The sequence below is a fragment of the Streptosporangium sp. NPDC000563 genome (genome assembly GCF_040299985.1).
Classification (GTDB): Bacteria; Actinomycetota; Actinomycetes; order Streptosporangiales; family Streptosporangiaceae; genus Streptosporangium.
This window is the reverse complement of the sequence record NZ_JBEPDA010000014.1, coordinates 1-56,349: the sequence shown is the minus strand read 5'-3', so window position 1 is coordinate 56,349 and position 56,349 is coordinate 1. Positions and strand designations below refer to the sequence as shown.

Genomic DNA, 56,349 nt, shown 5'->3' with positions numbered 1-56,349 from the left:
GTACCCGGCGGGACCCTGGACGGTCTCGGTGACCGCCAAAGGCGCGGACGGCGCCGAGGTGACCGGGCACACGGGCTTCCTGCTGAAACGCCTGACCAGGTTCGGCGGGGTCGAGGCCGTCAGAGAGGGTTCGGGCGTACGGGTGACGGGCGTGCTGAACAGGGTCGATCCCCAGGGGGACCTCGACTACGCGCCCTTCCCCGGCCAGCCCGTGGAGATCCTGCACCGGCCGGGGGAGAAGGCCCAATGGAAGAAGGTGGCCGGTGCCACGACCGACTCCCGGGGACATTTCACCAGGGCCGTGGGCGATCGCACGGGTGGTGAATGGCGGATTCGCTTCCAGGGCACGAACCACTACGCCCCGAGGCTGGGCATCGTCCACCAGGTCTCGCGCTAGGGGTGTCTCCCGTAGGCGCCGCACCGGTGAGGGTCAGGCCAGGGCGTGCACCGCCGCACCGAACAGGGAGGGCATCCGCCGGGCGGCCGGGACGATGAGCCGTCCCGCCGTCCGGTACCTGCGGGTGCCCACCAGCGCCCCGGTGAGCAGCCGGTGGCGCCGGGACAGCCGCAACCAGGCGGCCTCGTACGATCCGGGGGTGCCGGCCCGCAGGCAGTCCACCAGCAACCGCGCGGACGTCAGCGCGAGCGACACCCCCTCCCCGGTGAGCGCGTCGACGTAGCCGGCCGCGTCGCCGACGAGCAGCACCCGCCCGGCCACCCGGGCGCGTACCCGCTGGCGGAGCGGCCCGGCCCCGCGCACCGGGGTCGCCGCCGGTCCCCGCAGTCGTTCCAGAAGTGCGGGGAAGTCCGCCAGGTGCTCCGGGTAGCCGCGCCGCCGCGAGCTCAGCACGGCGACGCCCACCAGGTTCTCGCCCACAGGCGTCACGTACGCCTCGCCGTCCGCCGCCCAGTGGACCTCGACGAAGTCCGTCCACGGCGCGACCGGGTAGTGCCGCCGCAGCCCGTACCTGCGCGGCCCGCGTCCCGGCAGCTCAAGCCCGAGCAGGGCGCGCAACGGGGAGTGCAGGCCGTCCGCGGCCACCAGCCATCGGGCACGCAGGCCCGCGGCCTCGACCCCGTCGCCGTCCTGCCGTACGCCGTCCACCTTGCCGGGCACGACCTGCACGCCCAGCTCCCGCGCACGCAGGGCCAGAGCGGCGTGCAGCGCGGTCCGCCGCACGCCCAGGCCGGACCCGTCGCGGAACGCCGCCTCCACCTCGTGCCGCCGGTCCAGGTAGCGGATGCCGCGCAGCGGCCTGCCCTCGACCCGAACTCCCAGCGACCCCAGGGCGGCGGTCCCGCTGGGCATCAGCCCCTCACCGCACGCCTTGTCCACCGGGACGGCGCGGGGCTCGACGACGACCGCCTCCATCCCCGCCATGGCGGCGTGGATGGCGGTGGCGAGACCGGCCGGGCCTCCGCCCGCGATCAGGACGTCGATCACGTCGGTGTCCCGCCGGCGCCCGGCGGAGCGTCGGTGACCGGCGCGTCCTTCGACGGCCGGGTCACCGCCCCGGTGGACGGCGCGGTGGACAGCGCGGTGGCCGGTGCGGTGGACGACGTCGTGACGGGTGGCGCCGCGGCGAGTGAGGCCAGGGCGTCGTTCTCGCAGCGGATCCGCACCACCATCAGCGCGGCGTTGAGCACGGTGAACACCAGCGCGGTGACCCACGCGCTGTGCACCAGTGGCAGCGCGGCGCCCTCGACGGCGACCGCGACGTAGTTGGGATGGCGCAGCCACCGCAGCCGGTAGGGGCCGCGCTCCACGAGCGTCAGGCCGGGCACGACGATGACCTGGGTGTTCCACTGCGGGCCCAGGGAGGTGATGCACCACCAGCGCAGGCCCTGCGCCGCGACCACCAGGACGACCATCGGCCAGCCGAGAGCGGGCACGAAGGGCCGGTCGGCGAGGCCCGCCTCCAACAGGCATCCGGCGAGCAGGCCGGTGTGCAGGACGACCATCCACGGGTAGTGTCCCTGCCCGGACATCACCCCGCCGCGCGCCATGCTCCAGCGCGCGTTGCGGCGGGCGACGACCAGCTCGGCGACGCGCTCCAGGCCGACGAGCAGCACGAGCAGTGGATACCAGGACGACAGATGCCAGGACATCGGGCTCCTACCAGCGCAGCAGTACGAGTTCTGAGCAGAAGCCGGGCCCCATCGCGAGGAGGAGCCCCGGCGTGCCCGGCGGCGGTGGCCGCAGGGCGAGCGTATCCCGCAGGACGTGCAGGACGGAGGACGAGGACAGGTTCCCGATCGCGGCGAGCGAGCGCCAGGTGAGGTCCAGCGCGTCCTCGGGAAGCCGCAGCGTCTCCGCCACCGCCTCCAGGACCTTCGGGCCGCCCGGGTGGCAGACCCACGCCGTCACGTCCTCGACCCGCAGGCCGTGGTCGCGCAGGAAGCCGTGCACGTCGTCCGCCAGATAGGTGCGCACCACGTCGGGGACGCTCGCGTCGAGCACCACCCGAAAGCCGGTGTCGCCGACGTGCCAGCCCATCACGTGCTCGGAATCGGGATACAGGTGGCTGCGCGAGGCCACCACCGTCGGTCCCGCCATCGCGACCGGCGCCTCGGGAACTCCGTACGAGCCGGCGGGCTCGGGGAGCAGCCGGTGCGTCACGGGGGAGGACCTCACGAATCCCGAGACGGATCCCGAGGACGCCGACGGGATGGAAGGGCTGGACAGGGGGAGCCTGTGGTGCGGGGCGGGTGCGCTGTTCGGCGGAGATGACCCGGCGGGCCCGGCGGGCCGCGTCGTCGCGGACGCGCCGCCCGCCCCGGTGGCGCGGGAGGTCGTGGACGGCCCGGAACGCCGTGGCCGCCACCCGTCTCCGCAGGCCACCACGGCCGTCGCCCCGTCGCCGAACAGGGCGCTCGCGACCATGTTGGCGATGGAGTCGTCACCGCGCTGCAGGGTGAGGGAGCACAGCTCGACCGAGAGCAGCACCGCCAGGTGGTCCGGCCAGCCGCGCAGGTAGTCGTGGAGGCGGGCGACACCCGCGGCTCCCGCGACACAGCCCAGGCCGAAGACCGGCATCCGCTTGACGTCCGGGCGCAGCCCGAGCCGTCCGGCCAGCCGGGCGTCCACCGAGGGCGCCGCGACACCGGTCACCGAGGTGAAGAGAATCATGTCCACGTCCTCGGGGGCGGCCCCCGCGTCCTCCAGCGCCCCGCCCACCGCCTCGGCGCCCAGTTCCACGGCCGTCTCCACGAACGCGTCGTTGGCCGCACCGAAGCCGTCCAGCTTGGCGTACCGTTCGAGCGGCAGCGTCAGGTGCCGTGACTCCACCCGCGCGGAGGCGTGCAGCCTGTCGAGCAGCCGTCGGCTGGCCCCCTCGGGAAGGCACGCTCGCGCGAACGCGTCGGTGATCTCTGACTGGGAGTGGCGGTTCGGCGGGAGCGCACCGCGGACAGCGATGATTCGCGTCATTTATTGACCCCCGGCTCGCGAACAGCGGACACCTCCCTCTTGCCCACCTGCTGTGTACTGCATGCGTCACGAAGTCCTCTGTGCCCGTTTTCAAAGCGCTCAGGTACGGCAGGGAGTCGCGTTCGGGCTTCGTGAGGTTCCCGCCTACGATCGACGGGTGACGACGAGCGGTCCATCGCGCCTGGGTACCCGGCCGTTGCTCCGGGCCGTACGGGGGTTGTCGCTGGCCTGTCACCCGGGGCCGACCGTCGCGGTCACCGTCCTGGTGACCGCGCTGGCCGTCGCGAGCGGGCGCGACGCGGCCGGGTGCGTCCTGGTGGCGGCGGCCGTGTCGACGGGGCAACTCTCGATCGGCTGGTGCAACGACGCGGTCGACGCGGCGCGGGACGCCGCCGCTCACCGCACCGGCAAGCCGGTCGCCTCCGGCGCGGTGAGCGTCCGTACCGTGTGGGTCGCCGCCATCGCGGCGCTGGTGCTCTGCGTGCCGCTCTCCCTCGCCTCGGGGCCCGCCGCCGGCGCCGTCCACCTGGTCGGCGTCGCCGCGGCGTGGGTCTACGATCTCGGGCTCAAGGCGACCGCGCTGTCCTGGTTGCCGTACGCGGTGGGGTTCGGCTCGCTGCCGGGGTTCGTGACCCTGGGCCTGCCGGGACATCCGTGGCCCGCCTGGTGGGCGGTGACGGCCGCCGCGCTGCTCGGCTGCGGAGCGCACCTGGCCAACGTGCTGCCCGACATCCCCGCGGACCTCGCCGCCGGGGTGAGGGGCTGGCCGCAGAGACTCGGCGTCGCTCGCGTCCGCGTCCTGATCCCGGTGCCCCTGCTGGCCGCGACGGTCCTGCTCGTGCTGGGGCCCCCGGGCCCTCCGGGCGCGGGCGGCTGGGCCGCCCTGGCCGTGGCGGGGGCCCTCACCGCCGGAGGGCTGGCACTGGGCCGGGGCTCTTCACGCGTTCCCTTCGCCGCGGCGATCGCCGTCGCCGCGGTCGACGTCGTCCTGCTGCTCGCGCGCGGCACCGCCATCACCGCACTCTGACCGGCCCGCACCCGGCCCTCATCCGGCTCGTCGGCTCCCGGCAGGCTCGCGTCCTGGTCCGTTCCCGAAGAGGTCCGGCCGAGGCGACCGTCCCCCTCGCGGTTCAGCGAGTCGTCGCCGGTGGCGCGGACACCGGGTCGTCCCAGGAGATCCGGTAGTCGTGTATCCAGGCCAGCGCGTTCCTCCTGTCCACCTGCCGCATGATGGCGGGGAGCGTGAGGTCGCGGAGAAAGGCGCCGACGGCTCCCGGCGCCTTGCCGCTTCCGTTGCGTTTGCCGTGCGCCACGATCCGTTCCACCCTGGCCCGCCGCAGTCTCTCGAAGGCGGCGAACGCCTCAGGGGTGGCGGGGATGTCACGCAGGCACTTGGCCAGCACCACCGCGTCCTCGATCGCCATGGACGCCCCCTGGCCCGACGAGGGTGAGGCCGCGTGCGCGGCGTCACCCAGGATCACCATGCGTTCGTTGAACCACTTCGGCACGGTCGGGAGATCGTAGGTGTTCCAGCCGGCCGGAATGTCGTCCGTCGCGCCGATGATGTCGAGCATCGGCCCGGTGTCGTCCCTGAACAACTCCATCAGCATGGCGCGCCAGCGCTCGGGGGTGAGCGCCGCGAGTTCCTCGGCGGTGGGCTCGACAGGACTCGGAGGGTTGGCGAACCACCACACCTGCCCGTCCGGGTGGGGAAGGTAGCCGAAGAAGGCACGCCTGCCGAAGATGAAGTGGTTCGTTCCCGGTTCGCCCGGCACCTCGACGCCGTCCGCGAAGCCGCCCGTGTTCAGCAGTCCGACGTGCCGGGCGCGAGGTGCGCCGGGGTCGATGACGGTGCGGGTGCGCGAGCGGAGGCCGTCGGCGCCGACGAGCAGGTCGCCCTCGGCCGTGCCTCCGTCGGCGAAGACCGCCCGTACCCCGTCCGCGGTGACCGAGGCGTCGGTGAGGCGCTTGCCGTAGTGGATCCGCACGCCGCGCCGTACGGCCTCGTCGCGCAGCGCCAGGTAGAGGTCGGCGCGCCTCAGCGTCCGGCTGGGCTGCCGGGTGGAGGCGAGCGGCCTGCCTCGGCCGTTGAGCATCAGCATCCGCGAGGAGTCCATGCCCAGGTCGCGGACGAGGTCGTGCAGGTCGAGGAGGCGCAGGGCCTCGATCCCGTTGACCGCGAGTGTGAGGAAGACGCCCACGCCTTCCGATCCGCGGTCGTAGGCCTCGAAGACCTCGGAGTCCACCCCGGCACGCCGCAGGGCCATCGCCGTCACCGGCCCCGCGATGCCCCCGCCGATGATCAATGCTTTCTTAGTCATAAAATGACTATACATAGAATAACTATTGGATGGCGACCCCTACGATGTTCGCCATGTCTACGAGGCGATCTCCCCTGGCCATGGCGTTGCTCTCCCTGGTCGTCGAGGCGCCGATGCACGCGTACCAGATGCAGCGTCTGATCAGGGAGCGGCACAAGGACGACGTGGTCAACGTGGCGCAGCGCAACAGCGTGTACCAGACCATCGACCGGCTGTTGCGCGACGGGCTCATCGCGGTCCGCGAGACCTCGCGCGAGGAGAACCGCCCGGAGCGGACCGTCTACGAGCCCACCGACGCGGGCCGCGACACGCTGCGGCGGTGGATGCGGACGATGCTCTCCGAGCGGGCCCGAGAGTTTCCCGAGTTTCCCGCCGCGCTCGCCTTCATGCTCGTGCTGCCGCCCGAGGAGGTCCGCGCCGCGCTCGAGGAGCGCCTGACCTCTCTGCGGGCGCGGCTGTCGGAGCTGGAGGCGGACCTGGCCGAGGGGGGGAGGTTCCTGCCCCGTGTCTTCCTGGTGGAGTCCGAGTATCAGCGGGTCGTGCTCGGGGCCGAACTCGACTATGTCCGCGGCCTCGTCGCCGACCTGCGCGCGGGCCTGCTCGACTGGGACTATCGCATGTAGTGCCGGAACCGGCGGGCATGCGGCCTCTTCGGCGCCTCTGCCGGAAAACACGTGCCCGTGGCCGGGGGAGTCTGCCCGGGTCCTTGCCGACGCCGTTCTCCTGGCCACATGCGGCCATCTCATTGCCGCCGGAAAAATGTGGTGGAAGTGTCGTGATTCCTCCGAAAAGTAACCGGGAGATCACCATGAGTCAATCCACGCACCTGACCCCCAAGCAGGCGCGGATGGCGGCCGTGCAGGCGGCGATCGGCAAGACGAAGATGAGCACGGCCAAGCTGTGGAACCCCTGGCCGCAGCTGCTGGACGACGACGTCGTCATCAAGAAGCTGGAGGTCTCGGCCGGTGGTGGGAACGTTCCAGAGATCATTCCCGACGGCCAGCAGTTCTCCGACCTCAAGCCCGTGCGCCTGCCGGCGATCGGCAGGGAGGCGGGACTCGGCGGGCCGGTGACCCAGTCCACGTTCGCCGAGGCGCGCGAGAAGATCAAGAGCAAGTACGTCGCGACCGGGCGGGCCAACTACCGCGGACTCGCCAGTGCCAACTGCACGCTCTTCGCCTGCTGCGTCATCGGGATGCTCGCGGACCAGCCCAAGCTGCTCGGCTCGGGCGTCAAGGTAGAGCTGGTCAACTTCCGCGACACCACAGGGGGCGCCGGCCACGCCTACGTCGTCGTGGGACGCGGTGAGGGCGATGTGGGCGACATCAAGTCCTACGGGTCCGACTGCTTCTTCGTCGACCAGTGGTACGCCCGCCACAAGAGCGGCACACCGGGCGTCCAGGGAGTGAAGGACGCCGTTCCCGGTGAGTCTCCCAACCCCTTCTGGGACCTCGATTTCTACGCCTTCATGAGCGACGAGACCTCCCCGGTCGTGAAGCTCACCTTCACCAGCGACGAACTGCCCAAGCTCGGACTCTGACCCCCCGGGCGCGTCCCGCCGTCCCCGTCACCGATCGGGGCCGGCGGGCGCGGCCGTCACGTTCCTCGCCGGCCCGCCCGGCAGACGCCGGGTCCCGCCGGTCACCGGCGGGACCCAGGAGGCGCGGGGTCAGCCCTTGTAGTTGAACACCTGGCGCAGTGTGTGCTGGACCGTGACCAGATCCTCCTGGTCCGCCATCACCTGGTCGATCGGCTTGTACGCCTGTGGGTGCTCGTCCACCAGGGCGGCGGCGCGGTCCGCGTTCCAGGTGCGGCCGCGCATCGCCTCGGTGAGTGAGGCGGCCGTCAGCTCACGCTTCGCCCGGCTGCGCGACATCCTGCGGCCGGCTCCGTGTGAGCAGGAGTTGTAGGACATCGGGTTGCCGAGCCCGCGCACGATGTACGAGCGCGTCCCCATGGATCCCGGGATCACGCCCTCGTCGCCCGTGTCGGCCTTGATGGCCCCCTTACGGGTGATCCACAGGTCCTTGCCCTCGTGTGTCTCCCGCTGTGTGAAGTTGTGATGGCAGTTGATCGTCCGAAGCCGCCGCCCCTTGCCGACGACCCGGAACAGGGCGTCGCCCAGCACCTTGTCCATCCGGGCACGCGAGGCCATGGCGTAGCGCTGGGACCACAGCATGTCCTCGATGTAGGCGGTGAACTCCGGTGTGTTCTGCACCAGGTAGGCCAGGTCGGGATCCTCCAGGCCGATCGCCTGCTTCCTCATCAGCTTCTTGGCGTCGACGATGTGCTTGGTCGCGAGCAGGTTGCCGATGCCGCGCGAGCCCGAGTGCAGCACCGTCCAGACCCGGTCACGTTCGTCGAGGCAGACCTCGACGAAGTGGTTACCGGAGCCGAGGGTGCCGAACTGCAGGGACACCTTCTTCTCCTGCTGGGAGGTGAGGTCGGTGTGCGGGCGGCCGAGGTCGCCGAGCGCGCGGTCCATGGACGGGTCGTCGTGGCCCTTGCCGACGCCGGCGGGAATCCGCCTCTCCACCAGCGGCATCAGCGCGTCGAGGGTGTCGGGGAGGTCGGCGGCGGTGAGCGTGGTCTCGGTCGCGACCATGCCGCAGCCGATGTCGACGCCGACGGCGGCCGGGATGATCGCTCCTTCGGTGGGGATCACCGATCCGACCGTCGCGCCGATGCCGACGTGCGCGTCGGGCATGAGGGCGACGTGTCCGGAGACGATCGGCAGACGGGCGGCGCGCGCAGCCTGCATGATCGTACCTTCGTCGATCTCGCTGGCCCACGACACCAGGTTCGGTGCGGGCTGGTTCGGCATCATGATCTCCTTGGTTGCGAGATCCAGTTTGCCCACGTTCCTCATGAGATCCCACCCATTTTATCGGGCGCCGTAAGTCATGATCGTGCGGCATGTCAGGAATCAACCGTCATATGGTGATGTTGGAACAACGAGGCCCGTTGGGGCCGGAAGAGAGGGCGGCCTTAAGCTGGTCCCCTGTTCCGGCAGGTGAGCGACTGATGAGAGGTGGCGTCCGGTGTTGCAGGATTCTTTCGGACGCGTGGCGACCGATCTGCGGGTGTCCCTCACCGACCGATGCAACCTGCGCTGCTCCTACTGCATGCCACCCGAGGGCCTCGAATGGCTGCAGAAACCCGACCTGCTGACCGCCGACGAGATCGTCAGGCTGGTCACCATCGGGGTGGAGCGACTCGGCATCACCGAGGTCCGCTACACCGGTGGCGAGCCGCTGCTCCGCCGCGAGCTGGTCGACATCGTGGCCCGCACCACCGCACTCGACCCCGCCCCGCAGGTCTCGCTCACCACCAACGGGATCGGGCTGAGCCGGCTGGCCGCCTCCCTGGCCGGCGCGGGTCTGCACCGGGTCAACGTCTCCCTCGACACCCTCGACCGCGAGACCTTCAAGAGGCTCGCCCACCGCGACCGCCTGTCCGACGTCCTCGAAGGGCTGGAGGCGGCCGACGCCGCCGGGCTGCGACCGGTCAAGGTGAACGCGGTGCTGATGCGCGGGATCAACGACCACGAGGCCGTGCCGCTGCTGCGTTACTGCCTGGAGCGGGGCTACGAGCTCCGGTTCATCGAGCAGATGCCGCTCGACGCCCAGCACGGCTGGCGCAGGGAGAACATGATCACGGCTGATGAGATCCTCGCCACGCTCAAGGCCGATGTCGCCCTCACCGACGCCGACTCGGCGGAGCGCGGCAGCGCCCCGGCCGAGCTGTTCCTCGTCGAGGGCGGCCCGGCCAGGGTAGGGGTGATCGGCTCGGTCACCCGTCCGTTCTGCGGTGCGTGCGACCGGGTACGGCTCACCGCCGACGGTCAGATCCGCAACTGCCTGTTCGCCGCCGACGAGTCCGACCTGAGGGCCGCGATGCGCGCGGGTGCCGGTGACGACGAGATCGCCGAGCGCTGGCGATCCGCGGTCCGGATCAAGAAGGCCGGTCACGGCATCGACGATCCGACCTTCCTGCAGCCGTCCCGCCCGATGTCCGCCATCGGCGGCTGAGGTCCCCGCCACAGAAGACCCGGAGGTGTCCGATGACCGCCCGTCACGACGCCTGCATCCTGGCGGGCGGTCTCGCGCGAAGGCTCGGCGGCCTGGACAAGCCGGGCCTGCGCGTCTCCGGCCGCCCGCTGGTCGAGTCGGTGGCCGCCGCCGTGCCCGGCGCGGAACGGCTGATCGTCGTCGGGCCACCTCGCCCCGGACTGCCACACGCGATCTTCCGGCGTGAGGACCCGCCCGGTGGTGGCCCGGTCCCGGCGCTGCGAGCCGGCCTGGCCGAGGTGAACGCGCCATGGGTGGTGCTGCTCGCCGCCGATCTTCCGTTCCTGACCGGTGAGCACGTGCGGATGCTGCTGGACGCCGCAGGGGCGGGTGCCGCGGGGACGAGCGGGCCGGGGGCCGTGCTCGTCGACGACGGCGGGCGCGAGCAGTGGCTCGCCGGGGTGTGGCACACGCGGAGCCTGGCGCGGGCGCTCGACCGCTACGAGGGGCGGTCGTTGCACGGGCTGCTCGCCCCGCTCCGCCCGGTCACGGTTCACCTCACCGGGCAGCCATGGTTCGATTGCGACACCATGGACGATCTACAGCGGGCCCGGACGGCGGAGCCGGGCCCCGGCGGAGCCGCGGATTCCGGTGACGGCCGCGAGAGCGACGACGGCATGGGACGGACGCGACCGCGGACGAGGAGCGAGAGTTGAACGTGCTGAAGGAATGGACCGCGCTGGTCTGCCAGGAGCTGGGCATCGACCCCGCGACGGTGGACCGCGACGAGGTGCTGGATCTGACCAGGGAGGTCGCCCACGGGGTGGCCCGGCCGGCCGCGCCGCTCACGGCCTATCTGCTCGGGGTGGCCCAGGGGGCGGGTACGGCGCCGCCGGACGTCGTGGAGAGACTGACCGCGCTGGCGCGCAGCTGGGAGCAGGCGACAACGGAGACACTGGGTGACAAATAGCGCCAAAGAAAAGGCGCTTCGTTGTTAAAGTCTGAGAAAAGGGCGACGCCGGGTGGTTACGGGGGCAAACCACCCGGCGTCGCTTCATCGGCGTTCCGACGGGGGCCCGGAACGCCGGCAACAGTGCCCCGACGGGGGACCAGGGCACTTGGCTAAAGCGTACACCTACTACCCTTGGAGTGCGTCAAGACTTAGTCACGACCCGATCTCGCGTCGGTGGCGTGGAATCTGGTTTTGTCCGGAATCTTCCACGTCAGGGGCATGCGGGACCCCGCGCGGCGGCCCATTGGCCCCGATCACGGCAACGTATGGTAAAAAGATCGCCCCGGCGAAGAGCAGCAGCCGGACGGGCATCGGGGCGGGCACCGTGAAGGCGAGGACCAGGCAGATCAGCCGGATCCCCATCTTGATGAAGTAACTCTTCTCGCGCCTGCCGATGTCGGCGCTCAACGAGGGTTGGGCGTCCGTCACCTGATGAACCACCGGACGTCTGCGCCATCCCTTCACGATTCCCAATCTAGGCCTCATATCGGCTGGGTGCGAACGGTCATGTAACCATGGCTTTCCGGGAAGAAGCAGAGGATGACAGATCGAACGTACCGGGTGACCGAGATAGTCGGCACTTCGGGGGAGAGCATCGAGGCCGCCGTACGCAATGGGGTCCGCCGGGCCTCCCGGACCCTGCGCCACCTCGACTGGTTCGAGGTGACCGAGATCAGGGGGCACATCGAGGAGGGGGAGATCGCCCACTTCCAGGTCGGCATGAAGATCGGGTTCCGCCTGGAGGACGACTGAGCCTGTACGGCGGCTGCCCGGTGACGCAGACTGCGTGAATGGAAGAGACTCGCGCGCGGGCGGGAAGGCCGCACGGCGCGGCGGGGACGGTGGTACGCGCCGCGCTGGCCGTCGTGCTGATCCTCCCGACCGGCTGCGCCGTCCCGGAGGGCGCTGCGCCCGCCGCCACCGGGGCCGTCTCACCGAGCACCCCCGCCGCCACTGACGCCGGGCCGCGGGCCGAGGCGGAAGGGGAATCACCGCTGCGCCAGAGCGCCACCGACGTCGCGCGGACGATAGACAGCCTCCGCAGGATCGACGATCTACCGCTGTACGAGATGACCTTCCACGGCTCGTACGACCGCGAGGCCCCCCTCGGGGAGGAGGAGCTGGCGGGACGCGCCGACGGCTGGGCCTGCTCGTTGTTCGCCCTCGGTGGCGACCGGCCGTTGTTCGGCAGAAACTTCGACTGGGACCCCAACCCGGCGCTGATCGTGCACGCCGACCCGCCCGACGGCTACGCCTCGGTCTCCGTCGTCGACCTGTTCCATCTGATCGGAGGCTCCACCCCGCCGGACCTGTCCGCCGCGCCCGCCCGCCGCAGGATGGCCCACGCGGTGCTCGCCCCCTTCGACGGGGTGAACGAGAAGGGCCTGGCCGTCGGTATGGCCACGTCGCCCGAGGGCGGGCTGCCCCCGGCTTCTCCCGACCGCCCCGACGTCGGCAGCGTGCGCGTCATCAGGATCATGCTCGACAAGGCGGCGACCGTGGACGAGGCGTTGGCGATCATGCGCCGTTACGACGTCGACTTCACGATCGGGCCGCAGGTCCACTACCTCATCGCCGACGCGGCGGGCAGGTCGGCCGTCGTGGAGTACGCCGGGGGCAGGCTCAACGTGATCGACGACCGTATGCTCACCAACTTCGGCATGACCGGCACCTCCGCCGCCCAGCGCCTGGCCGACCCCCGCTACCGCGCGCTCGCCGAGGGACTGCCCGCCGCCCGCGACTGGCGCGACGCGATGGGCCTGCTTCGGAAGGTGGCCCAGGCCCACACCCGCTGGTCGGTCGTCTACGACCTCACCGACGCCACCGCCCGCGTGGTGGCGGGCCGGCGTTGGGACACGGTGCACACCGTCCCGCTCGTCCAGCGCTGAACGGCCCGCCCGGTACGGGAAGGTGCGGGGAGGGGGAGCCGGACCTAGCTGGCCTGGCTCACCGTCGACATGTTGAAGTCGGGCACCCGGATCGGAGGCATGATCGCGCGGTTGAAGTAGTCGCTCCACTCGCGCGGCAGGGTCTGCTCGGAGGCGCCGATCTCGCTGAGGCGGCGGAGCAGGTCCACCGGGCTCTCGTTGAAGCGGAAGTTGTTCACCTCGCCCACGACCTCGCCGTTCTCCACCAGGTAGACGCCGTCGCGGGTCAGGCCGGTCAGCAGCAGCGTCTGCGGGTCGACCTCGCGGATGTACCACAGGCAGGTGAGCAGCAGGCCGCGCTCGGTGGAGGCGATCATCTCCTCCAGAGACCGCCCGCCCTCGGGTCCCCGCATGATCAGGTTGTCGACGGCAGGGGTCACCGGCAGACCGGTCAGCTCGGCCGAGTGCCGGGTCTGCAGCAGGTTGGCCAGCCTGCCATCGGAGATCCAGTCGGTGGCGGCGAGCGGCAGCCCGTTGTCGAACACCGAGTTCTCCCGGCCGGAGGCGTGCGCCACCACGAACGGCGAGCACTCGACGCCAGGCGCCGACGGGTCGCTGTACAGGCGGATCGGCGACTCGGAGAGGACGTCGCCGACGCGGGTGCCGCCACCGGCCCTGGAGAAGACCGTACGGCCCTCCATCGCGTCGCGCGCTCCGGCCGTCCAGTACAGGTAGGTCATCAGGTCGGCGACGGCCGTCGGAGGCAGCAGCGTCTCGTACCGGCCCGCGGGCAGCTCGACGCGGTTCTTCGCCCACTCCAGGCGCTGGACGAGCGAGGCGTCCAGGGCCGCCACGTCGACGTCGGAGAAATCGCGGGTGGACACGCCGGTCCACGCCGAGCGCCGCATGTCGGAGGACTTGGCGTTGAGCTCCAGGCGGCCGGTGGGCTGGGTGTGCCGCAGCCGGGCGCCGGTCGAGGTGCCCACGAAGGTCGTCGTGACGGTGTGTTCGGCGAAACCGTACAGCCTGCGCCCGCCCGCCTCGGCCGTGGCGAAGGCCTCGCCCAGGGCGGGGGCGAAGGCGCCGAACACCCCGATCGAGGTCGGCTCGGCGGGGGCGTCCCAGTCGGCGGAGCGGGTGCCCTCCAGCAGCGGCCGGGCGTCCTCGGACGGCCGGGCGTCCTCCGCGGCGTGGTCGGCGGCGGCCACGACCTCGTCGAGCCCGTCGGGGCGGACCGCCGCCCGCGACACCACGCCCACACCGCGGCCCACGATGGAGATCACGGTCAGCTGCGAGGAACGGGACACACCGTTGGTGGTGAGGGTGTTGCCCGCGAAGCGCAGGTTGGCACTCGACCCCTCCTCCACGATCACGACGTTGTCGTCGGCCGTGGAGAGCTCAAGAACCCTCTCGATCATCTCCTGGGAAGTCATTCCGCTCCTCTCCTGCCGGACCGCACGGCCGACACCGTCTTCCGTCCGCTCGCCGCGCGTGCTCAACTGCCACTCTCCTGGACGGTGTTGAGGACGCGCACGCCGCGGAAGAGCGCCGACGGGCAGCCGTGGCTGACCGGGGCGACCTGGCCAGGCTGCCCCTTGCCGCAGTTGAACGCCCCGCCCAGCACGTACGTCTGCGGCCCGCCGACCGCCGCCATCGAGCGCCAGAAGTCGGTCGTCGTCGCCTGGTAGGCGACGTCGCGCAGCTGCCCGGCGAGCCTGCCGTTCTCGATCAGATAGAACCGCTCACCGGTGAACTGGAAGTTGTAGCGCTGCATGTCGATGGACCAGCTCTTGTCGCCCACCACGTAGATGCCCCGGTCGACGCCGGAGATCAGCTCCTCGGTGGTGGGGCCGTCGGGCGCCGGCCGCAGCGACACGTTGGCCATCCGCTGGATCGGGGTGTGGCCGGGGGAGGCGGCGAAGGCACAGCCGTTGGAAGCGCCCAGCCCCTTCAGCAGCGCCATCCTCCGGTCGAGCTGGTAGCCGACCAGGATGCCGTCGGAGACGATGTCGAACTCCCTGGTCGCCACCCCCTCGTCGTCGTAGCCGATCGTGGACAGGCCGTGCTCGACGGTGCGGTCACCGGTCACGTTCATCAGCTGCGAGCCGTACACCAGCGTGCCGAGCTGGTCGAAGGTGGCGAAACTCGTCCCCGCGTACGCCGCCTCGTAGCCGAGGGCGCGGTCGAGCTCGGTGGCGTGCCCGACCGACTCGTGGATCGTCAGCCACAGGTTCGACGGGTCGATCACCAGGTCGTACGGTCCCGCCTCGACGGAGGGCGCCCGAAGCTTCTCCTCCAGCAACTCGGGGATGCGCGCCAGCTCCTTGGGGAAGTCCCAGCCGGTGCCGGTGAGGTATTCGTACCCCCGGCCGACGGGCGGGGCGAGCGTCCGCATCGAGTCGAAGCGGCCGTCCAGCACCCGCGTCGCCCTCAGCTGGGGATGGACGCGCACCCGCTGCTGCGTCGTGGAGGTCCCGGCCGTGTCGGCGTAGAACTTCTGCTCCTTGACCTGTGTCAGCGACGCCTGGACGTGGTCCACCCCGGGATCTCGCAGCAGGGCGCCCGACCAGTCGGCGAGCAGCGCCGCCTTGTCGCGCATCGGCACCTCGAACGGGTCGACCTGGTAGGAGGAGACCCAGGTGACGTCGGAGTGGACCGCCTCCGGCGCCAGCTCGACGGGCTCGCGGTTGACCGCCGCCGAGACGACCGCCACCTCCACCGCCTGCTCGGCGACCCTGACGGCCGCCTCGGGGCTGAGCTCGATGCCTCCGGCGAAGCCCCAGGTGCCGTCCTTGACGACCCGTACGGCGTAGCCGAGGGTGTCGGCGTCGATGGAGCCTTCCAGCGCCGCGTCGGAGAGGCGCAGGGTCTCCCCGCGGACGCGCTCCAGCCGGAAGTCGGCGTGCTCGGCGCCCAGGTCCCGGGCGCGCTGCAGGGCCGCGTCCGCGAGCCGGCGCAGAGGCAGGGCGAGGAAGTCGGAGTCGATCTGGCGCATGTCAACGATCCTAACCCTGTGATCTTGTCCTTCCCGGACAAGAGGGTTACCCCCCGGTAGCCGATACCGTCTGACCATGGCTCGATCTGTTCTCGTAACCGGCGGCAATCGCGGCATCGGCCTCGCGATCGCCCGCGAACTCGCTCAGGCAGGCGACGACGTCGCCGTGACCTACCGTTCCGGACAGCCTCCCGAGGGCCTCTTCGGCGTACGCTGCGACGTGACCAGCACGGCCGACGTGGACGCCGCCTTCGCGAAGGTCGAGGCCGAGTACGGCCCGGTCGAGGTGCTCGTCGCCAACGCGGGCATCACCAGGGACACGCTGCTGCCGATGATGAAGGAGGAGACCTTCACCGACGTCATCGACGCCAACCTGACCGGCTCCTACCGGGTCGCCAAGCGCGCCACCCGCGGCATGCTGCGGCTCAAGCGCGGGCGCATCGTGCTGATCTCCTCGGTGGTCGCCATGCTGGGCTCGGCGGGGCAGAGCAACTACGCCGCCTCCAAGGCCGGCATGATCGGCTTCGCCCGGTCGGCCGCCAGGGAGCTGGGCTCGCGCAACATCACCGTCAACGTGGTCGCCCCCGGCTTCGTGGAGACCGACATGACGGCCGAGCTGGACGAGGCGTACCAGGAGCAGATCCGTAAGAACATCCCCCTGGGCCGCTACGCCGCCCCGGAGGAGATAGCGCGCGTGGTCAGGTTCCTGGCCGGCGAGGACGCCGCCTACATCACGGGGGCCGTCATCCCCGTTGACGGCGGCCTTGGAATGGGGCACTGACGTGGGAATTCTCGAAGGCAAGCGGCTTCTCGTCACCGGGGTGCTCACCGACGCCTCCATCGCCTTCTCGGTGGCCAAGCTGGCCCAGGAGGAGGGCGCGCAGATCGTGCTCACCGGGTTCGGCCGGCTCAGCCTGGTCGAGCGGATCGCGAGGCGACTGCCGGAGCCGCCTCCGGTGCTGGAGCTCGACGTCACCAACCCCGAGCACCTCGACTCCCTGGCGGAGCGGGTCGGCGAGCATCTCGGCGGCCTGGACGGGGTGGTGCACGCGATCGGCTTCGCGCCGCAGACCGCCCTGGGCGGCAACTTCCTGAACACCTCCTGGGAGGACGTGGCGACCGCGGTCCAGGTCTCCACGTACTCGTTCAAGTCGCTCGCGGTGGCCGCGCTCCCGCTCATGAAGGAGGGCGGCGCGATCGTCGGTCTCGACTTCGACGCCACCAAGGCATGGCCGGTGTACGACTGGATGGGCGTGGCCAAGGCCGGGCTTGAGTCCTGTTCCCGCTACCTGGCCCGCGATCTCGGCAAGCAGGGCATCCGGGTCAACCTCGTCGCCGCGGGCCCGATCAGGACCATGGCGGCCAAGAGCATCCCGGGCTTCGTCGAGTTCGAGGAGAGCTGGCCCGCCAAGGCCCCGATCGGCTGGGACATCAACGACCCGATCCCGGCGGCCAAGGCGTGTGTCGCCCTGCTGTCCGACTGGTTCCCCGCCACGACCGGTGAGATCGTCCACGTCGACGGCGGCGTCCACGCCATCGGAGGCTGAGTGCTTTCCGTCCCGGCGGTCGATGACCGTCCGGGGCGTGCCGCCGTCGGGACGGCGGGGAACCGCTGCCCGGCCGCGTACGACTCCGTCGTGGCATGACGAGGTGAGCGGCGCGGGCCGGGACGCCTAGGGCGCCGAAGACGCCGAGAACGCCGAGAACGCCGAGAACTAGGCCACCCGCTGACGTCCCGGAGGGGCGGGCTCGAACGGTATCGACTCCCTGAACCTGCGCCTGCTGTACAGCAGGCGGACCGCGAGGATCGCCGCGACGAGCACCGCGGTGCTGAGCACGGTGCTCGCGGTGTCGGACGACCGGCTGGGCTTCACCGGCCGCTCGCCGGGCATCTGCCGCTGGAGTTTCTCCATCACCGGGGCGGGCCACAGCAGCTCCACCCGGGGCGCCTCGGCGTCGACCACGGGTGACGGCCTGGGAACCATCGGCCCACCCACGTCGGTCGCGGGCCTGCCGACATCCGGGGAGAACGTCTCCGTCTCGGGGACCGCCCGGTCGGTCGGCACGGGGACCGGGCTCTTGCGCGCGGGTGCGGCGTCCTCGTGCGGCGAAGGGCTCTCCGAAGGGGTCGGGGAGGTGGACGCCGAAGGGGTGGGGGTCGGTGACACCTTGGACGAGGTGTCCTGGTCGGGCTCCCCGGCAGAGGTGGTCGCCGACGTCTCCGCGCAGCCGGTGGAGGCCGCCGCGGACCGGCAGGCGTCGGTGCCCTGAGGCCGGGGCGTCCGTGCGTCACCGGAGGGCTCCTTCTTCTCCTGAGCGGTGGACGGCCTGTCCGGCGGGCTCTTGGACGCCGAGGCGGCCGGTGCCGGGGCGTTCGTCCCGGCGTCGCTCCGGCCGGAGTCTTCGCGGGAGGACGGGGAGACGGCGTCCTCAACACGGCTTCCGAGGTCGTCGACACCTTTTTCCAGATCGTGGACGACGTCGCCCACACCGCTCTCGACCTTTTTCGTGACGCCGTCCACGACCCGGCAGACTCCGCCGGTCACGGGGCCGAGCGGCCCTGTGTGATCACAGTCGTCCACGCGTGGGACGGCGCTCGCCCGTGCGGCGCTCACGGGCGCGATCGCGGACGCCGGGACCCCACCTCCCAGCGCCAGCGCCAGAACGCCTGCCGCCATCGCAGCTCGCACTCGTCTCCTTCACCCCGGGGCGGACATCGGCCATGGCGTCTCACCGACATCCGGGTGCCCCCGCCACCTGGTTGACAGTTTTGTAGGGAGGCCCGCTTTTTCCGCGGAAAGTTTCCATTCGGTATCGACTAGTGATACGCGAGACGAATTCTCGTTCGGTTCTCGCGGCGGACCGTACTCGTCCCGGCCCTTCTCTCAGTCCGCGGACACGTCGTCGAGTGCCTCCCTGATCTCCACGGGCAGCGTCAGATCCTCGGCCTGGAGGACCCCGGACAGCTGCGCGTGGGTGCGGGCGCCGACGACGGCCGAGGACACCCCCGGCTGGTCGCGTACCCACGACAGGGCCACCGACAGCGGTGAGACGCCGAGCCCGTCGGCGGCGGTCGCCACCGACTCCACCACCCGCCGGCACCGCTCGTCGAGGTAGGGGGTGACGAAGTCGGCGAAGTGCGGGGTCGCGGCCCTGGAGTCGGCGGGGATGCCCGTACGGTACTTCCCGGTGAGGACTCCGCGCCCGAGAGGCGACCAGGCGAGCACCCCCGCGCCGACGTGCTCGGCGGCGGGGATCAGCTCGCGCTCGGCTTCCCTGGCCAGAAGTGAGTACTCGACCTGGGCGGCGACGATGGGCACCCTGCCGGGCACCGCCCGCTGCCCCACGGCCGCGGTCGCCAGCTGCCATCCCGCGTAGTCGCACACCCCGGCGTACGCGGCCCGCCCCGAGGACACGATGGCGTCCACGGCGGCCAGGGTCTCCTCCAGCGGGACGTCGGGATCGAAGGCGTGCAGCTGCCACAGGTCGACCTCGTTCACGCCCAGGCGGGTCAGGGAGGCGTCGATCGCGGCCACCAGGTGCTTCCTGGAGGCGTCGCGTGGCCTGCGCCCGGTCGGGGTGAGCACGGCCTTGGTGGACAGCACCAGCTCGGAACGCGGCACGGAGTCGCGCAGCAGCCGCCCGAGCAGCCGTTCGGCGTCGCCGCCCGTGTAGACGTCGGCGGTGTCGATGAGCGTGCCGCCGGCCTCGGCGAACGTGCGAAGCTGCGCCGCGGCCTCCTCGGCGCCGGTGTCGCGTCCCCACGTCATCGTCCCGAGTCCCAGGCGGGACACCGACAAGCCGCTCCGGCCCACATAGCGCTGCTCCATGATCCGGCCAGATTACCGCCCGGCCACTTAAAAGTAGTGGAGCGAGGACTGCAAGACTTGCCCGCGTGACGACCTTGTTGCTGGCCAGACACGGCCTTACCCACCTCACCGGCCCGGTCCTCGCGGGCTGGACCCCGGATGTCCACCTCAGCGACGCGGGACGGGCCCAGGCGGAGGCGCTCGCCGCGCGGCTCACCTCGCTGGAACTCGACGCGATCGTCTCCAGCCCGCTGGAACGCTGTCAGGAGACCGCGCAGGCGGTCGCCGAGGGGCGGCGGGAGGCGGAGGTGCTGACCGACGAGCGCTTCGGTGAGTGCCGCTACGGCGACTGGACGGGCCGCCCGCTCGCCGAGCTCGCCAAGGATCCCCTCTGGCCGGTCGTGCAGGCCCACCCGAGCGCGGTGACGTTCCCCGGGGGAGAGTCCCTGGCCGCCGTCCAGCATCGCGCCGTGGCGGCCGTCAGGGAGTGGAACGAGCGCCTCGGCCCGAAGGCGGTCTATCTCGTCTGCAGCCACGGAGATGTGATCAAGGCCATCGTGGCCGACGCCATGGGGCTCCATCTGGACCAGTTCCAGCGGATAACCGCCGATCCGGCGTCGCTCACCGCCATTCGCTACACCCCCTTGCGTCCCTTCGTGCTCAGACTCAACGACCTGGGCGGAGATGTGGCCGGATTACGCCTTCCGGAGGGTTCGGACGGTGCGGAGGGGGGAGAAAATCCCACCGGGAGCGATGCCGCAGTCGGCGGCGGATCCGGAACCACGTAGGGTCAGGCTATGCCGGTCTTCGACTACGATCCACCCGAGAGGTTCGTGGCCGGTGCCGTGGGGCAACCGGGTTCACGAGCCTTCTTCCTGCAGGCGCGAGGCCAGGGCAGGCTGACCACCGTGGCGCTGGAGAAGTTCCAGGTCGCGGCGCTGGCCGATCGTCTCGACGAGTTGCTCGACGAGGTGTTGCGGCGAGGTGAGGGCGGTGCCGCCGTCCCCGCCGTCGCCCCGGCCGCGTTGACGGACAACGCCCCCCTCGATGTGCCGATCAGCGAGGACTTCCGCGTCGGTGTCATGGCCCTGGCCTGGGACTCCGAGGCCGCCCAGGTGGTCATCGAGGCCAAGGAGGCCACCGCCGAGGATGAGGAGTTCGAGCCGTCCCCGCTCGTCGAGCCCACGGTGCTGCGCGTGCACATCAGTCCCGGCGCCGCGAGGGCCTTCACCAAGCGGGCCATGGCCCTCGTCGCCGCCGGTCGACCGCCCTGCCCGCTCTGCGCCCAGCCTCTCGACGCCGAGGGGCATATCTGCGTGCGGCTCAACGGTTACCGGGGTAGTAGCGCTTCATCTGCTGGAGGAGGCGAATGAGTGCTGAGAGCGAGCCGACGCTGAGTGCGGCGCCGGCCGCGGGGCTGGACGACGAGACCGCGACGCGTCTGCTCCGTGACGGCCAACTGGATGTGGCGGGCCGCCTGGTCGAGGCGACCAACATGACGCTCTACTGTTCGGTCCGGCTCGGCGGGCTCGCGGCGGCCTGCGTGTACAAGCCGGTACGGGGCGAACGCCCCCTCTGGGACTTTCCCGACGGCACCCTGGCCGCCCGCGAGGTCGCCGCCTACGAGGTCTCCGCGGCGATCGGCTGGCGGATCGTGCCGCCCACCGTCTACCGCGACGGCCCCTTCGGCCCGGGAATGTGTCAGCTGTGGATCGACACCGACCCCGAGATCGACCTGATGGTGCTGATCCGCAGCCGCCAGCCCTCCCTGCGGCGGATGGCCGTCTTCGACGCGGTCGTCAACAACGCCGACCGGAAGGGAGGCCACCTGCTGCCGCTCGCCGACGGCCATGTCTACGGCGTCGATCACGGGGTCTCCTTCTCCGCTGAGGACAAGCTCCGCACCGTGCTCTGGCAGTGGCGCGGCAAGCCCTTGTCCCGCGAGGCGATGAACGCCCTGACCCGCCTTGAGGCCGACCTGGAGCAGGGCCGCCTCGGCCGCCGCCTCCGTGAGCTCCTCACCCTCCACGAGGTCGAGGCCACCTGGGCGCGGGTCCGCAGGCTCCTCGACACCGGCCTGCACCCCGTGCCCTCCAAGGACTGGCCCGCCATCCCCTGGCCGCCGATCTGAGAGGCATTGTCGCCCTCGCGCGGAGACGCCCGCGCCCTTGTCCTGTCGGCGGCCCTACCGCGGCCTTGCTGTGGCCTTGCTGTGGCCTTGCTGTGGCCTTGCTGTGGCTTTTCCCGTGGGCGCGTGACCCCGGTCCGAGCCCGCCTCCCGCGAGGGCGTAGCCTCCGGGCATGTGCACGGTTGTCGTCAGTATCGATCCGAGCGCCGAGATCCCCCTGATCGTGGTCGGGGTGCGCGACGAGTTCACCGCCCGCCCCTGGGTTCCCCCGGCCCGGCACTGGCCACAGAGCCGGCCCGGCCTGATCGGCGGGTGCGATCTCCTGGGAGGCGGCACCTGGCTGGCCGTCGACCCCGGGGCCCGGAGGGTCGGCGCCCTCCTCAACGGGCTCGGCGTGCTCGCCCCGGAGGAGACCCGCCGCTCACGGGGCGACCTGGCTCTCCTGGCGGCCGCCGGAGACCGGCCGACGGAGGGCGAACTCGGGCACTATGACCCCTTCCACCTGCTACGCGCCGATCCCGGCGGGGCTCGGCTGTGGCACTGGGACGGGATCACCCTGAAGAGGGACGACCTTCCCCCGGGAACCCACGTGATCGTCAACAGCGGATGGGAGCGCGGTGAGGAGAACGAGCGCGTGGCGTTCTTCCGCCCCCTGTTCGCCGGGGCGGGCCGCCCCTCGAAGCTCGACGGTCCATGGGATGAGTGGCGGGAACTCGCCACGGGAGCGGGCATCTCCTCCGAGGACCCCCGCACGATGATCGTCCATCACGAGCTGCCCGACGGACGGACCTTCGGCTCGGGGTCCGTCACCCTGCTGGCCCTGGCACCCGGCGGCGTGCGCTACGACTTCACCGCCGACCCTCGCGATCCCGGCGCCTTCCGCGAGATCCTCACGGAATGATCCGGTCGGCTTCCGGAGTTGAGGTGAGTGCCCCGTACGCCCACCACCCCGCGCCAACCGGGGTGGTCTGTCTGCTGGATAGGCTGCATTTCATGAGATCGTGGTCTGAGCCGAAGGTTCCTCGGCTTCCCGGTGCCGGTGTCCCGCTGCGGCTGTTCGACACCGCCGCGCGAGAGGTCGGCCCCACAAAGCCGGGTCCCACGGCACGGATGTACGTCTGCGGCATCACGCCCTACGACGCCACCCATCTGGGCCACGCCAACACCTACCTCGCCTTCGACCTGGTCAATCGTGCCTGGCGCGACGCCGGTCATGAGGTGCACTACACCCAGAACGCCACAGACGTCGACGACCCCCTGCTCGAACGTGCGGGGCGGACCGGCGTCGACTGGCGTGACCTGGCCGAACGCGAGATCGAGCTGTTCCGGACCGACATGGAGGCGCTGCGCGTCCTCCCCCCGCGCGACTACGTCGCCGTGACCGAGGTGATCGACCAGGTCGCCGACCTGATCGTGTCGTTGCGTGACAAGGGCGCCACCTACGAGCTCGACGGCGACGTCTACTTCGACGTGGCCGCGGCCCCCAAGTTCGGCGCCGTCTCCGGCTACTCGGAGGAGCGCATGCTCACCCTGTTCGGCGAGCGCGGGGGAGATCCGGACCGGCCGGGCAAGAAGCATCCGCTCGACTGGCTTCTCTGGCGCGCGGAGCGCCCTGGGGAGCCGTCCTGGCCCTCCCCTTTCGGCGTGGGCAGACCCGGCTGGCACATCGAGTGCACCGCGATCGCCCTGGCGAACCTGTCCAGTGGTTTCGACGTCGCGGGTGGCGGTTCCGACCTGATCTTTCCCCATCACGAGTGCGGCGCCCACGAGGGCCACGTGGCCTGCGGGGAGTGGCCGTTCGCGAGGGCGTACGTGCACGCGGGCATGGTCGCCCTGGACGGCGAGAAGATGTCCAAGTCGAAGGGCAATCTGATCTTCGTCTCCCGCCTGCGCCAGGAGACCGACCCGATGGCCATCCGGCTGGCCCTGCTGGCCCACCACTACCGTGCCGACTGGGAGTGGACCTCGGAGCAGCTGGCCTCGGCGGAGGTGCGGCTGGCGCGCTGGCGCTCGGCCGCGGGGCTGCAGACCGGCCCCGACGCCGGCGTCGTGCTCGAAAGGGTACGCGCCCGGATCGCCGACGACCTGGACGCTCCCGGAGCCCTCGCGGCCGTCGACGACTGGGCCGAGCGGGCCCTGTCGGAGGGGGGCAGTGACCCGGACGCGCCGCTCCTGGTCAGGAAGACCGTGGACGCGCTGCTCGGGGTCGAACTCTAGGGGCCGGTGGTCGTCCGTGCCGGGCACTCCCGCTCCGGCCTGGGGATGCCCGGTGACACGGGCATCTCCGGCACCAACGGGTCCCCGCGCCCGGAGGGCGGCCCAAGAGAGGTCCGGGCCCAAGAGACGACTGAGCCCGCACCGCGCGAGCGGTGCGGGCTCAGTCTGAAGCCTTTGAGGTCAAACCAGATCAGATGACCTGAACCTGGTCGGCCTGCGGGCCCTTCTGGCCCTGCGTGGTGACGAAGCTGACACGCTGGTTCTCCTCCAGGCTGCGGTAGCCGCCGGAGTTGATGGCCGAGTAGTGCACGAAGACATCGGCGGTGCCGTCATCCGGTGCGATGAATCCGAAGCCCTTTTCGGCGTTGAACCACTTAACGGTGCCCTCAGACAAAACTACTTCTCCTCATTGGGAGCCTCACCGAACCACCAGGTCGGCGGCACGGGGCTGCGTTGCGGACCCTACCATGCACCCGCGGAAACCATCCGGAGAAACTGTGTAACGTCCGCTGTCGGCGGACTTCTCATAAGCACTTGAGATGATAAGGCTAAACTGAGAGCTACGACTGCAACCATGCGATCCTATCCGAGGTCGCAGTGATGCGCAAGTCACGAAATGGAGTCGAGGAAGCGCTCGCGATCCTCCTCGGGGAGGTGGTCGACGAAGAGGGTGCCCTCAAGGTGATCGGCCTCGTGCTGCAGGACGCGGGCGAGCATGCCCAGGGCGCGGACGGTGACGGGTTTGCCGAACATGTCACGGCCACGGGCGGTGACCATGTAGGAGCGTTCCAGCGGCCACCAGCGATCCGGTGCGGACAGGCAGGCCTCATCGGCCACGATCTTCCGATCGGACAGCTCAAGGCGCGGATTCACCAGATGGCCGGACTTGCCGTCCAGTTCGTAGACGACGACCCGCAAGGGGACGCCGATCTGCGGGGCGGCCAGTCCCGCGCGGCCCGTGCCGGCGCGCATCGTGGCCTGGAGCGACTTGACCAGGACGCGCAGCTCGCGGTCGAAGGTGGTCACCGGCTCGGACACCGTGCGGAGCACGGGATCGTCGAACATTCGGATCGGCTGGACGGCCACGCGCACTCCCCGAAGCGGACGGACTGACGTCGAAGACGGTTCCCGCTGCCGCCCTGACTCAATCGTTACTCCGTCAGCCCTTTGTGTTTCCGGAATGTTGCGATGGTGCGACCTGTGCATTGCGTATTTCCATGGTTAGTTACGCGTAACCGGCGCACCATCACAGATAGTAAATGTGCGTAATGCCGTCCTCTTAGATTTCGGGATCGAAGCCCCGAAATCGCAGGAGGAACGAACGATGGCCAAGCCCTGGATCAGCGACTGGCGGCCCGACGACCCCGACTTCTGGCAAGGACAGGGCAGGAAGGTGGCCCGCAGGAACCTGGTCTTCTCCATCTTCGCCGAGCACCTCGGGTTCACGCTGTGGACCGTGTGGAGCATCGTGGCCGTGCAACTCGGCTCCTACGACTTCTCCACCGACCAGCTCTTCTGGATCGTCGCCCTGCCCAACCTGATCGGCTCCGCGCTGCGCATCCCGTACACCTTCGCCCCGGCCAGGTTCGGCGGCAGAAACTTCACCGTCGTCAGCGCCCTGCTCCTGCTCGTGCCCGCGGTGCTGCTCGCCGTCGCGGTCGGCAACCCCGCCACCCCCTACTGGGTGTTCCTGGTCATCGCGGCCACGGCGGGCCTGGGCGGTGGCAACTTCGCCTCCAGCATGGCCAACATCACCTACTTCTACCCCCAGGACAGGCAGGGCTCGGCGCTCGGGCTCAACGCGGCGGGCGGCAACATCGGGGTCAGCTCCGTGCAGCTCGTCATGCCCCTGGTGATCGGGGCGTTCGGCCTGGCCGCCGCGGGACTGTTCTGGGTCCCGTTCATCCTGGCCGCCGCGATCGGCGCCTACTTCTTCATGGACAACCTGACCTCCGCCAAGGCCAGTCCCGCGGACCAGCTGAAGGTCGCCGGCCGGGCCCAGACCTGGATCATGTCGGTCCTGTACATCGGCACGTTCGGTTCCTTCATCGGATACTCCACCGCGTTCCCGCTGCTCATCAAGAGCCAGTTCCCCGAGCAGGCCTCCCTGGTGGCGCTGGCCTTCATCGGCCCGCTGCTCGGCTCGCTGGTCCGCCCGATCGGGGGCTGGCTGTCGGACCGGCTCGGCGGGGCGCGGGTGACGCTTGTCAACTTCGCCGCGATGGCGGGCGCGGCGGCGCTGGTCTGGCAGGGCCTGTCCCAGCACGCCTTCGCGCTGTTCTTCTGCGCCTACATGCTCCTGGTCGCCACCACAGGCATCGGCAACGGCTCCACCTACCGGATGATCCCGGCGATCTTCCGGGCGAAGGCCGTGGCGGGTCTCGCGGCGGGTACCGAGGCCCACGAGGCCGCCGTGGCCGTCGGGAAGCGGGACGCCTCCGCCGCGATCGGGATCATCTCCGCGATCGGTGCCTTCGGTGGGTTCTTCATCAACCGTGGCTTCGGCAGCTCCATCGCCGCCACCGGGGGAGCGGGTGCCGCACTCGCCTCCTTCGCCGCCTTCTACCTGGTGTGCGCGGTCATCACCTGGGCCTGCTACCTGCGTACCGCGGGATCGGTGCCGAGCCTGGCGGCGGCGCGCGTGTGATCGCCGGCGTGACAGGTACCCGGTTTCGCTCACATCCGACACCGGTCCTGCCGACGGACAACTCACATCGGCCTCATCGCGTATGTGAACGCGGTTAGCGGCTTGTAGCACATCGGTAACAGGGGAGACCACGCCGTGAAACCACCTGAAAGCACCATCGGATCCATGCCGGTCTCACTTCCCCCCCAGACGCGTGTGAAGGCTGGGACGACGGCGTACCACCCCCACCGCGCTCCGCGGTACGGCAGAGACGCCGCGGCGGACGAGACCGTCACCGTCATCGCCTCACGTCAGGGCGCCTACTCCTCGGGAGGGACGGCCGCGCCGCGGGCGGGGAAGAACGGCGCCACGACCGGCCCCGAGGGATCGGCGGACGACGGCGGAACGTACGGGAAGACGACAGCGGAGCGTACGGGAAAAGGAGCGCGGCCATGTCACGGCTCGTCGTGGTAGGACACGGACCCACATCGCACCGGCTGGTCGAGGCGCTGGTCGCCAAGGGCTTCGCGGGCGACATCACGGTGCTGGGGGAGGAGCCCAGGCCGGCGTACGACCGGGTGGCGCTCACCTCCTACCTGGCGGGCAGGAGCATCGAGGACCTCACCTATCCGACGCCGGAAGGGGTCGTGCTGCGGCTGTCGTCCAGGGTCGTGCGCATCGACAGGGAGGCGCGTGAGGTCACCACCGCCGACGGGCACCGAGAGCCGTACGACGTGCTGGTGCTGGCCACCGGTTCCAGCCCGTTCGTGCCGCCGGTGCCGGGCAGGGAGCTGGACGGCTGCTTCGTCTACCGCACGATCGACGACCTCGACGCGATCAGGCAGGCCGCCTCGGGCGCCACGAGCGGCGTCGTGATCGGCGGGGGGCTGCTGGGGCTGGAGGCCGCCGACGCGCTGCGGGGCCTGGGGCTGGCGACGCACGTCGTGGAGATGGGCGGCTGGCTCATGCCCCGGCAGGTCGACGAGGGCGGCGGCGCCGTCCTGCGCGGCCACGTGGAGGCGCTCGGCCTGAGCGTGCACACCGAGGCGGGGGCCAAGGAGATCGTCGCGGGCCCGGACGGGCGGGTCGCGGGCCTGGTCAAGCCGGACGGTGAGACCGTCGAGGCGCAGATCGTGGTCTTCTCCGCGGGCGTCAGGCCGCGCGACGAGCTGGCCAGGCAGGCGGGCCTGGAGGTCGGCGGACGCGGTGGGATCGCCGTGGACGACGGGATGCGCACCGGCGACCCGGCGATCTACGCGGTCGGCGAGTGCGCCCTGCACGAGGGGATGGTCTACGGGCTGGCGGGGCCCTGCTTCACGATGGCCGAGGTCGCCGCCGACCGCATCATGGGAGGCGAGGCGGTCTTCACCCGCGCTGACCTGTCGACCAAGCTCAAGCTGCTCGGTGTGGAGGTCGCCCAGTTCGGTGCGATGGAGGGCGCGCTGGACGTGACCTTCATGGACCCGGTGGGCGGGGTCTACCAGAAGTTGTTCGTCAGCGACGACGCCCGCACCCTGCTCGGCGGGATCTGCGTCGGCGACGCCACCCCGTACAACACCCTCAAGCCCTTCGTCGGCCGTGACCTGCCGGGTTCGCCGAGCGAGCTGCTGTTCACCGGCGGTCCGGCGAACATGGAGGTCCCCGACGACGCGCAGATCTGCTCGTGCAACAACGTCACCAAGGGGCAGGTGTGCGAGGCCATCGCCGAGCACGGTCTCACCGACGTCCCCGGCATCAAGGCGTGCACCCGCGCCGGCACCACCTGCGGCAGTTGCGTTCCGACGCTCAGGCAGATCCTCGTCTCCTCGGGCGTGGAGGTCTCCAAGGCACTGTGCGAGCACTTCGCGTACAGCAGGGCGGAGCTGTTCGACATCATCCGGGTGCGTGGCATCACGACGTTCTCGTACCTCATCGCCGAGCACGGCACCGGGCGCGGCTGCGACGTGTGCAAACCCGTCGTCGCCTCGATCCTCGCCTCGCTCGGCAACGGCCACATCCTCGACGGCGAGCAGGCCGCCCTGCAGGACACCAACGACCACTTCCTGGCCAACATCCAGCGCAACGGCACCTACTCGGTGGTGCCGCGCATCCCCGGCGGGGAGATCACCCCGGAGAGCCTCATCGTGATCGGCGAGGTGGCCCGCGACTTCGGTCTCTACACCAAGATCACCGGCGGGCAGCGGATCGACCTGTTCGGGGCACGAGTGGAGCAGCTCCCGCTGATCTGGAAGCGCCTGGTGGACGCGGGTTTCGAGTCCGGGCACGCGTACGGCAAGGCTTTGCGCACGGTGAAGTCCTGTGTCGGCTCGACCTGGTGCCGCTACGGGGTGCAGGACGCCGTGGGCATGGCCATCGCGCTGGAGCTGCGCTACCGGGGCCTGCGCTCACCGCACAAGCTGAAGTCGGCCGTCTCCGGCTGCGCCCGCGAGTGCGCCGAGGCCCGGGGCAAGGACTTCGGCGTCATCGCCACCGAGAAGGGCTGGAACCTCTACGTGGGCGGCAACGGCGGTTTCACCCCGCGCCACGCCGACCTGTTCGCCTCCGACCTGAGCACCGAGGAACTGGTCCGCGTCATCGACCGGTTCCTGATGTTCTACATCCGCACCGCCGACCGCCTGCAGCGCACCTCCGCCTGGCTGGAGGCTCAGGGCCTGGCCTACGTCAAGGAGGTCGTCCTGGACGACTCCCTCGGGATCTGCGCCGACCTGGAGGCCCAGATGGAGCGGCACGTGGCCGGTTACGCCGACGAGTGGCGTGCCACGATCGAGGACCCGGAGAAGCTGCGGCGGTTCGTCTCCTTCGTCAACGCCCCCGGGACCCCGGACCCGTCCATCGCCTTCGAGACCGAGCGCGACCAGGTGAAACCGGTCCTGATCCCGCTGGAGGTCGTCCGTTCCTGAGCGGTCCCGGACCGTTCTGAGCCCTGCCCGCCCGTACCGTCACCGTCGCACCCCGAGGACCCGAGGAGAGGAGACCTTCACCGATGACAGCACTGAGAGAAGACCTGGAGACGACCCGCTGGACCCCGGTCTGCTCCTACACCGACCTGCTGCCCGAGCGCGGAGCGTGCGCGCTCGTCGGCGACAGGCAGATCGCGCTGTTCCGCGCCTTCGACGGCTCCCTGTTCGCGATCGGCAACCTCGATCCGTTCAGCGGCGCCCACGTCCTGTCCCGCGGGATCGTGGGCACCAGGGCCGGAGAGCCCGTGGTGGCCTCCCCCATGCACAAGCAGGTGTTCTCCCTCGTGACGGGGGTGTGCCTGGACGATCCCGCGGTGGCCGTGCCGACCTATCCGATCCGCGTCACCGGCGCGACGGTGGAGGTGGGCTCCGCGTGAGCGGGGGCGGGCGCGGAGCGGGCAGCGTGGAGTCGTGGACGGCCGGATACCGAGGAAACATCGAGCGAGGAGTGGTGAACGACAGATGAGCATGGCCGTTCTGGACAGTCCCATCGGCTCTCCCGAGACCGCGCCCGACGCGCTGGCCGGGTTCACGATCGGGGTCACCGCCACCCGGCGGCGCGAGGAGTTCTGCGCACTGCTGGAACGCAGGGGCGCCAGGGTGGTGCGCGCCCCGGCGATCCGGCTGGTTCCCCTGGCGGAGGACGCCGACCTGCTGGCCGCGACCCGTGCCAGTCTGTCGGCCCCGATCGACGACGTGGTGGTCACCACCGGCGTCGGCTTCCGCGGCTGGATGGCCGCGGCCGAGGGCTGGGGGCTGTCCAGCGACCTCTCCGAGCATCTGACCTCGGCCAGGCTGCTGACCCGCGGGCCCAAGGCGCGCGGAGCGGTCAGGGCGGCGGGTCTGATCGACCACTGGACCCCGCCCACGGAGTCGTGCGAGGAGGTCAAGCAGCACCTGCTCGCCCAGGACCTGCGCGGCCGCCGCATCGCCGTGCAACTGCACGGGGAGCCGCTGACCGGTTTCGTGACCGCGCTGCGCGAGGCGGGCGCGGAGGTCATCGAGGTGCCGGTCTACCGGTGGCTGCCCTACCGCGACGTCTCGCCGCTGCGGCGACTGGTCAGCCAGGCCATCTCCGGCGGGGTGGACGCGGTGGCCTTCACCAGTGCCCCGGCCGTACTGGCCATGCTCAACTCCGCCCGCGCCGACGGCCTGGAGGACGCACTGATCGCGGCCTTCGCCGGACCGGTCGTCGCCGCCTGCGTGGGCCCGGTCACCGCCGGGCCGCTGGAGGCGCGCGGGGTGCCCACCGTGCAGCCCGAGCGCTCCCGCCTGGGCACGCTGGCCCGTGCCCTCGCCAGGCACCTGCCCGAGCACAGCGTCACCCGTCTGGTCGCGGGCGGCCACCAGCTGGAGATTCGCGGCCACGCCGTCGCGGTGGACGGCGAGCTGAAGCCGCTGCCGCCGGCACCGATGGCGGTCCTCAAGCGCCTGGCGGACAAGCCGGGACACGTGGTGGCCCGCTCGGATCTGAGGACCGTGCTCCCCGGCGGTCCGTCGCGCGACTCGGCCGAACACGCGGTCGAGATGGCCATCACCCGGCTGCGCCGCGCCCTCGGCCCCGCGGGGATCGTCGAGACGGTCGTCAAGCGCGGCTACCGCCTGGCCTGTGACCGGGGCGAAGGCCTGTGACGACTCTGGTCCTGGCCGGGCACGGCACACGCAGTTCTGCTGGGGAGGAGACCCTGGCGGGCCTGCGGGACCTGGTGCGCGGGGGGCGCCGGGGCACACGTGTGGAGCAGGCGTTCCTGGAGATCAGCTCACCTCTGCTCGCCGACATGCTTCCCGGACTGCCCGGCCCCGTCGTGGTGGTCCCGCTGCTGCTGGCGGGCGGTTACCACGTCCACATCGACCTGCCCTCCGTGGTGGCCGCGGCCAGGCCGGACGCCGTGGTGGCGCCGCCGCTGGGGCCGCATCCGCTGCTCGCCGCGGTTCTCGCCCGGCGGCTGTCCGCCGCCGGGCTGAGGGCGGCCGACTCGGTGATCCTGGGGGCGGCGGGGTCGTCCGATCCCGCCGCGCTCGCCGACGTGCGGGCGGCGGCCCGGCTGCTGTCGGTCCGGCTCTCCCGTCCGGTCACCGCGGCCTTCGCCGCGACGGGCACCCCTTCGGTCGCCGAGGCCCTGGACAGGCTGCGCTCGGGACCCGCGCCGCGGATCGCGCTCGCCTCCTATCTCCTGGCCCCCGGCTTCTTCCAGGACCGCCTGGCGGCGTCCGGCGCCGACCTGGTCGCCGCGCCGCTGGGGGTGGACGCCGACCTGGCCGCGCTGGTGTGGGCCCGGTTCGACCAGGCCCGCCTGGCAGCGGCGGCCTCGAAAGGCGGCCAGACCCGCCGTGCGTCCGTGGCGGCGGGGGCCGGGGCACGCCAGGCAGCGCCGGAGCGCGAACGTCCCGGCTCAGGGGGTCACCTGGCGCCGGTGGTCCCGGGAGGCGATCAGTCTCGCTGGGGCTCCAGTCTCAGCTCCCGGACGATCTCCTCGGCGACCTCGTCACGTGACGGCAGGAAGTCGGGGCCGAGAAGTATCTCGTAGTAGGCGTGGCGGAAGCACCCGGCGAGCAGCAGCCTGGCGCTGGCGACCGGGACGACCCCGGGGGAGAGGCGCCCCGCCCGTTCCTCGGCCGCGAGATAGGTGGCGATCGGGATGATCTCGGACATCGGGTCGATGTCGCTGTCACGCATCGCCTCGCGGAACCGGACGGTGACCGAGGGGGAGGTGAAGGCGGGAAGCGCCGCCGACTGGACCTCGCAGTAGTAGTCGATGCCGGCTCGCGCGATGGGCAGAAGGTTCTCGCTCACCCGGCCCTTGCCGACCAGATACATCAGGTCGTCGAGAATGCGCCGCCAGACCGGGAGCCGATCCTGCAGCAGGGCGAGGAACATGTCGACGGCGTGCCCGGAGGCGGTGCCCCGGGAGCGCGGCTGCGAGGCGTCGCCGGCCTCCTCGCGTTTCATGAACGCGGCCAGCTCGAGGACGCGGAGCCGCGCGTCCTGCGCGTTCCTGCGCGGGTCGGCGGTCTTGTGGTAGGGGTCGATGTAGGGAGTCGCCATGGTCGCCCTAACGTGCGCAGTCACATGGACAGGTGGTCGTGGCAGTGATGCGTCGTTCGTCGGCCCCCCGCGGGAGGTCGTGTCCTTCCCGGCCGTGGAGTCGCCGACATCCGGTTTGCCGTTCGGCGTCCCCGAGGATCCGGGACGCGCCCGATCAGTGCTGTCGGCCCGGGCCTGACCCCAGGATCAACTGGTCTCAACCTAGGCGAAAAAGGGCGTCCGGTGGTAACCGTACGCCGTGAGTTCAGCCGTCGGAGTCACGGTCGCGGCGGCGCAGATAGCGCTCGAACTCGGCGGCGATGGCGTCGCCGCTCGCCTCGGGCAGCTCGGCGGCGTCCTTGCGCTCCTCAAGCTCCTTGACGTACTCGGCGACCTCGCTGTCCTGGGAGGCGAGCTCGTCGACGCCGTGCTCCCAGGCCCGGGACTCCTCGGCCAGCTCGCCCAGCGGCATCGGGATGTCGAGCAGGTCCTCCATCCGGCTGAGCAGTGCCATGGTGGCCTTCGGGTTGGGCGGCTGGGCCACGTAGTGGGGCACCGAGGCCCACAGTGACACGGCGTGCAGCCCGGCGGCGCCCAGCGAGTGCTGGAGGACGCCGACGATGCCCGTCGGTCCCTCGTAGCGGCTCAGCTCCAGGTTGATCGCCCTGGCCAGGCCCTCGTCGGTCGCCGATCCCACGATCGGCACCGGGCGGGTGTGCGGCGAGTCGTTGAGCAGCGCGCCGAGCAGGACCGCGAGCTCGACTCCCAGCTCGCGGCAGACCAGCACGATCTCCTCGCAGAACGCGCGCCAGCGCATGTTGGGCTCGATGCCGCGCAGCAGCACCACGTCGCGGTCGACGCCCGGGGGTCTGGCCACCGACAGCTTGGTGGTCGGCCAGGTGATGGAGCGCGTCAGTCCCTCACCCATCTCGACGATCGGGCGGGTCATCTGGAAGTCGTAGTATTCCTCCGGGTCCAGGGAGACCAGCGGGGTCGCCTTCCACTCGTCCTCCAGGTGCGCGATCACTCCGCTCGAAGCTTCACCCGCGTCGTTCCACCCCTCGAACGCGGCGATCATCACCGGGTCGACGAGCTCGGGCAGACCTTCGATCTCGATCACGCGCCCCCTCCTTCTCACCTCACGCCCTATCCGGCTAAGCCTATGTGGTGAGGGGGCCTTCACGTCACCTTCCCGGCGCGGTGTGGACGATCAGGACGTTGCGGCCCGCGCCGTCACACGCCGACCCGCGCCTCCCCGCGCGAACGCCGCCGACTCCCAGGACTGTACGGTGGTTTTCGGTGTAAGTCCTGATCAAGGAGATACACCTGATGAGTACCCCGATTCAGGCATCTGCCGACACAGACCTGGAGGAAGCCGCGGTGCGCGGGCTGGGTGGTGAGTCCCACTGCCGGCGACGCGGCCTGAACCGTGCACCCCATGCGGGGTGAGGAGCCACAAGCTCGGCCCTTCAGGGCCGAGAAGCTGACCGTACGAACCGGCGTGTGATCGGCCAGGAGGATTCACGGGAAATGGAAGCTGTTCTCTTCGACATGGACGGGCTTCTCGTCGACAGCGAGAAGATCTGGTTTCAGGTGGAGACCGAGGTGATGGAACGACTCGGCGGCGAGTGGGGCGAGGCCCACCAGGAGAACACGGTGGGCGGCTCCCTGGCGGTCACCGCGGCCTACATGCTGCGGGTCTCCGGTGGTGACGCCGACTGCGCCGAGGTGGAGACCTGGATGCTGGAGGGCATGATCGCCAAGCTCTCGGGCGGGGTGGAGATGATGCCCGGGGCCTTGGAACTGCTGGCGGAGGTGCGCGAGGAGGGCCTGGCCACCGCGCTGGTCACCTCCTCGGCCAGGCCGATCGCCGAGGCGTGCCTGAAGAGCATCGGCGAGCACAACTTCGACCACGTGGTCACCGCTGACCACGTCACCAGGACCAAGCCCCACCCCGAGCCCTACCTGACGGGGGCCCGGCTGCTGGGGGTCGATCCGGCCCGCTGCGTCGCCCTGGAGGATTCCCCGAACGGGGTGACGTCGGCCACCGCCGCGGGCTGCCGGGTGGTGGCGGTGCCGAGCGTGCTGCCGATCCCCTCCGCGCCCGGCCGCCTCGTCGTCGGCTCGCTGCTGGAGGTCGACGTGGCGGTCCTGCGTTCGCTCTCCCTCGGGGAGTCGCCCCTCGCCGAGTCACCCGCCCGCGGGTCCTCCGCCGCCGGTCCCGCCGACGGTTAGTCCCTCCACGAAGAACTCCTCGGCGGGTGGCCGGCAGGGCGGACGGCCACCCCGGGGACGGTCCGATGGGGGACCTCCCTGATCTTTCACGTGAGCCGGGCCGTATCCCTTAGGGGGTGATCCCTCCTCAGGAAGGAGGGCCCGTCCCGATTTGACGTGCCAGGATGGATATCCGGGTAAGCCGATATGAGGGGCGGTCCGCTGTGTCGTACGAACAGATCGCGTGGTTGCCGCTCTGCGCCGGGGTCACCGGTGTGGGGCTGGTACTGAGTTTCCTGCTGATGCGACGCCGGGGCGCCGCGGCGGGATTGCGTGCGGTGGCCTGGTCGCTGTTGCCCATCGCCGCCTACCTGACCGGCGCGCTGCCGACCGTGTGGCGGATCGGCACGGCGATCGGCGGGTTCCTCACCGGTCTGGTGTTCAACCCCGTGGTGTGGTCCGGGGTGGCGGTGACCGGGTTGTCCGTGCTGCTCTTCCTGGTCTCCGGTTTCATGCGTGGCCGCCGCCTCAAGGCCGCGGCGTCCGGGGCCTCCCCGGCGTCCCCGGCGTCCGCCACGGGCGCCCCGACGCGGAGCGAGGCCGTGACATCGGGTGCGCCCGGCGCGACGGCCGCCACGCAGCCGCTCCCCAAGCGCACGCCCGCGCCCTCGCCGGTCTCCCGGGCAGCCGGATCGAAGCCCGCGGCGAAGCCGGCCGCCGACGACGACTTCTCCGATATCGAGGACATCCTCAAGCGCCGCGGGATCGGGTGACGCTGGGTAACCGCCTCATTTCAATGTCACGAATCCGAGACAGAAGCGGAACGGCGTCCGGACATTACCTTCAAGATCAAAACGAATGAATTTCGCGTGAATCACAGTTGAGCCACATAGCGCCTCAGGGGACTGGTCAGCGCAGTTCAGCCCATAGATTCTGCCCTCGGGACCACTAATAACGGCCCGTAGACTAACGGCGCGCTACCCCGACCCGGGGAACGCGTTAACGGACGACGTCGTCTGGGATCCAGGGGGCCAACTGTATGACCGCACCGCTCGACGCCCCCGGCAAGACCCCTGAGGTCCCGCCGGAGGCAGTGCTCGCGGGGGCGGGCGTGAAAGCCATCCAAGGCCGATCGCTCGGACAGATCGCATGGATGCGCCTGAAGCGCGACAAGGTCGCGCTTGTCGGCGCCGGCGTGGTCGTCCTGCTGATCCTCACCGCGATCTTCGCTCCGCTGATCGTGGACGTGTTCGGCCACCCGCCGAACGAGTTCCACCAGGAGATGATCGACACCTCCACCATGACCCCCCAGGGCGGCACGGGCATCAGCGGGGACTTCCTGTTCGGGGTGGAGCCGGTCAACGGCCGCGACCTTTTCAGCAGGGTGGTCTACGGAGCACGGATCTCGCTGCTGATCGCGGTCCTCGCCACCGTGCTCTCGGTGGTCATCGGCACCGTCATGGGAGTGATGGCCGGTTACTTCGGCGGCTGGGTCGACACCCTGATCAGCCGCACGATGGACGTCTTCCTCGCCTTCCCCCTCCTCGTCTTCGCGATGGCACTGGTCGGTGTCCTCGGCCAGTTCGAGCAGAGCCTCGGCGTGACGGGCGACACGTTGCGCATCGGCCTGCTGATCTTCGTGATCGGCTTCTTCAACTGGCCCTACATCGGCAGGATCATCAGAGGCCAGACACTGTCACTGCGGGAACGCGAGTTCGTCGACGCCGCCCGCAGCCTGGGCGCACGCGGACCGTACATCCTGTTCCGGGAGATCCTGCCGAACCTGATCGCGCCGATCCTCATCTACGCGACGCTGCTCATTCCCACGAACGTCCTGTTCGAGGCCGCGCTCTCGTTCCTGGGAGTCGGCATCCAGGCGCCCACGGCGACCTGGGGAGGCATGCTCTCACAAGCGGTGAAGTTTTATAACGTGCCGCATTTCATGTTCTTCCCTGGCATGGCGATCTTTATCACGGTGCTGGCTTTCAACCTCTTCGGCGACGGGCTGCGCGATGCCCTGGACCCGAAAGCGTCCCGTTGACCTTCAACCTCCCGTTCTCCCGGATTAACAAGGGGTGCAAGTAAATGAACAAGAAATCCGCAGTGGCCTTCGCGGCCGCGGGTGCCGCTCTCTCCCTGGGGCTCTCCGCCTGCGGTGGCGGTGGCGGCAGCGAGACGAAGCCGGCCGACGGCTCGTCGGGCGCGCCGGCGGCCGCGGAGGCGTTCAACGCCGGACTCGAGGCGGTGTTCAACCCTTCCGACAAGAAGGGTGGCGTCCTGAAGATGGCGATCTCCGAGGACTGGGACTCGGTGGACCCCGGTGACACCTACTACGCGCTCTCCTGGAACCTCATCCGGATCTACGGCCGTTCGCTGGTGACCTACACCCCCGCCCCCGGCGCCGAGGGCCGCAAGCTCTCCCCGGACCTGGCCGAGAGCCTGGGCGAGTCGAGTGACGACGGCAAGACCTGGACCTACAAGCTTCGCGCCGGTCTGAAGTTCGAGGACGGCACGCCGATCACGTCCAAGGACGTCAAGTACGCGGTCCTGCGGTCCATGGACAAGGAGACCCTGGTCAACGGCCCCACGTACTTCAACGACTGGCTGGACCTGCCGAAGGACTTCAAGAGCGTCTACAAGACCCCGGACGTCAACACCGACTCCGCGATCGAGACGCCGGACGACCAGACGATCGTCTTCCACCTGAAGAAGGCCTACGGCGGCTTCGACAACTTCGCGGCGCTGCCCGGCACGATCCCGGTCCCCAAGGACAAGGACACCGGCGTCAAGTACCGCGAGCACGTGGTCGCCTCCGGCCCCTACAAGTTCGACAAGGTCGAGCCCGGCAAGCAGTACACCCTGGTCCGCAACGAGCACTGGGACCCGGCGACCGACCCGATCCGCAAGGCGCTGCCGGACAGCTACGAGATCTCCCTCGGCGTCAACGCCGACGACCTGGACAACCGGATCATCTCCGGCGACCTGCACATCGACCTCGCCGGCTCGGGCGTCCAGCCCGCCGCGCTCGGTCGCGTGCTGGGCGACCCGACGCTGAAGGCCCGGGCGGACAACCCCACCGGCGCCCGCACCTGGTACACCTCGATCATCTCCGACGTGGCCCCGCTGGACAACGTGGACTGCCGCAGGGCGATCATCTTCGCCGCCGACCGGGTGGGTCTGCAGAACGCCTACGGCGGCGAGTTCGCCGGCGGTGACATCGCGACCGGTCTGATGCCGCCGTCGATCGGCGGCTGGAAGAAGCTGGACCTCTACCCGACCGGCACCGGCGACGTGGAGAAGGCCAAGGAGGCCCTCACCGCGTGCGGCAAGCCCGACGGTTTCGAGACCACCATGGCCTACCGCGCCGACCGTCCCAAGGAGAAGGCGACCGCCGAGTCGCTCCAGCAGGCGCTGGCCAAGGCCGGCATCAAGCTGACGCTCAAGGGTTACCCCACCGGTGACTACTTCGCGCTCTACGCCGGCAAGCCGGACTTCGTGAAGAAGAACGGCATCGGCCTGGCCACCAACGGCTGGGGCGCCGACTGGAACGACGGCTTCGGCTTCATGTCGCAGATCGTCGACAGCCGGACCATCCGCGAGTCGGGCGGTAACTACAACCTCAGCATCAAGGACAAGGAGATCGACGCGAAGATCGACCAGATCTTCCAGGAGAACGACGTCGCCAAGCGTGACGCGCTCTGGGGCGAGATCGACCAGAGGGTGATGGAGCAGGCCTACGTGCTGCCCGCGGTCTGGTCCAAGGGCGTCCTCGTCCGTCCCCAGGGCGCGACGAACGTCTTCGTCACCGGTGCGTTCGACATGTACGACTACCTGAACCTGGGTGTCCAGTAAGCGTCGGAAATCCAGTTCGGTTAGTCGAGTTCGGTTAGTCGAGGCTTGAAGGGGCCGGCCCGCTGGGCCGGCCCCTGGAGCCGGGGGGACTGTGGTCACTTACATCATCCGCCGCCTGGTCGGCGCGCTGCTCATGCTCGTCATCGTGAGCATGGTCACCTTCTCGATCTTCTTTGTGATTCCCCGCATCGCGGGCGCCACGGCCGAGGACTTCGCCAGCCGCTACATGGGCAGGTCCGCCGACTCGGAGATGATCGCGGCCACAGCGGAGAAACTCGGGTTCAACGACCCGGTTCCCGTGCAGTACGGCCGCTGGATCTCGGGCGTCTTCGTCGGCTCGAAGTTCGACACCGGCGCCTCCATCGAGGAGTGCCCCGCCCCCTGTTTCGGCTACTCCTTCATCAGGAGGCAGCCTGTCTGGCCCGACCTGGTGGAACGCATCCCGGTCACCCTCTCGCTCGCCCTGGGCGCCTCGGTGATCTGGTTGCTCGGCGGCGTCGCGACAGGCGTGCTGTCCGCGCTGAGAAAGGGCACGATCTTCGACCGGGCGGCGATGAGCATCGCGCTCGCCGGCGTCTCTTTGCCGATCTTCTTCACCGGCATCGTCTCCCTCGTCGTCTTCAGCTACGGGTTGGGCATCACCGCGCCGGGCGGCAGTTTCACGCCGTTCTTCGAGAATCCAGCGCAGTGGGCCTACAACCTCCTCCTGCCGTGGATCACACTCGCGTTCCTCTACGCCGCGTCCTACGCGCGTCTGACCAGGGCGGGAATGCTGGAGACCATGAGCGAGGACTACATCCGCACGGCCAGGGCCAAGGGCATGCAGGAGTCCAGGGTGGTCGTCAAGCACGGGCTGCGCGCCGCGCTGACACCCATTCTGACGATCTTCGGTCTGGACCTCGGCCTGCTGCTCGGTGGCGCGGTGCTCACCGAGAGCACGTTCTCCTTGAAGGGCATCGGCGACTACGCCGTCCAGGCCATCGTGACGAACGACCTTCCGAAGATCATGGGTGTCACCATGGTCGCGGCGCTCTTCGTCGTGCTGGCCAGTCTGATCGTCGACCTGCTGTACGCGGTGGTCGACCCGAGGGTGAGGCTTGGATGAGCGCTCCGTCGAGCTTTCTCGAACTGAGGGACCTGCGGATCCACTTTCCGACGGACGACGGCCTCGTCAAGTCGGTCGACGGGCTCTCCTTCCAGCTGGAGCGCGGCAAGACGCTCGGCATCGTGGGCGAGTCCGGATCCGGCAAGAGCGTCACCTCGCTGGGCATCCTCGGCCTGCACAAGGGAGGCAGGGCGAAGATCTCCGGCGAGATCTGGCTGGACGGTGAGGAACTCGTCTCCGCCTCGGCCGACCACGTCAGGACGTTGCGCGGCAAGAAGATGGCGATGATCTTCCAGGATCCGCTCTCCGCGATGCACCCCTTCTACACGGTGGGCGCGCAGATCGTGGAGGCGTACCGGATCCACAATCAGGTCAGCAAGAGGGTCGCGCGCAAGCACGCCGTCGAGATGCTGGGCCGGGTGGGCATCCCGCAGCCGGACAGGCGCGTCGACAGCTATCCGCACGAGTTCTCCGGCGGCATGCGCCAGCGCGCGATGATCGCCATGGCGCTCTCCTGCGACCCGGAGCTCCTCATCGCGGACGAGCCGACCACGGCCCTCGACGTGACGGTACAGGCGCAGATCCTGGACCTGATGCGCGACCTGCAGCGCGACTTCAACGCCGCGCTGATCGTCATCACCCACGACCTGGGGGTCGTCGCGGAGCTGGCGGACGACATCCTGGTGATGTACGGCGGCAAGGGCATCGAGTACGGCACGTCGGAGAGCATCTTCGAGCGGCCGGAGCATCCCTACACCTGGGGCCTGCTGGGATCGATGCCGCGCCTGGACCGGGAGCGGACCGAACGGCTGCTGCCGATCAAGGGCACTCCGCCCTCTCTGATCAACGTGCCCGCCGGGTGTGCCTTCCACCCGCGCTGCGAATACGCCGACCGTACCGGCGGAAGGGCGAACACCGAGGTGCCCGAGCTGGTCGAGAGCGAGGGCGGCCATCTGGTCCGGTGCCACCTGCCCCGTGAGGTCAGGCGGGACATCTGGGAGAACGAGATCAAAGCGAACCTGGAGTCCTCGTGAGCGAGCGAGCCGACACACCCGTCGCCCAGGCCGTGCGTTCGACGAACGGAAAGTCTGTGACCGAGCCAATTCTGTCAGTGCAAGGGCTGGAGAAGCACTTCCCGGTGACCAAGGGCCTGCTCAAACGCCAGGTCGGTGCGGTCAAAGCGGTCGACGGGATCAGCTTCGACGTCTTCAAGGGGGAGACCCTCGGTCTGGTGGGCGAGTCCGGCTGCGGCAAGACCACGACGGGGCGCATGATCACCAGGCTCATCGAGCCGACCGGCGGGAAGATCGTCTTCGAGGGACACGACATCACCCACATGTCGCAGTCCAAGATCCGGCCGCTCCGGCGCGACGTGCAGATCATCTTCCAGGACCCCTACTCCTCGCTCAACCCCCGCCACACGGTCGGTGCCATCGTCGGCGCGCCGTTCCGCATCCAGGGGATCCAGACCGAGCAGGGCACCAAGAAGGCGGTCCAGGAGATCCTGGAGCTGGTCGGGCTCAACCCCGAGCACTACAACCGCTACCCGCACGAGTTCTCCGGCGGTCAGCGCCAGCGCATCGGCATCGCCCGCACGCTCGCGCTCAAGCCCAAGCTCATCATCGCCGACGAGCCGGTCTCCGCGCTGGACGTGTCGATCCAGGCGCAGGTGGTCAACCTCCTGGAGGACCTGCAGGACGAGCTCGGCCTGACCTATGTGGTCATCGCGCACGACCTGTCGGTGGTCCGGCACATCAGCGACCGGGTCGCGGTCATGTATCTCGGCAAGATCGTCGAGTTGGCCGACCGCAAGGCGCTGTACGAGTCGCCCATGCACCCGTACACCAACGCGCTGATGTCCGCGGTGCCCGTCCCGGACCCGGCCCGGCGCAGGGATCGCGAGCGCATCCGTCTCCAGGGCGACGTGCCCAGCCCGCTCAACCCGCCGTCCGCCTGCCGGTTCCACACCCGGTGCTGGAAGGCCCAGGAGATCTGCAAGAAGGTGGAACCACCGCTGGAGACGCTGGCTCCGGGGCACCAGGTCGCCTGCCATTTCCCGGAGAACGCCCCCACGGAGCAGCCACCTCTGCAGGCCGTCTCGAGCTGACCGCACTCGCCCCGCTCCCCGTACGCCGCGTGGGGGCCCGAGTGAGGGTCCCCTGGGCGTGTGGGCCTAGGGTCGGCGCGGGCGTGTGAGAGGCGTCAGGGAAGGGCGCCCGGTGTGATCAGGCCGGTCTCGTACGCCAGGACGACGGCCTGGACGCGGTCGCGCAGACCCAGCTTGGTGAGCACGTTGCCGACGTGGGTCTTCACCGTCGTCTCGCTCACCACCAGTTCGGCGGCGATCTCCGCGTTGGACATGCCCTTGGCGATCAACCGGAGCACCTCCAGCTCGCGCTCGGTCAGCCGGTCAAGGCGCGCGGGGGTCGACTGCTGGTGCATCGAGGGCAGGTGCGCGCCGAACTTGTCCAGCAGCCGCCTGGTGACGCTCGGCGCGACGATGGCGTCGCCCGCCGCAACCACCCGGATGGCCTGCACCAACTCCTCGGGCGGGACGTCCTTCAGCAGGAACCCGCTCGCCCCGGCGCGCAGCGCCTCCACGATGTACTCGTCGAGGTCGAAGGTCGTCAGCACCAGCACCCGCGGCACGTGCGCGCCCACGGTGGCCTCCCGCACGATCCTGCGGGTCGCCTCGATGCCGTCCACGCCCGGCATCCGGACGTCCATCAGCACCACGTCGGGCAGCAGCGCCCGCGACTGGTCCTGTGCCGCCTTGCCGTCTCCGGCCTCGCCGACCACGGTGAGATCGGCCTCGGCCTCCAGGATCAGGCGGAAGCCGGTGCGCAGCAGTGGCTGGTCGTCCACCAGCAGCACTCTGATCGTCATCACGTGTCCTTGAGGGGGAACCGGGCATTGACCTCGAATCCGCCCCCGTCGCGCGGGCCGATCCTCAGAAGTCCACCATAGAGGGCGACACGCTCGCGAATACCCGCCAATCCGTGCCCGGTCGCCTCCCCGTCCTCCGCACGCGCCCGCGGGCCGAGGCCGTCGTCCTCGACCTGGATGGCCAGCTCACCCGGTTCGTGCCGCACCCTCACCCAGGCCCGTGCCTGCGGCCCCGCGTGCCGCAGGCTGTTGGTGAGGGCCTCCTGGACGAGTCTGTACGCGGCCAGGTCGACACCGGGAGGCAGTGTTCTCACCGTCCCTGCCGTCCCTGCCGTCCCTGCCGTCCCTGCCGTTCTCACCGTCCCCGCCACCCCCGCCACCTCCGCCGCTCCTGCCGTCTCCGGGGTGGCCCGCTCGTCCTCGATGCACAGCTGCGTCCGCAGCCCCGCCTCGCGCATCTGATCGACCAGGGCGGGGATCTCGCGCACCCCCGGCTGCGGGCTGCGCTCGACGAGGGCCCCCTCGGTCCTGAGCACGCCCACCATGCTGCGCATCTCCGCCATCGCCGTCCGGCCGAGCTCCTCGATCGCCGCCAGCGCCTCTCTCGCCCCCTCGGGGTTGCCGGCCAGCACCCGGCGCGCCGCGGCGGCCTGGACGGTCATCACACTCACGTGGTGGGCGACCACATCGTGAAGCTCGCGGGCGATACGGGAGCGCTCCTCGGCCCTCGCCGCCCGGGTGTCGGCCTCCCTTACGCGTTCCATACGCCGCGCCCGGTCGCGCAGCTCCGCCTGGTAGGCCCGGCGCAGCAGCGCGTTCCGGCCCGCGATCCACAGGGAGACGGTGAAGACGGCCATCAGTAGATGGCTGTTCCACTCGCCGAGCCGGCCCTCCGCCGCCGCCGACAGGAGGTGACCGGCGAGGGCGAGCGCCGGGGCGCACAGACTGAGAGCCAGGCCGCGCCGGGCGGCGATCGTGTAGACCAGCACCAGGGTGACGAGCCAGAGCAGGGAGGAGTTGCGTCCTGTGGAGGCCAGCGTGACCTCGGCCACGCAGACCAGGAAGAGCATCAGGAACGGCCGGTGGCCGCGCAGTGCCACCGACAGGCAGCCCGCCACGATCAGGCCCAGACCCATCGCGTCCGGCTCCCTCAGACGGGCGGGATCGCCGAAGGCGTGGGCCACGTGGGCGAAGGGGACCGAGGCGGCGGCCAGCGCTGCACCGAAGATCACGTCGGGAATCAGCGGGTGCCCGTGGAACCATGCCCGCAGGCTGCCGATGGTGTCGCGCACACAATCAATGTAGGCGCCCCTCCACCGGTGCCACCCTGCCAGAGGTGGATATCGCCCTCATCCCCACGAAGGACGGTGCCGGTTGCGACGCTGGCGCGTCGCGGTTCGGCCGCTGGGATCCGGCTCCTTCAGTGCCGGTTGCGACGCTGGCGCGTCGCGGTTCGGCCGCTGGGATCCGGCTCCTTCCCTCGTCGAGGAAGATCGTTCGTTCCTCACGACCTCCCTCTCCTCAGTCCAGTCCCCGGCGCGGCCTCACGGGTTGGTTGGCGACGCTGGCGCGTCGCGGTGAGGCCGCTCTTGTCCGGCTCCTTCCCTCGGAGAGCGGGATCGTTCGTTCCTCACGACCCCGTTCTCCTCAGTCCAGTCCCCGGCGCGGCCTCACGGGTCGTCCCTCAAGGACAGATCACGGGCATGTCTCCGGGGATGCTTCCCGAGGCAGGTCGCGTTGGGCGGGTTCAAGCGTCCTCACCGCGACGCGTAGTGTCGCGATCGGCGCAGCCGCTAAAGCTCGTCGGTGGCCGCCCGCGAGATCTTGGCGGACCGCCGGTTGCTGCGCATGGTGTCGCCCGGCTGCCGCTCGGGGACGGGCGGGGGAGTGCCGCCGAACTCCGGGCACAGGTCCTTGTAACTGCACCAGTCGCACAACCTGCTGGGCCTGGAGCGCCACTCGCCGGTCTCCAGCGCGCGCTCGATCGCCTGCCACAGGGCCTGGACCTTGCGCTCGGTGGCCAGCAGGTCGGCTTCGTCGGGGGTGTAGCGCAGGACCTCACCGCCGCCCCCGAGGTACATCAGCTGGAGCATGCGGGGCACCGAGCCGCGCAACCGCCACAGGACCAGCGCGTAGAACTTCATCTGGAACAGCGCCTTGGCCTCGAAGGCGGGGCCAGGGGCGCTGCCGGTCTTGTAGTCGACGACGCGGACCTCACCGGTGGGCGCGACGTCCAGCCGGTCGATGTAACCCCGCAGCATCAGGCCGCTGCCGAGGACCGCCTCCACGTAGAGCTCACGCTCCGCGGGCTCCAGACAGGTGGGGTCCTCAAGGGTGAAGTAACGCTCCAGCATGACGCGGGCCTGGGCCAGCCACTCGGCGCGGTCGTCGTCGCCGGTGAACATCCCGGCATAGGAGGGGTCCTCCTGCTGGAGCCTGTGCCATTGGGGCTCCAGCAGGTCGTGGGCCGCGGAGACCGTGCGCTGCGGGGCGGGAAGGTCGTACAGGCGTTCCAGCACCGAGTGGACCATCGTGCCCCGTACCGCGGCGGGCGACGGCGGCTCGGGAAGCCGGTCGATCACCCGGAAGCGGTAGAGCAGCGGGCACGTCATGAAGTCGCCCGCGCGCGACGGCGACAGGGCTCCGACGATCGTGGGCTCGGTCGGTGACATGACCGCACTGTAGGTCACGGTGACGACAGTTTGTGCCCGAGGTGCCCCCGTGGCGCCTACCGGAGGCCCGATGGCGCGTACCATCGAGGACTGAGGGTGGATTGAACAAGGAAATGGTGAAGCAGCGGTGAGCAGCGACAGCCCACGCCAGGACAGTCCAGGGCTGCTGATGGGCCGCCCGTTCGGCATCCCGATCTACGTCTCGCCGACCTGGTTCATCGTGGCGGCGTTCATCACCTACTCGTTCCAGAGCGTGGTGGCCTACCGGCTGCCCGATCTGAGCATCCCGCTCACCTATGTCGTCGCGTTCGTCTTCGCGGTGCTGCTGTACGTCTCGGTGCTCCTGCACGAGCTGGCGCACTGCGTGGTGGCCAGGATGTACGGCCTGCCGGTACGGCGCATCACGCTCTACCTGCTCGGCGGCGTCTCGGAGATCGAGCGCGAGCCGGAGACCCCGGGCAGGGAGTTCATGGTGGCCTTCGCCGGGCCGCTGCTCTCGCTCGGGCTGGCCGCGATCGGATTCGCCGCCTCCTACGTCATCGACCCCGGCACGATCGCCGGCGTCCTGGTCTTCCAGCTCTGGCTCGCCAACCTGATGGTCGGGATCTTCAACCTGCTCCCGGGGCTGCCGCTCGACGGCGGGCGCATGCTGCGGGCGGGCGTCTGGAAGATCACCCGTAAGCCGCTCTCCGGTACGGTCGCGGCGGCCTGGGCGGGCCGGGTGCTGGCCGTCGCCCTGGTCGTACTGCCCGTCGGGCTGACGCTGGTGGCCGGGCAGGAGCCAGGCCTGATGCTCATCTGGTCGCTGTTGCTCGCCGCCTTCATCTGGTTCGGCGCCACCCAGTCGCTGCGCGGTGCCCGCGTGCGGGCCCGGATCCCCGAGGTCAACGCTCGCGCCCTCGCCAGGCGGGCCATCGCGGTGACCGGCGACGTGCCGCTGGCCGAGGCCCTGCGGCGGGCCGCGGAGGCACAGGCGGGGGCGATGGTGGTGGTCGACCACGAGGGTCGTCCCACGGGCATCGTGAACGAGGTCGCGGTGGAGTCCACCCCGGAGAGCCGCCGCCCCTGGGTGACGGCGGGTTCGCTCGCGCGCAGCCTGGAGCCGTCGCTGGTGCTGGCCGCGGACCTGGAGGGCGAGCCGCTGATCGACGCCATGCGCGAAGCCCCGGCCGGGGAGTATCTCCTGGTGGAGCGGGGCGGCGAGATCTTCGGCGTGCTCGCGACCTCGGACGTGAACCGCGTGTTCAGCGGGGTTTAAGCGAACCACAGGTGATTTACAGGCGTCTCACTGGATACTCGCCGAAGACAGGGGATGGCAGGAGAGGAACGTACCTGTTCGTCCCACTCGTCTTCGGCTCTCACCAGGACTAGGGTTTTGGCCAGCGAATGGGCTGGCCACGTAGCTTAAGGGACGTCAATTGGCACCCCCCCAAACACCGGCGCCTGCCGGTGATCTGACGCCGGATCTCCTCGGCGCCCCCGAATGGACCGACCAGATGGTCGCGGCCGCGGGCATCCCCATGTACGACATCCCCTTCCTCACGGTCGGTGGTGGCATGGGATCCTTTGTGACGCTCGACTACCTCAGGATCTACGGCGTTCCCACCTCGCAGATGCGGGTGGTGTCCAACATCGACCATCCGTGGCAGACCTACGAGTTCCTCACCAGATGCTCGCAGATCCCCCGGGGTGAGCGGATCCGCTCCGACTCCTCCTCCCGCCCGGACAACCTGTGGGGTTTCCCCTCCTACGCCCTGGAAGAGGCGTGGAAGGAGAAGAAGCCGTCATACCTGTGGCAGATCCTCACCGAGCCCCTCCTGAACGACTACTGGACCCCGCGCGCCGGCACCGTCTTCGAGAACCTCGAACGCGAGGCCAAGCGCATCAACTACTGGGACATGCTGGTCAAGGGGCAGGTGCGGATGGTCCGCCGCAGGGCGGGCGGCGGCTACTTCACCGTGGTCACCCCGCCCGACGGCGCGGGGCCGACCAAGCGCATCATCTTCCGGTCGCGCTTCGTGCACATCGCGATCGGCTACCCGGGCCTGAAGTTCCTGCCGGACCTGCAGGAGTTCCGCACCAAGCACGGTGACTACCAGCGCGTCGTCAACGCCTACGAGCCGCACGAGCAGGTCTACGAGTTCCTGAAGACCCGGCCGGGCACCGTGGTCATCCGCGGTGGCGGCATCGTCGCCTCCCGGGTGCTCCAGCGGCTGTTCGACGACCGGGAGCGACACAACCTGCAGACCCAGGTCATCCACATCTTCCGCACGTTCGTCAGCGGCTCCCACGGGCCGCACATCTGGTCGCGCCGCAAGGGCGGGGACGGCTGGGCCTACCAGGGCTTCAACTATCCCAAGTCGGTGTGGGGCGGCCAGCTCAAGGCGCAGATGCGCAAGCTGGAGGGCGCCGACCGGGCGAGGAAGTACAAGGAGATGGGCGGCACCAACACCCCCTACAGGCGGCGCTGGCAGGAGCAGATGCGGGCGGGCCGCAGCGGCGGCTACTACCACCCCGTGCAGGGCACCGTCGACCGCGTGGAGCAGAGCCACGACGGGCGGCTCGTCAGCTACGTGCGCAGCAGCGACGGCATCGTCCGCGAGCCGGTGTCCGACTACATCATCGACTGCACGGGCCTCGAGGCCGACATCGCCGAGCACCGGATCTTCGCGGACCTGCTCCAGCACGGCGGGGCGTTCCGCAACCCGGTGGGCCGGCTTGAGGTGGAGCGACACTTCGAGGTGAAGGGGACGGCCAACGGCGACGGCGCCCTCTACGCCTCGGGGTCGGCCACACTCGGCGGCTACTTCCCCGGCGTCGACACCTTCCTCGGCCTGCAGATCGCGGCACAGGAGATAGCGGACGACCTGGCGAAGCGGGGATTCGTCAAGAAGATGGGACCGCTACGGTCGACCTCGCAGTGGTTCAAATGGGCCCGCAACTCGCCGGTGTAAGGAGTAGTTCTCGTGGTTCCGACCCTGCTGGGCCGTATTCAGACGCGCCTGCTCATGCTCGCCACCGTCGGCGTGGTCATCACCCTGCTGATCGTTCCGCTGCTCCCCGGTTCCGGGCCGCTCTCCGGCCGCTACGTCAACGGCCTCCTGGTCATCGCGGCGGTGGCCGTGCTGGGGGTCGTCTGGGAGCTGATATACCACTTCCTGATGCAGTTCAGATGGGAGAAGGACTGGCCGACTCTCTTCGGCCTGCTGACGCTCGTCCCCGAAGGTCTTGTGCTGTACTTTTTGCTACGGTCCGGTGCGGTTGATTTCATCGATCCGGTCCCGCCGGCCGCCTTCTGGACGCATTTCACCGTCGTCTGGGTATGCATCTGGTTGGTGACGAACGGTCCCATGAGGGTGCCGTTCATCCGATGGCGTTTCCGGGGAGGGAGAGTTCTGTGACCGACCAGGGCTTCGGAGTGGTGCGTCCGCTTCCGGGCAACGGGCTGGTGGCCCACGAGGGTGGCCTGCTGCTGGTGTGCGACGCGGCCGAGGCCGTCGTTGAGGATCTGCTGGGAGCGCTGCGGGAGACCGCGGCCTCCGGCGGCGACGGCAGGGCGCTGGCCCGCCGCGTCGCCCAGATCCTCGCCGCCATGATGGGTGAGCCGGTGGCGTGCGCCGTCGCCGGCCCCGTCGGCGGGGGAGTGGCCGTCCTGGTCAGCGGCCCCGCGTTCGCGTCGGTGACCGGCGCGAACGGTGAGATCCAGCTCGCGGGGCGCGACGCGCTCACCTGGTCCGACCGGCTGGTTCCCGGCCCGGTGACCCGGGTGGAGCTGCGCCTGCCCGATGCGGAGGCCGCGCACCCGCTGTCCCGGCTGGACGCCGGGGTGATCGTCGCGGGTGGGGTCTCGTGCGACCCGACCGAACCGGGCGCCGCCCCGCGTGCCGTGCCACGGGCGGAGTCCGCCGCCCCCCAGGGGCAGCACGCCCAGCAGGCACAGCACGCCGCCCCCCGGATGGAGCCCGCGGTCCCCGAATCCGTCCCGATGTCCGCGCCGCCCGAGCGGTCGGCACCTCCCGCGTGGTCGGCGTCCCCGGAGCCTCCGCCCTACCCCATGGGCCCGGCCGATCCCTACCCGCCGGTCGCCCCGCCCGCGGAGCCGCGGCGCGAGCCGCAGCCGCAGGGGTGGCACTCCGAGCCGATGCCGCAGGGCCCGCTCTCCTCTCCCGGTCACCCGGGTGTGCAGTCCGGCGGTCCCTCCACCGGGCCCGCTCCCGCGGTCGTCCACCACGAGGACATCGACACCGCCATGGCGAGCGGGATCGGCGGCGATCCCATCGACGTGCGCGACCAGCCGTTCGAGTACGAGTTGCTGACACCCGGGGGAGCGCAGCAGCCGGGAGGCGAACCCTCCGCCGCTCCCGCGCCCGGCCCGGCGGCCGAGCCCGAGGCGCGGCCGCTGGTCTACGGGGTCGACTGCAAGAACGACCATTTCAACGACCCTCGCGTCCCCTACTGCGCGGTCTGTGGCATCGCGCTGGTCCAGCGCACCCTCGTCCCCTACAAGGGGCCGCGCCCGCCGCTGGGGGTGCTGCTCCTGGACGACGGCCTGACGCTGCGGCTCGACACCGACTATCTGGTGGGCCGTGACCCCGAGCGGGCTCCCGAGGTGGCGGACGGCTCGGTGCGCGCGGCCAAGGTCACCAGCCCCGACGGCTCGGTTTCCCGCCGTCACCTGCGGGTGGCGCTGGACGGCTGGGACGTCAACCTGGTCGATCTGGGGTCGGTCAACGGCACCCAGATCCAGCCGCCCGGTGACCCCAACTTCTACGACATCCCGCCGAACGAGCCGGTCGCGATCCTGCCCGGCACCACCGTGCGGATCGGCGTCTCACGCACCATGCGCTACGAGTCGCACCGCAACCGCTGAGGAGCACCCCTCGCCCTTCTTCGGCGGCACGGCCGTGGGCCGTGCCGCCGATGCGCGTTCAGGGGGATGTGGTCAGGAGCGGAAGGCGCTCCGAGCCCGGGGGCAGGATCGCCGGGCAGGCGTCAGGGCTGCGGGATCGGGGCGCGCAGGGCGGAGACGGCCTCGGCCCAGTCGACAGGGTCGGGGTCCTGCTCGGCGCGAACCAGTAGATGAACGTCTTGGGGGACGTTCGCCGTGTCTGCGGCGAGGACCAGCGCGCCCTCGGGGACCGGGCCCGAGGTGGCCTCCACCCCGAGCTTGGCCAGTCGCTGGGCCAGCGCCGAGGCCCGGTTCCCTCCGGTGACGACGAGGGGACGCCCCCGCAGTGTCGCGAGGCCGAGCGCCACGTGGGCGGCGGCGTCGCCGCCCGAGCCGTGGTGCACCGCCACCGCCACCGGCTCGGAGCCAGGCCCGGCCTGCTCGAACATGAACGGCGGCACGGGCGTGGCCACGGTCACCACGCGGCAGGTGGCGCCGTCGCGCACATCGGCGTAGCCGGGGATGTCGGCGGGCAGCACCAGCAGGTCAGGATGGGCGCCGGAGACCAGCCCCGGCAGCTCGCCCGCCACGTCCGCGCTGAACCGGCTCACCACCCTGCTGTCCGAGCCGCGCTCGCGGGCCGTGGTGGCCAGTGTCTCCAGCTCGTGAAGGGTCTCGGCCAGCTCGGCCAGCTCCGAGGAGAGGCCGCTGCCGACCTCCAGGCGTCCCGAGGGGTAGGGACGCAGGTGGCCCAGGACCACCTCGGATGGGGTCGACGGGGACGACGGTGACACAGAGAGTGCCAGGGCGGTGGCCAGGCCGACGAGCGGGGCCTGCTCGGCGGGGGGATCGGGTACGACCACCAGCACCCGGTGGGCGGCGGTCACTCCCAGGGCGGCGCGCTCGGCGTCGGCGATGTCGCGGGCCACCCGCCTGTCGGGGTAGAGCCTGCGCACCAGCGGACCGGTCATCGCGGTCGTGACGAGGGCCATGACCACCATCAGCGAGTACAGCTCGTCGTCGAGCACGCCCTTCTGCAGGCCGACGGTGAGGATGACGATCTCGGTGAGTCCTCGCGTGTTGAGCAGGGCCGCGAGCGTCCAGGACTGCCGTCCGGGCAGTCGCTGCGTCCGGGCCGCGGCGTAGGAGCCGAGCAGCTTGCCGCCGATCGCGACGGCCAGGATCGCGGCGAGCGTGCCGAGACTGGACAGGTCGAGCTCGCGCAGGTTGACGTTGAGCCCCGCCACCACGAAGAACATCGGCAACAGCAGCAGCACGGCGAGCTGCTCCAGCCGTTCCAGGATCTCGTGGTTGAGCCGCTCGGCTCCCTCGCGGGGCATCACCGCGCCGAACACGAACGCCCCGAAGATGAAGTGGACGTGCATCCACTCGGTGGCCCAGGCCGACCCGATCAGGCCGATGAGCACCAGCGAGAGCAGTCCGGGCGTGAGCCGCCCGGCCTTCTCGTACGCGGGCACCAGGCGGGCCAGCAGGGGCTTGACCACCAGGAACATCACCAGTGCGTACGGCAGGGCGAGCAGGACCTTCCACTGCCCTTCGGCCTCTCCCGCCCCGGCGATGCCCACGACCACCGCCAGAGCGGTCCAGGCGAGCACGTCGATGACGGCCGCGGAGGCGAGGGCGAGGCCGCCGAGCGTGATGCGCTGCATTCCCCGGTCGGTGAGGATCCTGGCCAGCACGGGGAACGCGGTGGCGGACATCGCCGCCCCCATGAACAGCACGAACGGCAGCGTCCTGTCGCGGCCCACGTGCTCGCCCGCGATGCTGAGCGCGAGCACGCACCCCAGGACGAAGGGCACCACGGTCGAGCCGAGCGCCACCGTCACCGCGATCCGGCCCTTGCCCCTGACCAGCTTCTGGTCCAGCTCCAGGCCGACGACGAACATGAACAGCACGAGGCCGACGTTGGCCAGCGCCTGCAGCGGGGGCCGCATCTCCGGCCCGAACAGCTGGTCACCGATGAGGGGGCCCAGCAGCGTGGGGCCCAGCAGGATGCCCGCCACGATCTCGCCGATGACCGGGGGCTGGCCGAGCTTTCTGGCGAGTGCTCCGAACAGCCGGGCCGCCGCGAGGACGATGACGAGATCGAGCAGGAGCAGATCCATGTGCAGCACTTGCGAGCACGCTTTCCGTATGCAAAGAAAAGCCCCGAGAATGTCGAGGGCGACGTTACCGTGTGGGGGATGTCGCCGCGAACGTCACGTGGGTACGGAGGGAGACCGTTGGTGGAAGGCATCGCCGATTACGAGTTCGTCAGGTCACTGGGGGCGGGCAACCACGGCGAGTTCTACTTGGCGAAGAGGCCGGAACGGTTGCCCGTCGAGGCTGACCTGGTCGCGGTGAAGGTGGTGGGCGGCACCGGGAGCGACGCGTTCCGCCGTGCCACGAGGGAGTTGAAGGCGTTCGCCGCGGTGCGCTCCCCGTACCTTGTGCGGCTCTACGACGCCGGCCAGCAGGGCGGGGTGTTCTACTACTCGATGGAATACCTGCCGGGTGGCTCGCTGGCGCGTCCCGCGGAGCGTCCCTCGCGTGAGCGGGTGCTGCGCGCGGTCGCCTGCGTGTCCCACGCGGCGCAGGCGCTGCACGAGGAGGGCATCGTTCACCGCGACATCCGTCCCGGCAACGTGCTGCTCACCGAGGACGGTGGCAAGCTCTCCGACCTCGGCCTGTCGCAGGTGCTGATGCCTGGTGCGACGGTGACCGGGATGGGGGACATCGGCTCGGTGGAGTTCACCGACCCCACGCTGCTTCAGGGGGAGACCCCCACCCCCGGGGGCGATGTGTGGTCGTTGGGCGCGGCACTGCACTGGGCGGTGAGCGGCAACGGTCTTTACGGGGAGCTGCCCACCCACGACCCGCTGCTCACTCTGCGCAAGGTGTACAGCGCGACGCCGTCGATCCACCCGAGCCTGGAACCGGAGCTGTCGGACCTGGTCCAGGCGTGCCTCGGCGACGCGGCCAAGCGGCCCACCGCCAGGGGAGTGGCCGACCGGCTCTACGCCCTGCTGGCCTGAGAGTCCCGCGGCCTTGGGAGGTCCCCGCCGGTCCGGGACGCTCCGCGGGTGCCGGCCCTGAGGGTTCCGGGCCGGTGGCTGTCCGGCCGCCCGGCGCGTCCTCCGGCGAGCGCGGGGTGCCTCGTCCGAGGATCGGGCAGGACCGTGAGGCCGTGCGGGCCTACCCGCCGGTGGGACGCAGGCGGTCGAGCTCGGCGTCGAGCATCCGTTCCAGGCGCGCGGTGTCGAGCCTGTCGGGATAGAGCAGGTGGTGCGCGCTCAGTCCGTCGACGAGGGCGAGCAGCCGCTCGGTGACGTCGTCGAGGTCGTCGGCGGCGGTGATCTCTCCGTCGGCGGCCGCCGCGCCGAGCAGGCTGCGTACCAGGTAGCGCAGTTCCTCGGCCTCGGCGCGCTGCGTCTCCAGCATCGCCGGGCTGGTCAGGCTGCGGCTCCAGAAGCCGATCTCCAGCCCGCTCTCGCGGGCGCGCTCGTCGTCCAGCGGGAGATTGTCGAGGAGGAGTTCGCGTAGCGCGGCCAGGCCGGTGAGACCGGTCAGCTTGCCGCGCAGGCGTTCCACGATGCGTCGGTGCGAGGAGCGCAGCGCCGACAGCATGATGTCGTCCTTGTCGGTGAAGTAGTGGGTGAGCACGCCGTTGGAGTAACCGGCCTCCCTGGCGATGGCCCGGGTCGTGGCGGCCTCGATGCCCTCGCGCAGGATGACGCGGCGCGCGGCCTCCACGACCTCCTCGCGGCGCTCGCCGTGATTGACGATCTTCGGCACCTCGCTCCTCCCTGAACGGATTCGTTGACATTTTAGTCGGTCGCCCGTCTATTATCCGCTGAAGACATGAGGAGGACTCGATATGACCGTCGTCACCCTCGGTGCGCACATCGTGGACGTGCTCGCCAGGCCGGTGGAGTCGATCCCCGCCGGCCAGGACACCCACCTGCTGGAGCAGATCCGTGTCACCGCCGCGGGCGCCGCCGCCGCGACCGCCGTCGACCTGGCCGCGCTCGGCGTCCCGGTGGCCTCGGTGGGGGCGATCGGGGACGACGAGCTCGGCGACCTGCTCGTCATGATGATGGGGCGGCGTGGGGTCGACGTGACCGGGATCGTCCGCAGGCAGGGGGAGCAGACCGCCGCCTCGATCCTGCCGATCCGCCCCGACGGCGGGCGCCCGTCCTTCCACGTTCCCGGCGCGAACCTGGGGCTGTCCACCGCGGACGTCGCCCGTGAGACCGTCCTCGGCGCGCGGGTCGTGCACCTGGGCGGCATGGACGTCACCTGGGGCCTGTACGACCCCGCGTTCTTCGCGCTGCTGGACGAGGCGCGAGCGGCGGGCACGATCGTCACCATGGACCTGCTGTCCAACATGCCGGATCTCATGCAGGGGGTTCGCGTCTTCCTTCCTCATGTCGACTACCTCCTGCCCAACGAGGAGCAGGCACTGCTGATGAGCGGCGCCGGTGAGGCGGGGGATGTGGAGGAGGCCGCGAACGCACTGCTGGCGCAGGGGGCCTCGGCCGTCCTGGTCACGCTCGGCGCGGACGGGAGCCTGATCGCCGACGCGAAGGGCGTCACCCGCGTTCCCGCTCTCGACGTCCCCGTGGTCGACACCACCGGCTGCGGCGACGCCTACTGCGCCGGGTTCGTCGCGGGTCTGGTCGACGGCCGTGACGTGGCCGGTGCCGCGAGGCTCGGCACCGCGCTGGCCGCCCGGGTCGCCGGGGGCCTGGGCTCGGACGCGGGTCTGGACGGTGCGAGGGAGCTACGGGACGAGAAGTGACCCCGCCGTTCACGCACCCCGGCCCCGCGGCCGTACGGACGGCGGGGTTCGGCCGCGGAGCCGCCGAACCCATCCAGACATGACCAGAGACGAAAGGACGGCGCATGTCCATCGACGCCAAACTCAGGGAGCGGGCCGCCAAGGTCGTCCCCGGTGGCATGTACGGCCATCTCAACGCGGCCCTGCACGGTCCCGCCTATCCGCAGTTCTTCGTCGGGGGAGAAGGATGCCGCCAACGTGACGCCGACGGACGTGAGTACGTCGATCTCATGTGCTCGTGGGGACCCGTCGTGCTCGGTCACCGTCATCCCGCCGTCGAGGGCGCCGTCGCCGCACAGCTCGCCGCGGGCGACTGCCTCAACGGTCCCGGTCCCGTCTACGTGGAGCTCGCCGAGCTGCTGGTGGAGACCGTCCCGCAGGCCGACTGGGTGATGTTCTCCAAGAACGGCACCGACGCCACCACCCAGGCACTGATGGTCGCCCGCGCCGCCACCGGTAGGACCAAGGTCCTCATGGCGCACGGCGCCTATCACGGGGCCGACCCGTGGTGCACGCCCAGCCCGGCGGGGACCACCCCCAACGAGCGTGCCGACCTGGTCGAGTTCACCTACAACGACCTCGCCGGTGTCGAGGCCGCCGCGGCCCAGGCGGAGGGCGACGTCGCCGCGATCATCGTGACGCCGTTCAAGCACGACTCGTTCGAGGACCAGGAACTCGTCGCCGCGGAGTTCGCCCGGGGGGTGCGGGCCCTGGCCGACCGGATCGGGGCCGCTCTGGTGATCGACGACGTGCGCGGGGGCTGGCGGATCGACCTGGGCGGTTCCTGGGAACCCCTGGGCGTGCGCCCCGATCTGTACGCCTTCAGCAAGGCCATGGCCAACGGCCACCCGATCGCCGCGGTCACCGGTGTGGATTCCCTGCGCGGGCCCGCCCAGACGCTCTACTCCACCGGCTCCTTCTGGTTCAACGCCGCCCCGATGGCCGCGGCCAAGGCCACGATCGAGACGTTGCGCGCCATCGACGGCATCGCCCTGATGGAGCGCGCGGGCACCCGCCTGCGTGAGGGCCTGGCCGCCCAGGCGGCCTCGCACGGCTTCACGGTCAACCAGACGGGGCCGGTGCAGATCCCGTGGCTCTCCTTCGAGGGCGACGCGACGCTGGACAAGGGCATGTTCTGGGCCGCGGCCTGCCTGGAGGAGGGGGTCTACCTCCACCCGTGGCACAACTGGTTCCTGTCCGCGGCCCACACCGACGCCGACATCGATCGGGCACTCCAGGGCACCGACGCCGCCTACGCCAAGCTCAGGGCACGCTTCGGCGCCGACTGAGACCCGGCCGGGGCCTTCCTGATGGGCCGGATGTTTGGGATCGCCCGCGACCTCCGGGGCGGTGCACGGCCGGTGCCTGGAGTCGCGGGCGTGACGATCCGGCCCCGATCGACCCGCGGCGGACGATCATCGCCGACTCGCCCGTCGGCTCCCTCACCGGCTCCTTCACCGAGCGGAAGATGAGCATCGCCACGGCTCTGC

54 protein-coding genes (1 of these 54 only partly in view) are annotated in these 56,349 nt (G+C 70.4%); 35 read left to right on the top strand and 19 right to left on the bottom strand.

All coding sequences use genetic code 11. From position 1 onward, the window contains the following. On the top strand, window positions 1-397 hold the end of the coding sequence (locus ABT352_RS26855) for a hypothetical protein (RefSeq protein ID WP_350947704.1). 455 nt of this gene lie to the left of the window's left edge; only the last 397 of its 852 coding nucleotides appear in the window; the start codon falls outside the window, past its left edge; it ends in the stop codon at window positions 395-397. A 33-nt stretch (window positions 398-430) separates the two neighbouring features. Here the strand turns inward: ABT352_RS26855 and ABT352_RS26850 are convergent, their stop codons facing one another. The 3 genes from ABT352_RS26850 to ABT352_RS26840 are packed head-to-tail and all read right to left on the bottom strand — an operon-like array spanning window position 431 to window position 3,430. Further along, a complete protein-coding gene (locus ABT352_RS26850; RefSeq protein ID WP_350947703.1) occupies window positions 431-1,444 on the bottom strand; it encodes an NAD(P)/FAD-dependent oxidoreductase in 1,014 nt (337 codons plus the stop codon). Then, window positions 1,441-2,109, bottom strand: coding sequence for an isoprenylcysteine carboxyl methyltransferase family protein (locus ABT352_RS26845; protein WP_350947702.1), 669 nt, complete (start codon window positions 2,107-2,109; stop codon window positions 1,441-1,443). The genes ABT352_RS26850 and ABT352_RS26845 overlap by 4 nt, the downstream gene beginning before the upstream one ends. Window positions 2,110-2,116: 7 nt before the next feature. Then, the gene (locus ABT352_RS26840; RefSeq protein WP_350947701.1) at window positions 2,117-3,430 is read right to left on the bottom strand and encodes a type III polyketide synthase; all 1,314 of its coding nucleotides are present in this window, start codon (window positions 3,428-3,430) and stop codon (window positions 2,117-2,119) included. Window positions 3,431-3,587: 157 nt separating this feature from the next. Between ABT352_RS26840 and ABT352_RS26835 the strand changes: the two genes are divergently transcribed. Continuing rightward, on the top strand, window positions 3,588-4,457 hold the full coding sequence (locus ABT352_RS26835) for a UbiA family prenyltransferase (protein ID WP_350947700.1): 870 nt from the start codon (window positions 3,588-3,590) through the stop codon (window positions 4,455-4,457). A gap of 103 nt (window positions 4,458-4,560) precedes the next feature. Here the strand turns inward: ABT352_RS26835 and ABT352_RS26830 are convergent, their stop codons facing one another. Beyond that, window positions 4,561-5,751 (bottom strand): FAD-dependent oxidoreductase, encoded by a 1,191-nt coding sequence (locus tag ABT352_RS26830; RefSeq protein ID WP_350947699.1) that lies wholly within the window; start codon window positions 5,749-5,751, stop codon window positions 4,561-4,563. Between the two features lie 53 nt (window positions 5,752-5,804). Between ABT352_RS26830 and ABT352_RS26825 the strand changes: the two genes are divergently transcribed. Then, window positions 5,805-6,374, top strand: coding sequence for a PadR family transcriptional regulator (locus ABT352_RS26825; RefSeq protein ID WP_350947698.1), 570 nt, complete (start codon window positions 5,805-5,807; stop codon window positions 6,372-6,374). Window positions 6,375-6,559: 185 nt separating this feature from the next. Continuing rightward, window positions 6,560-7,291 carry a hypothetical protein gene (locus tag ABT352_RS26820; protein WP_350947697.1) on the top strand — a complete coding sequence of 244 codons (732 nt, stop codon included), beginning with the start codon at window positions 6,560-6,562 and terminating at the stop codon, window positions 7,289-7,291. A gap of 129 nt (window positions 7,292-7,420) precedes the next feature. On the opposite strand, the gene ABT352_RS26815 is transcribed toward ABT352_RS26820, so the two are convergent. Next, window positions 7,421-8,611 (bottom strand): RtcB family protein, encoded by a 1,191-nt coding sequence (locus ABT352_RS26815; RefSeq protein ID WP_350947696.1) that lies wholly within the window; start codon window positions 8,609-8,611, stop codon window positions 7,421-7,423. A 181-nt stretch (window positions 8,612-8,792) separates the two neighbouring features. Here ABT352_RS26815 and moaA point away from each other — a divergent pair, with 181 nt between their 5' ends. Genes moaA through ABT352_RS26800 form a run of 3 tightly spaced genes read left to right on the top strand, consistent with a single transcriptional unit; the run spans window position 8,793 to window position 10,731 of the window. After that, a complete protein-coding gene (moaA, locus tag ABT352_RS26810) occupies window positions 8,793-9,782 on the top strand; it encodes a GTP 3',8-cyclase MoaA (RefSeq protein ID WP_350947695.1) in 990 nt (329 codons plus the stop codon). 32 nt (window positions 9,783-9,814) lie between these two features. After that, window positions 9,815-10,477, top strand: a complete 663-nt coding sequence (gene mobA, locus ABT352_RS26805) for a molybdenum cofactor guanylyltransferase (RefSeq protein ID WP_350947694.1) — start codon at window positions 9,815-9,817, stop codon at window positions 10,475-10,477. A gap of 2 nt (window positions 10,478-10,479) precedes the next feature. Beyond that, on the top strand, window positions 10,480-10,731 hold the full coding sequence (locus ABT352_RS26800) for a DUF6457 domain-containing protein (protein WP_389775744.1): 252 nt from the start codon (window positions 10,480-10,482) through the stop codon (window positions 10,729-10,731). A gap of 195 nt (window positions 10,732-10,926) precedes the next feature. On the opposite strand, the gene ABT352_RS26795 is transcribed toward ABT352_RS26800, so the two are convergent. Continuing rightward, window positions 10,927-11,238 carry a DUF3099 domain-containing protein gene (locus tag ABT352_RS26795; protein WP_350947692.1) on the bottom strand — a complete coding sequence of 104 codons (312 nt, stop codon included), beginning with the start codon at window positions 11,236-11,238 and terminating at the stop codon, window positions 10,927-10,929. A 75-nt stretch (window positions 11,239-11,313) separates the two neighbouring features. Between ABT352_RS26795 and ABT352_RS26790 the strand changes: the two genes are divergently transcribed. Beyond that, window positions 11,314-11,526, top strand: a complete 213-nt coding sequence (locus tag ABT352_RS26790) for a dodecin (protein ID WP_350947691.1) — start codon at window positions 11,314-11,316, stop codon at window positions 11,524-11,526. Window positions 11,527-11,564: 38 nt separating this feature from the next. Next, complete coding sequence (locus ABT352_RS26785; RefSeq protein ID WP_350947690.1) at window positions 11,565-12,662, top strand: carcinine hydrolase/isopenicillin-N N-acyltransferase family protein; 1,098 nt, start codon at window positions 11,565-11,567, stop codon at window positions 12,660-12,662. 44 nt (window positions 12,663-12,706) lie between these two features. On the opposite strand, the gene ABT352_RS26780 is transcribed toward ABT352_RS26785, so the two are convergent. Both ABT352_RS26780 and ABT352_RS26775 read right to left on the bottom strand, forming a co-directional pair. Continuing rightward, the gene (locus tag ABT352_RS26780; protein ID WP_350947689.1) at window positions 12,707-14,074 is read right to left on the bottom strand and encodes a metallopeptidase TldD-related protein; all 1,368 of its coding nucleotides are present in this window, start codon (window positions 14,072-14,074) and stop codon (window positions 12,707-12,709) included. 62 nt (window positions 14,075-14,136) lie between these two features. Further along, on the bottom strand, window positions 14,137-15,636 hold the full coding sequence (locus tag ABT352_RS26775) for a TldD/PmbA family protein (RefSeq protein WP_350947688.1): 1,500 nt from the start codon (window positions 15,634-15,636) through the stop codon (window positions 14,137-14,139). Window positions 15,637-15,712: 76 nt separating this feature from the next. Between ABT352_RS26775 and ABT352_RS26770 the strand changes: the two genes are divergently transcribed. Both ABT352_RS26770 and fabI read left to right on the top strand, forming a co-directional pair. Next, window positions 15,713-16,417 (top strand): beta-ketoacyl-ACP reductase, encoded by a 705-nt coding sequence (locus ABT352_RS26770; RefSeq protein ID WP_350947687.1) that lies wholly within the window; start codon window positions 15,713-15,715, stop codon window positions 16,415-16,417. A 1-nt stretch (window position 16,418) separates the two neighbouring features. Next, complete coding sequence (gene fabI / locus ABT352_RS26765; protein ID WP_350947686.1) at window positions 16,419-17,183, top strand: enoyl-ACP reductase FabI; 765 nt, start codon at window positions 16,419-16,421, stop codon at window positions 17,181-17,183. Between the two features lie 168 nt (window positions 17,184-17,351). On the opposite strand, the gene ABT352_RS26760 is transcribed toward fabI, so the two are convergent. Together ABT352_RS26760 and ABT352_RS26755 are read right to left on the bottom strand one after the other, a co-directional pair. Further along, the gene (locus ABT352_RS26760) at window positions 17,352-18,326 is read right to left on the bottom strand and encodes a hypothetical protein (protein WP_350947685.1); all 975 of its coding nucleotides are present in this window, start codon (window positions 18,324-18,326) and stop codon (window positions 17,352-17,354) included. Between the two features lie 195 nt (window positions 18,327-18,521). Continuing rightward, complete coding sequence (locus tag ABT352_RS26755; RefSeq protein WP_350947684.1) at window positions 18,522-19,466, bottom strand: aldo/keto reductase; 945 nt, start codon at window positions 19,464-19,466, stop codon at window positions 18,522-18,524. 65 nt (window positions 19,467-19,531) lie between these two features. Here ABT352_RS26755 and ABT352_RS26750 point away from each other — a divergent pair, with 65 nt between their 5' ends. From ABT352_RS26750 to mshC, 5 genes are all read left to right on the top strand, one after another. Then, window positions 19,532-20,233 carry a histidine phosphatase family protein gene (locus tag ABT352_RS26750; protein ID WP_350947683.1) on the top strand — a complete coding sequence of 234 codons (702 nt, stop codon included), beginning with the start codon at window positions 19,532-19,534 and terminating at the stop codon, window positions 20,231-20,233. A 9-nt stretch (window positions 20,234-20,242) separates the two neighbouring features. Then, window positions 20,243-20,818, top strand: coding sequence for a DUF3090 domain-containing protein (locus ABT352_RS26745; RefSeq protein WP_350947682.1), 576 nt, complete (start codon window positions 20,243-20,245; stop codon window positions 20,816-20,818). After that, window positions 20,815-21,576, top strand: coding sequence for an SCO1664 family protein (locus tag ABT352_RS26740; protein WP_350947681.1), 762 nt, complete (start codon window positions 20,815-20,817; stop codon window positions 21,574-21,576). Before ABT352_RS26745 ends, ABT352_RS26740 begins: the two co-directional genes overlap by 4 nt. Window positions 21,577-21,746: 170 nt before the next feature. Further along, on the top strand, window positions 21,747-22,475 hold the full coding sequence (locus tag ABT352_RS26735; RefSeq protein ID WP_350947680.1) for an NRDE family protein: 729 nt from the start codon (window positions 21,747-21,749) through the stop codon (window positions 22,473-22,475). Window positions 22,476-22,567: 92 nt separating this feature from the next. Next, entirely contained in the window at window positions 22,568-23,791 is a 1,224-nt protein-coding gene (mshC, locus tag ABT352_RS26730) for a cysteine--1-D-myo-inosityl 2-amino-2-deoxy-alpha-D-glucopyranoside ligase (RefSeq protein WP_350947679.1), read from the top strand. Between the two features lie 190 nt (window positions 23,792-23,981). Here mshC and ABT352_RS26725 read toward each other — a convergent pair whose 3' ends face one another. Together ABT352_RS26725 and def are read right to left on the bottom strand one after the other, a co-directional pair. Continuing rightward, the gene (locus tag ABT352_RS26725) at window positions 23,982-24,185 is read right to left on the bottom strand and encodes a cold-shock protein (protein ID WP_344903117.1); all 204 of its coding nucleotides are present in this window, start codon (window positions 24,183-24,185) and stop codon (window positions 23,982-23,984) included. A gap of 215 nt (window positions 24,186-24,400) precedes the next feature. Then, on the bottom strand, window positions 24,401-24,877 hold the full coding sequence (gene def, locus ABT352_RS26720) for a peptide deformylase (protein WP_350947678.1): 477 nt from the start codon (window positions 24,875-24,877) through the stop codon (window positions 24,401-24,403). 238 nt (window positions 24,878-25,115) lie between these two features. Here def and ABT352_RS26715 point away from each other — a divergent pair, with 238 nt between their 5' ends. The 5 genes from ABT352_RS26715 (at window position 25,116) to ABT352_RS26695 (ending at window position 31,905) form a co-directional block, all read left to right on the top strand. After that, window positions 25,116-26,438, top strand: coding sequence for an MFS transporter (locus ABT352_RS26715; protein ID WP_350947677.1), 1,323 nt, complete (start codon window positions 25,116-25,118; stop codon window positions 26,436-26,438). 431 nt (window positions 26,439-26,869) lie between these two features. Continuing rightward, window positions 26,870-29,317 (top strand): nitrite reductase large subunit NirB, encoded by a 2,448-nt coding sequence (gene nirB, locus ABT352_RS26710; RefSeq protein ID WP_350947676.1) that lies wholly within the window; start codon window positions 26,870-26,872, stop codon window positions 29,315-29,317. Window positions 29,318-29,400: 83 nt separating this feature from the next. Continuing rightward, window positions 29,401-29,754 (top strand): nitrite reductase small subunit NirD, encoded by a 354-nt coding sequence (gene nirD / locus ABT352_RS26705; protein WP_350947675.1) that lies wholly within the window; start codon window positions 29,401-29,403, stop codon window positions 29,752-29,754. A gap of 85 nt (window positions 29,755-29,839) precedes the next feature. After that, entirely contained in the window at window positions 29,840-31,009 is a 1,170-nt protein-coding gene (locus ABT352_RS26700) for a uroporphyrinogen-III synthase (protein ID WP_350947674.1), read from the top strand. Further along, window positions 31,006-31,905: a sirohydrochlorin chelatase gene (locus ABT352_RS26695; protein ID WP_350947673.1), complete on the top strand. Its 900-nt coding sequence runs from the start codon at window positions 31,006-31,008 to the stop codon at window positions 31,903-31,905. Before ABT352_RS26700 ends, ABT352_RS26695 begins: the two co-directional genes overlap by 4 nt. On the opposite strand, the gene ABT352_RS26690 is transcribed toward ABT352_RS26695, so the two are convergent. Together ABT352_RS26690 and ABT352_RS26685 are read right to left on the bottom strand one after the other, a co-directional pair. Beyond that, window positions 31,809-32,447: a hypothetical protein gene (locus ABT352_RS26690; protein ID WP_350947672.1), complete on the bottom strand. Its 639-nt coding sequence runs from the start codon at window positions 32,445-32,447 to the stop codon at window positions 31,809-31,811. The two genes, ABT352_RS26695 and ABT352_RS26690, sit on opposite strands and share 97 nt — an antisense overlap. Before the next feature lie 220 nt (window positions 32,448-32,667). After that, window positions 32,668-33,522 (bottom strand): PAC2 family protein, encoded by an 855-nt coding sequence (locus ABT352_RS26685; protein WP_350947671.1) that lies wholly within the window; start codon window positions 33,520-33,522, stop codon window positions 32,668-32,670. A gap of 410 nt (window positions 33,523-33,932) precedes the next feature. Here ABT352_RS26685 and ABT352_RS26680 point away from each other — a divergent pair, with 410 nt between their 5' ends. From ABT352_RS26680 to ABT352_RS26650, 7 genes are all read left to right on the top strand, one after another. Next, a complete protein-coding gene (locus tag ABT352_RS26680) occupies window positions 33,933-34,637 on the top strand; it encodes an HAD family hydrolase (protein WP_350947670.1) in 705 nt (234 codons plus the stop codon). 203 nt (window positions 34,638-34,840) lie between these two features. Beyond that, window positions 34,841-35,389 carry a cellulose synthase gene (locus tag ABT352_RS26675; protein ID WP_350947669.1) on the top strand — a complete coding sequence of 183 codons (549 nt, stop codon included), beginning with the start codon at window positions 34,841-34,843 and terminating at the stop codon, window positions 35,387-35,389. 266 nt (window positions 35,390-35,655) lie between these two features. After that, on the top strand, window positions 35,656-36,657 hold the full coding sequence (locus ABT352_RS26670) for an ABC transporter permease (protein ID WP_350947668.1): 1,002 nt from the start codon (window positions 35,656-35,658) through the stop codon (window positions 36,655-36,657). A 44-nt stretch (window positions 36,658-36,701) separates the two neighbouring features. After that, window positions 36,702-38,468 carry an ABC transporter substrate-binding protein gene (locus ABT352_RS26665; protein WP_350947667.1) on the top strand — a complete coding sequence of 589 codons (1,767 nt, stop codon included), beginning with the start codon at window positions 36,702-36,704 and terminating at the stop codon, window positions 38,466-38,468. 91 nt (window positions 38,469-38,559) lie between these two features. Continuing rightward, complete coding sequence (locus ABT352_RS26660) at window positions 38,560-39,573, top strand: ABC transporter permease (protein ID WP_350947666.1); 1,014 nt, start codon at window positions 38,560-38,562, stop codon at window positions 39,571-39,573. Beyond that, the gene (locus ABT352_RS26655; RefSeq protein ID WP_350947665.1) at window positions 39,570-40,607 is read left to right on the top strand and encodes an ABC transporter ATP-binding protein; all 1,038 of its coding nucleotides are present in this window, start codon (window positions 39,570-39,572) and stop codon (window positions 40,605-40,607) included. The genes ABT352_RS26660 and ABT352_RS26655 overlap by 4 nt, the downstream gene beginning before the upstream one ends. A gap of 56 nt (window positions 40,608-40,663) precedes the next feature. Next, window positions 40,664-41,680, top strand: a complete 1,017-nt coding sequence (locus tag ABT352_RS26650; RefSeq protein WP_350947664.1) for an ABC transporter ATP-binding protein — start codon at window positions 40,664-40,666, stop codon at window positions 41,678-41,680. A 95-nt stretch (window positions 41,681-41,775) separates the two neighbouring features. Here the strand turns inward: ABT352_RS26650 and ABT352_RS26645 are convergent, their stop codons facing one another. The 3 genes from ABT352_RS26645 to ABT352_RS26635 form a co-directional block, all read right to left on the bottom strand. Then, on the bottom strand, window positions 41,776-42,459 hold the full coding sequence (locus tag ABT352_RS26645; protein WP_350947663.1) for a response regulator: 684 nt from the start codon (window positions 42,457-42,459) through the stop codon (window positions 41,776-41,778). Continuing rightward, on the bottom strand, window positions 42,459-43,751 hold the full coding sequence (locus tag ABT352_RS26640) for a sensor histidine kinase (protein WP_350947662.1): 1,293 nt from the start codon (window positions 43,749-43,751) through the stop codon (window positions 42,459-42,461). The genes ABT352_RS26645 and ABT352_RS26640 overlap by 1 nt, the downstream gene beginning before the upstream one ends. Window positions 43,752-44,252: 501 nt before the next feature. Next, window positions 44,253-45,131 (bottom strand): RecB family exonuclease, encoded by an 879-nt coding sequence (locus ABT352_RS26635; protein WP_350947661.1) that lies wholly within the window; start codon window positions 45,129-45,131, stop codon window positions 44,253-44,255. A gap of 169 nt (window positions 45,132-45,300) precedes the next feature. On the opposite strand from ABT352_RS26635, the gene ABT352_RS26630 reads away from it, so the two are divergent. The 4 genes from ABT352_RS26630 to ABT352_RS26615 all read left to right on the top strand — a co-directional run bounded on the left by ABT352_RS26630 (window position 45,301) and on the right by ABT352_RS26615 (window position 50,001). Continuing rightward, window positions 45,301-46,389 carry a site-2 protease family protein gene (locus ABT352_RS26630; protein WP_350947814.1) on the top strand — a complete coding sequence of 363 codons (1,089 nt, stop codon included), beginning with the start codon at window positions 45,301-45,303 and terminating at the stop codon, window positions 46,387-46,389. A 160-nt stretch (window positions 46,390-46,549) separates the two neighbouring features. Continuing rightward, entirely contained in the window at window positions 46,550-48,085 is a 1,536-nt protein-coding gene (locus ABT352_RS26625; protein WP_350947660.1) for a hypothetical protein, read from the top strand. Between the two features lie 12 nt (window positions 48,086-48,097). After that, on the top strand, window positions 48,098-48,532 hold the full coding sequence (locus ABT352_RS26620) for a hypothetical protein (RefSeq protein ID WP_350947659.1): 435 nt from the start codon (window positions 48,098-48,100) through the stop codon (window positions 48,530-48,532). Next, the gene (locus tag ABT352_RS26615) at window positions 48,529-50,001 is read left to right on the top strand and encodes an FHA domain-containing protein (protein ID WP_350947658.1); all 1,473 of its coding nucleotides are present in this window, start codon (window positions 48,529-48,531) and stop codon (window positions 49,999-50,001) included. The genes ABT352_RS26620 and ABT352_RS26615 overlap by 4 nt, the downstream gene beginning before the upstream one ends. A gap of 122 nt (window positions 50,002-50,123) precedes the next feature. Here ABT352_RS26615 and ABT352_RS26610 read toward each other — a convergent pair whose 3' ends face one another. After that, the gene (locus tag ABT352_RS26610; RefSeq protein WP_350947813.1) at window positions 50,124-52,145 is read right to left on the bottom strand and encodes a cation:proton antiporter; all 2,022 of its coding nucleotides are present in this window, start codon (window positions 52,143-52,145) and stop codon (window positions 50,124-50,126) included. A gap of 120 nt (window positions 52,146-52,265) precedes the next feature. On the opposite strand from ABT352_RS26610, the gene ABT352_RS26605 reads away from it, so the two are divergent. After that, complete coding sequence (locus tag ABT352_RS26605) at window positions 52,266-53,054, top strand: serine/threonine-protein kinase (protein WP_350947657.1); 789 nt, start codon at window positions 52,266-52,268, stop codon at window positions 53,052-53,054. Between the two features lie 160 nt (window positions 53,055-53,214). Here the strand turns inward: ABT352_RS26605 and ABT352_RS26600 are convergent, their stop codons facing one another. Continuing rightward, window positions 53,215-53,814: a TetR/AcrR family transcriptional regulator gene (locus tag ABT352_RS26600; protein ID WP_350947656.1), complete on the bottom strand. Its 600-nt coding sequence runs from the start codon at window positions 53,812-53,814 to the stop codon at window positions 53,215-53,217. 82 nt (window positions 53,815-53,896) lie between these two features. Between ABT352_RS26600 and ABT352_RS26595 the strand changes: the two genes are divergently transcribed. Both ABT352_RS26595 and ABT352_RS26590 read left to right on the top strand, forming a co-directional pair. Further along, window positions 53,897-54,820 carry a carbohydrate kinase family protein gene (locus tag ABT352_RS26595; protein WP_350947655.1) on the top strand — a complete coding sequence of 308 codons (924 nt, stop codon included), beginning with the start codon at window positions 53,897-53,899 and terminating at the stop codon, window positions 54,818-54,820. Between the two features lie 104 nt (window positions 54,821-54,924). Continuing rightward, complete coding sequence (locus ABT352_RS26590; protein WP_350947654.1) at window positions 54,925-56,148, top strand: aminotransferase class III-fold pyridoxal phosphate-dependent enzyme; 1,224 nt, start codon at window positions 54,925-54,927, stop codon at window positions 56,146-56,148. Window positions 56,149-56,349 lie beyond the last annotated feature (201 nt).

Bases quoted from the DNA above. Each gene is read 5' to 3' on its own strand.
- ABT352_RS26845 (WP_350947702.1), bottom strand. From the start codon at position 2,109: ATGTCCTGGCATCTGTCGTCCTGGTATCCACTGCTCGTGCTGCTCGTC.
- ABT352_RS26840 (WP_350947701.1), bottom strand. From the start codon at position 3,430: ATGACGCGAATCATCGCTGTCCGCGGTGCGCTCCCGCCGAACCGCCAC.
- ABT352_RS26830 (WP_350947699.1), bottom strand. From the start codon at position 5,751: ATGACTAAGAAAGCATTGATCATCGGCGGGGGCATCGCGGGGCCGGTG.
- ABT352_RS26825 (WP_350947698.1), top strand. From the start codon at position 5,805: ATGTCTACGAGGCGATCTCCCCTGGCCATGGCGTTGCTCTCCCTGGTC.
- ABT352_RS26820 (WP_350947697.1), top strand. From the start codon at position 6,560: ATGAGTCAATCCACGCACCTGACCCCCAAGCAGGCGCGGATGGCGGCC.
- mobA (WP_350947694.1), top strand. From the start codon at position 9,815: ATGACCGCCCGTCACGACGCCTGCATCCTGGCGGGCGGTCTCGCGCGA.
- ABT352_RS26790 (WP_350947691.1), top strand. From the start codon at position 11,314: ATGACAGATCGAACGTACCGGGTGACCGAGATAGTCGGCACTTCGGGG.
- ABT352_RS26785 (WP_350947690.1), top strand. From the start codon at position 11,565: ATGGAAGAGACTCGCGCGCGGGCGGGAAGGCCGCACGGCGCGGCGGGG.
- ABT352_RS26780 (WP_350947689.1), bottom strand. From the start codon at position 14,074: ATGACTTCCCAGGAGATGATCGAGAGGGTTCTTGAGCTCTCCACGGCC.
- ABT352_RS26775 (WP_350947688.1), bottom strand. From the start codon at position 15,636: ATGCGCCAGATCGACTCCGACTTCCTCGCCCTGCCTCTGCGCCGGCTC.
- ABT352_RS26770 (WP_350947687.1), top strand. From the start codon at position 15,713: ATGGCTCGATCTGTTCTCGTAACCGGCGGCAATCGCGGCATCGGCCTC.
- ABT352_RS26755 (WP_350947684.1), bottom strand. From the start codon at position 19,466: ATGGAGCAGCGCTATGTGGGCCGGAGCGGCTTGTCGGTGTCCCGCCTG.
- ABT352_RS26745 (WP_350947682.1), top strand. From the start codon at position 20,243: ATGCCGGTCTTCGACTACGATCCACCCGAGAGGTTCGTGGCCGGTGCC.
- ABT352_RS26740 (WP_350947681.1), top strand. From the start codon at position 20,815: ATGAGTGCTGAGAGCGAGCCGACGCTGAGTGCGGCGCCGGCCGCGGGG.
- ABT352_RS26735 (WP_350947680.1), top strand. From the start codon at position 21,747: ATGTGCACGGTTGTCGTCAGTATCGATCCGAGCGCCGAGATCCCCCTG.
- mshC (WP_350947679.1), top strand. From the start codon at position 22,568: ATGAGATCGTGGTCTGAGCCGAAGGTTCCTCGGCTTCCCGGTGCCGGT.
- ABT352_RS26715 (WP_350947677.1), top strand. From the start codon at position 25,116: ATGGCCAAGCCCTGGATCAGCGACTGGCGGCCCGACGACCCCGACTTC.
- nirB (WP_350947676.1), top strand. From the start codon at position 26,870: ATGTCACGGCTCGTCGTGGTAGGACACGGACCCACATCGCACCGGCTG.
- nirD (WP_350947675.1), top strand. From the start codon at position 29,401: ATGACAGCACTGAGAGAAGACCTGGAGACGACCCGCTGGACCCCGGTC.
- ABT352_RS26700 (WP_350947674.1), top strand. From the start codon at position 29,840: ATGAGCATGGCCGTTCTGGACAGTCCCATCGGCTCTCCCGAGACCGCG.
- ABT352_RS26680 (WP_350947670.1), top strand. From the start codon at position 33,933: ATGGAAGCTGTTCTCTTCGACATGGACGGGCTTCTCGTCGACAGCGAG.
- ABT352_RS26670 (WP_350947668.1), top strand. From the start codon at position 35,656: ATGACCGCACCGCTCGACGCCCCCGGCAAGACCCCTGAGGTCCCGCCG.
- ABT352_RS26665 (WP_350947667.1), top strand. From the start codon at position 36,702: ATGAACAAGAAATCCGCAGTGGCCTTCGCGGCCGCGGGTGCCGCTCTC.
- ABT352_RS26655 (WP_350947665.1), top strand. From the start codon at position 39,570: ATGAGCGCTCCGTCGAGCTTTCTCGAACTGAGGGACCTGCGGATCCAC.
- ABT352_RS26645 (WP_350947663.1), bottom strand. From the start codon at position 42,459: ATGACGATCAGAGTGCTGCTGGTGGACGACCAGCCACTGCTGCGCACC.
- ABT352_RS26635 (WP_350947661.1), bottom strand. From the start codon at position 45,131: ATGTCACCGACCGAGCCCACGATCGTCGGAGCCCTGTCGCCGTCGCGC.
- ABT352_RS26630 (WP_350947814.1), top strand. From the start codon at position 45,301: ATGGGCCGCCCGTTCGGCATCCCGATCTACGTCTCGCCGACCTGGTTC.
- ABT352_RS26610 (WP_350947813.1), bottom strand. From the start codon at position 52,145: ATGGATCTGCTCCTGCTCGATCTCGTCATCGTCCTCGCGGCGGCCCGG.
- ABT352_RS26595 (WP_350947655.1), top strand. From the start codon at position 53,897: ATGACCGTCGTCACCCTCGGTGCGCACATCGTGGACGTGCTCGCCAGG.
- ABT352_RS26590 (WP_350947654.1), top strand. From the start codon at position 54,925: ATGTCCATCGACGCCAAACTCAGGGAGCGGGCCGCCAAGGTCGTCCCC.